The 53,939-nt window shown below is 76.6% G+C and carries 47 protein-coding genes, 1 tRNA gene, 1 pseudogene and 2 riboswitches; of the genes and pseudogenes, 41 read left to right on the top strand and 8 right to left on the bottom strand.

The genetic code is table 11. The annotated features are described in order from the left end of the window. Window positions 1-88: 88 nt before the first annotated feature. Window positions 89-1,342, bottom strand: a complete 1,254-nt coding sequence (locus V9U69_RS18205) for a DUF1015 family protein (protein ID WP_337063274.1) — start codon at window positions 1,340-1,342, stop codon at window positions 89-91. A gap of 38 nt (window positions 1,343-1,380) precedes the next feature. On the opposite strand from V9U69_RS18205, the gene V9U69_RS18200 reads away from it, so the two are divergent. From V9U69_RS18200 to V9U69_RS18060, 29 genes are all read left to right on the top strand, one after another. Next, window positions 1,381-1,830 carry a tetratricopeptide repeat protein gene (locus V9U69_RS18200; protein WP_337063273.1) on the top strand — a complete coding sequence of 150 codons (450 nt, stop codon included), beginning with the start codon at window positions 1,381-1,383 and terminating at the stop codon, window positions 1,828-1,830. Next, window positions 1,827-2,978, top strand: coding sequence for an HAD-IIA family hydrolase (locus V9U69_RS18195; RefSeq protein WP_337063272.1), 1,152 nt, complete (start codon window positions 1,827-1,829; stop codon window positions 2,976-2,978). Before V9U69_RS18200 ends, V9U69_RS18195 begins: the two co-directional genes overlap by 4 nt. A gap of 10 nt (window positions 2,979-2,988) precedes the next feature. Then, complete coding sequence (locus tag V9U69_RS18190; protein WP_337063271.1) at window positions 2,989-3,204, top strand: hypothetical protein; 216 nt, start codon at window positions 2,989-2,991, stop codon at window positions 3,202-3,204. 1 nt (window position 3,205) lies between these two features. After that, window positions 3,206-4,015 carry a TlyA family RNA methyltransferase gene (locus V9U69_RS18185; RefSeq protein WP_337063270.1) on the top strand — a complete coding sequence of 270 codons (810 nt, stop codon included), beginning with the start codon at window positions 3,206-3,208 and terminating at the stop codon, window positions 4,013-4,015. Next, complete coding sequence (locus V9U69_RS18180; protein ID WP_337063269.1) at window positions 4,012-4,953, top strand: NAD kinase; 942 nt, start codon at window positions 4,012-4,014, stop codon at window positions 4,951-4,953. Before V9U69_RS18185 ends, V9U69_RS18180 begins: the two co-directional genes overlap by 4 nt. 17 nt (window positions 4,954-4,970) lie before the next feature. After that, a complete protein-coding gene (recN, locus tag V9U69_RS18175) occupies window positions 4,971-6,779 on the top strand; it encodes a DNA repair protein RecN (protein WP_442907825.1) in 1,809 nt (602 codons plus the stop codon). Window positions 6,780-6,853: 74 nt separating this feature from the next. Beyond that, window positions 6,854-8,077: a putative cytokinetic ring protein SteA gene (steA, locus tag V9U69_RS18170; RefSeq protein WP_337063267.1), complete on the top strand. Its 1,224-nt coding sequence runs from the start codon at window positions 6,854-6,856 to the stop codon at window positions 8,075-8,077. 52 nt (window positions 8,078-8,129) lie between these two features. Then, window positions 8,130-9,122, top strand: a complete 993-nt coding sequence (locus V9U69_RS18165) for a copper transporter (protein ID WP_337063266.1) — start codon at window positions 8,130-8,132, stop codon at window positions 9,120-9,122. After that, on the top strand, window positions 9,119-9,985 hold the full coding sequence (locus tag V9U69_RS18160; protein WP_337063265.1) for a hypothetical protein: 867 nt from the start codon (window positions 9,119-9,121) through the stop codon (window positions 9,983-9,985). The genes V9U69_RS18165 and V9U69_RS18160 overlap by 4 nt, the downstream gene beginning before the upstream one ends. After that, window positions 9,982-11,631 (top strand): lipid II flippase MurJ, encoded by a 1,650-nt coding sequence (locus V9U69_RS18155; RefSeq protein WP_337063264.1) that lies wholly within the window; start codon window positions 9,982-9,984, stop codon window positions 11,629-11,631. The genes V9U69_RS18160 and V9U69_RS18155 overlap by 4 nt, the downstream gene beginning before the upstream one ends. Window positions 11,632-11,657: 26 nt before the next feature. Then, window positions 11,658-12,827 carry a glycosyltransferase family 4 protein gene (locus tag V9U69_RS18150; protein WP_337063263.1) on the top strand — a complete coding sequence of 390 codons (1,170 nt, stop codon included), beginning with the start codon at window positions 11,658-11,660 and terminating at the stop codon, window positions 12,825-12,827. 11 nt (window positions 12,828-12,838) lie between these two features. Beyond that, a complete protein-coding gene (locus V9U69_RS18145) occupies window positions 12,839-14,587 on the top strand; it encodes a CTP synthase (protein WP_337063262.1) in 1,749 nt (582 codons plus the stop codon). After that, complete coding sequence (locus tag V9U69_RS18140; protein ID WP_337063261.1) at window positions 14,584-15,267, top strand: NUDIX hydrolase; 684 nt, start codon at window positions 14,584-14,586, stop codon at window positions 15,265-15,267. The genes V9U69_RS18145 and V9U69_RS18140 overlap by 4 nt, the downstream gene beginning before the upstream one ends. A 106-nt stretch (window positions 15,268-15,373) precedes the next feature. Then, window positions 15,374-16,375 (top strand): site-specific tyrosine recombinase XerD, encoded by a 1,002-nt coding sequence (gene xerD, locus V9U69_RS18135; protein ID WP_337063260.1) that lies wholly within the window; start codon window positions 15,374-15,376, stop codon window positions 16,373-16,375. Window positions 16,376-16,616: 241 nt separating this feature from the next. Beyond that, complete coding sequence (locus V9U69_RS18130; RefSeq protein ID WP_442907824.1) at window positions 16,617-17,483, top strand: ParA family protein; 867 nt, start codon at window positions 16,617-16,619, stop codon at window positions 17,481-17,483. 185 nt (window positions 17,484-17,668) lie between these two features. Continuing rightward, the gene (locus V9U69_RS18125; RefSeq protein WP_337063258.1) at window positions 17,669-20,239 is read left to right on the top strand and encodes an AMP-binding protein; all 2,571 of its coding nucleotides are present in this window, start codon (window positions 17,669-17,671) and stop codon (window positions 20,237-20,239) included. Window positions 20,240-20,388: 149 nt separating this feature from the next. Next, window positions 20,389-21,102, top strand: coding sequence for an SAF domain-containing protein (locus V9U69_RS18120; RefSeq protein ID WP_337063257.1), 714 nt, complete (start codon window positions 20,389-20,391; stop codon window positions 21,100-21,102). 3 nt (window positions 21,103-21,105) lie between these two features. Next, window positions 21,106-21,903, top strand: coding sequence for a hypothetical protein (locus V9U69_RS18115; RefSeq protein ID WP_337063256.1), 798 nt, complete (start codon window positions 21,106-21,108; stop codon window positions 21,901-21,903). 47 nt (window positions 21,904-21,950) lie between these two features. Continuing rightward, on the top strand, window positions 21,951-23,276 hold the full coding sequence (locus tag V9U69_RS18110) for a CpaF family protein (protein WP_442907823.1): 1,326 nt from the start codon (window positions 21,951-21,953) through the stop codon (window positions 23,274-23,276). Further along, window positions 23,273-24,199: a type II secretion system F family protein gene (locus V9U69_RS18105; RefSeq protein WP_337063254.1), complete on the top strand. Its 927-nt coding sequence runs from the start codon at window positions 23,273-23,275 to the stop codon at window positions 24,197-24,199. The genes V9U69_RS18110 and V9U69_RS18105 overlap by 4 nt, the downstream gene beginning before the upstream one ends. Next, window positions 24,196-25,149, top strand: a complete 954-nt coding sequence (locus V9U69_RS18100; protein WP_337063253.1) for a type II secretion system F family protein — start codon at window positions 24,196-24,198, stop codon at window positions 25,147-25,149. The genes V9U69_RS18105 and V9U69_RS18100 overlap by 4 nt, the downstream gene beginning before the upstream one ends. Before the next feature lie 75 nt (window positions 25,150-25,224). Further along, entirely contained in the window at window positions 25,225-25,464 is a 240-nt protein-coding gene (locus V9U69_RS18095) for a hypothetical protein (protein WP_337063252.1), read from the top strand. Continuing rightward, window positions 25,446-25,877, top strand: a complete 432-nt coding sequence (locus V9U69_RS18090) for a TadE family protein (RefSeq protein ID WP_337063251.1) — start codon at window positions 25,446-25,448, stop codon at window positions 25,875-25,877. Before V9U69_RS18095 ends, V9U69_RS18090 begins: the two co-directional genes overlap by 19 nt. Beyond that, complete coding sequence (locus V9U69_RS18085; protein WP_337063250.1) at window positions 25,874-26,287, top strand: TadE/TadG family type IV pilus assembly protein; 414 nt, start codon at window positions 25,874-25,876, stop codon at window positions 26,285-26,287. The genes V9U69_RS18090 and V9U69_RS18085 overlap by 4 nt, the downstream gene beginning before the upstream one ends. Continuing rightward, window positions 26,284-26,760 (top strand): pilus assembly protein TadG-related protein, encoded by a 477-nt coding sequence (locus V9U69_RS18080; protein ID WP_337063249.1) that lies wholly within the window; start codon window positions 26,284-26,286, stop codon window positions 26,758-26,760. Before V9U69_RS18085 ends, V9U69_RS18080 begins: the two co-directional genes overlap by 4 nt. After that, entirely contained in the window at window positions 26,757-27,353 is a 597-nt protein-coding gene (locus V9U69_RS18075; protein WP_337063248.1) for a hypothetical protein, read from the top strand. Before V9U69_RS18080 ends, V9U69_RS18075 begins: the two co-directional genes overlap by 4 nt. Window positions 27,354-28,039: 686 nt before the next feature. Next, on the top strand, window positions 28,040-28,612 hold the full coding sequence (locus V9U69_RS18070) for a hypothetical protein (protein WP_337063247.1): 573 nt from the start codon (window positions 28,040-28,042) through the stop codon (window positions 28,610-28,612). Window positions 28,613-28,668: 56 nt separating this feature from the next. Continuing rightward, window positions 28,669-30,618, top strand: coding sequence for a hypothetical protein (locus V9U69_RS18065; RefSeq protein WP_337063246.1), 1,950 nt, complete (start codon window positions 28,669-28,671; stop codon window positions 30,616-30,618). Window positions 30,619-30,764: 146 nt separating this feature from the next. After that, window positions 30,765-31,040 carry a WXG100 family type VII secretion target gene (locus V9U69_RS18060; protein ID WP_337063245.1) on the top strand — a complete coding sequence of 92 codons (276 nt, stop codon included), beginning with the start codon at window positions 30,765-30,767 and terminating at the stop codon, window positions 31,038-31,040. An 87-nt stretch (window positions 31,041-31,127) separates the two neighbouring features. Here V9U69_RS18060 and V9U69_RS18055 read toward each other — a convergent pair whose 3' ends face one another. Further along, complete coding sequence (locus tag V9U69_RS18055; protein ID WP_337063244.1) at window positions 31,128-35,624, bottom strand: FtsK/SpoIIIE domain-containing protein; 4,497 nt, start codon at window positions 35,622-35,624, stop codon at window positions 31,128-31,130. A gap of 120 nt (window positions 35,625-35,744) precedes the next feature. Here V9U69_RS18055 and V9U69_RS18050 point away from each other — a divergent pair, with 120 nt between their 5' ends. The 11 genes from V9U69_RS18050 (at window position 35,745) to V9U69_RS18000 (ending at window position 45,345) form a co-directional block, all read left to right on the top strand. Then, entirely contained in the window at window positions 35,745-36,650 is a 906-nt protein-coding gene (locus tag V9U69_RS18050) for a segregation and condensation protein A (RefSeq protein WP_337063243.1), read from the top strand. Beyond that, a complete protein-coding gene (gene scpB, locus V9U69_RS18045) occupies window positions 36,647-37,516 on the top strand; it encodes an SMC-Scp complex subunit ScpB (protein ID WP_337063242.1) in 870 nt (289 codons plus the stop codon). Before V9U69_RS18050 ends, scpB begins: the two co-directional genes overlap by 4 nt. Continuing rightward, on the top strand, window positions 37,513-38,514 hold the full coding sequence (locus tag V9U69_RS18040) for a pseudouridine synthase (protein ID WP_337063241.1): 1,002 nt from the start codon (window positions 37,513-37,515) through the stop codon (window positions 38,512-38,514). The genes scpB and V9U69_RS18040 overlap by 4 nt, the downstream gene beginning before the upstream one ends. A 50-nt stretch (window positions 38,515-38,564) precedes the next feature. Then, the gene (aroH, locus tag V9U69_RS18035; protein ID WP_337063240.1) at window positions 38,565-38,927 is read left to right on the top strand and encodes a chorismate mutase; all 363 of its coding nucleotides are present in this window, start codon (window positions 38,565-38,567) and stop codon (window positions 38,925-38,927) included. Window positions 38,928-38,933: 6 nt separating this feature from the next. Further along, on the top strand, window positions 38,934-40,049 hold the full coding sequence (locus tag V9U69_RS18030; protein WP_337063239.1) for a prephenate dehydrogenase: 1,116 nt from the start codon (window positions 38,934-38,936) through the stop codon (window positions 40,047-40,049). 67 nt (window positions 40,050-40,116) lie between these two features. Then, window positions 40,117-40,908, top strand: coding sequence for a (d)CMP kinase (gene cmk / locus V9U69_RS18025; RefSeq protein ID WP_337063238.1), 792 nt, complete (start codon window positions 40,117-40,119; stop codon window positions 40,906-40,908). Further along, a complete protein-coding gene (locus V9U69_RS18020; protein ID WP_337063237.1) occupies window positions 40,905-41,648 on the top strand; it encodes a lysophospholipid acyltransferase family protein in 744 nt (247 codons plus the stop codon). Before cmk ends, V9U69_RS18020 begins: the two co-directional genes overlap by 4 nt. After that, entirely contained in the window at window positions 41,645-43,132 is a 1,488-nt protein-coding gene (gene der / locus V9U69_RS18015) for a ribosome biogenesis GTPase Der (protein WP_337063236.1), read from the top strand. The genes V9U69_RS18020 and der overlap by 4 nt, the downstream gene beginning before the upstream one ends. A 48-nt stretch (window positions 43,133-43,180) precedes the next feature. Next, window positions 43,181-43,254, top strand: a tRNA-Pro gene (locus tag V9U69_RS18010). A 127-nt stretch (window positions 43,255-43,381) separates the two neighbouring features. Next, complete coding sequence (locus V9U69_RS18005) at window positions 43,382-44,032, top strand: FxLYD domain-containing protein (protein WP_337063235.1); 651 nt, start codon at window positions 43,382-43,384, stop codon at window positions 44,030-44,032. A gap of 69 nt (window positions 44,033-44,101) precedes the next feature. Next, window positions 44,102-44,195, top strand: a riboswitch (SAM riboswitch). A gap of 241 nt (window positions 44,196-44,436) precedes the next feature. Then, window positions 44,437-45,345 (top strand): sulfurtransferase, encoded by a 909-nt coding sequence (locus V9U69_RS18000; protein ID WP_337063234.1) that lies wholly within the window; start codon window positions 44,437-44,439, stop codon window positions 45,343-45,345. A gap of 80 nt (window positions 45,346-45,425) precedes the next feature. Here the strand turns inward: V9U69_RS18000 and V9U69_RS17995 are convergent, their stop codons facing one another. From V9U69_RS17995 to V9U69_RS17970, 6 genes and pseudogenes are all read right to left on the bottom strand, one after another. Then, window positions 45,426-46,232, bottom strand: coding sequence for an SDR family NAD(P)-dependent oxidoreductase (locus V9U69_RS17995; RefSeq protein WP_337063233.1), 807 nt, complete (start codon window positions 46,230-46,232; stop codon window positions 45,426-45,428). A 28-nt stretch (window positions 46,233-46,260) separates the two neighbouring features. Further along, window positions 46,261-47,463 carry a uroporphyrinogen-III C-methyltransferase gene (cobA, locus tag V9U69_RS17990; protein WP_337063232.1) on the bottom strand — a complete coding sequence of 401 codons (1,203 nt, stop codon included), beginning with the start codon at window positions 47,461-47,463 and terminating at the stop codon, window positions 46,261-46,263. Between the two features lie 125 nt (window positions 47,464-47,588). Then, window positions 47,589-49,151, bottom strand: a pseudogene (locus V9U69_RS17985) (GTP-binding protein); the annotation flags it as partial. Further along, complete coding sequence (gene cysD / locus V9U69_RS17980) at window positions 49,151-50,086, bottom strand: sulfate adenylyltransferase subunit CysD (RefSeq protein ID WP_442907822.1); 936 nt, start codon at window positions 50,084-50,086, stop codon at window positions 49,151-49,153. The gene cysD and the pseudogene V9U69_RS17985, both read right to left, overlap by 1 nt. A 20-nt stretch (window positions 50,087-50,106) precedes the next feature. Further along, window positions 50,107-50,835, bottom strand: a complete 729-nt coding sequence (locus tag V9U69_RS17975) for a phosphoadenylyl-sulfate reductase (RefSeq protein ID WP_337063229.1) — start codon at window positions 50,833-50,835, stop codon at window positions 50,107-50,109. Then, on the bottom strand, window positions 50,832-52,565 hold the full coding sequence (locus V9U69_RS17970) for a nitrite/sulfite reductase (protein ID WP_337063228.1): 1,734 nt from the start codon (window positions 52,563-52,565) through the stop codon (window positions 50,832-50,834). The genes V9U69_RS17975 and V9U69_RS17970 overlap by 4 nt, the downstream gene beginning before the upstream one ends. A gap of 275 nt (window positions 52,566-52,840) precedes the next feature. Then, window positions 52,841-52,956: riboswitch (SAM riboswitch) on the top strand. A gap of 31 nt (window positions 52,957-52,987) precedes the next feature. On the opposite strand from V9U69_RS17970, the gene V9U69_RS17965 reads away from it, so the two are divergent. Continuing rightward, window positions 52,988-53,896, top strand: coding sequence for a sulfite exporter TauE/SafE family protein (locus tag V9U69_RS17965; RefSeq protein ID WP_337063227.1), 909 nt, complete (start codon window positions 52,988-52,990; stop codon window positions 53,894-53,896). Window positions 53,897-53,939: the final 43 nt, after the last annotated feature.

Genomic DNA, 53,939 nt, shown 5'->3' with positions numbered 1-53,939 from the left:
GTGCCCCCTGGTGAGGGGGGTGCAGGGCCTTTCCTGCGTTCGGGGCCCGGGAGCATCCGGTGCCCCTGGGGCAGCCGTCCCTCTTCGCTCAACGCAGGCGGAGCACGGCTCCGCCCAGGGGCTTCGGGTGGAAGGACGTCGACTTGCGTCCCATCGAACCACCGCCGGCGGCCGTCGTGATAATGTCGCGCAGTCGCGGAGGGGGAAGCAGGATCACGGTGGCACCTCGGTGTCCTCGCTCGATGGCGGATCGGGCACCTGCCACGTACGACACCAGGTGGGTGGGGACGTCCGAGGTCGCCAGTGCCTCGTCCACCCAGGCAGCAACGCCCCACGCAGCGGATGAACGTCCTGGCGTGTGCAGCACCGAGGCGGTGCCCGCCTCGAGCAGGATGCAAGTGGGCTCTCGCAGCGAGGCGAGTCGCTGCACCAGTGTCTCCGCTTCCGCAGAGGGCAGGGCGTCCACGTGCTCGCCCCCGAGGAGTGCTCTGCCTGCACCCGCCGGCACCACGCGGTGCAGGGCCGTCAGGTCCAGGGGGTGCTCGCCGGGAACGGCTAGCGCAGCCAGGACGGCCGTGGAGGTACCCGGAGCGGTGGCGGCCGCCGCTCGCCGAGCAGTGGCCCACCGGTGGTGCCCGTCGCCGATCAGCCACTGCTGCGAACCGACCGCCCAGCGGAGTTCATCCACCACCGTGCCCGGATCCAGGCGCCACAGGTCCACCTGACCGATGCTGTCGCTGCTCGTGGCGGCGACGTGGTGCCCGCCGAGAACGGCCCTGCGCACCAGCGCGCCGATGTCCGCGGCAGGTCCCGCGGCGCGGTCCGGACCTGCACCGGCGTCCACGAGGAGCAGAGGCTCCGAATCCACACGCACCGCCAGCAACCGCTCTGCCCTGGTGCGTACCGCGTGCTCCATCGTGGCCTCGTGCGGAAGCACCGGACCGCCGTCCTCGACGTCCACCTCACCCAGCAGGAAGCAGTGCGTCCGTCCTGCGCGGCGCTGCTGGAGGACGTACAGCGAGGGGGGGTCCTGGACCAAGGCCCCGCGCCTCAGCCAGTCCACGACCGCTGGTTCCTCACCCGCACCTGCGCCGGAGTACTCGGGGCGCTCCAGGTGGGTGACCAGGTAGGGGTGGGACTCCAGTGCTGCTTCACGCCTGGGTCTCGCGATCTCCGTGTGCGGGGGCGCCAGCACTCCGTGCAGGGGCCCGACCACGTCCTCCCGGTACCGCAACCCGGGGAACGGGCGCAGGAGATCGGTGCGCGCAGGAGGTGCGACGGCCGACCCGGGAGCCGAGGTGTCGGCGCGCGCCCTCGTGCGTTCCCGCTCCACCCGGCGCATCCTACGGTCGAACCGTGGAAGTCGAAGGAGGTCCCGCCGTGCCCGATCGACCGGATGCCGCACCCCCTCGGGGAGGCGGCCCGCGGGAGCCGGGGCGTCCCCGCGGCGGCACCTACGAGTGGCTGCAGCGGGGCCTGGCGCTGCTGGCCGACGGGGAGGCCGCCGCCGCAGCGACCCTGCTGGCCCGCGCGCACGCCCAGGAGCCGTCCTCCACCGGGATCCTCGAAGCGCTGGCGCGCGCGCAGTACGACGCGGGCGACATCGCGGCCGCGGCCGAGTCCTTCCGACGTCTCGCGCACGCCCGGCCGGCCGACGACTACGCTCACTTCGGCCTGGGGCTGAGCCTGAGTCGTCTCGGGCGCTTCGGGTTGGCCGCGGAGCACCTGGCCATGGCCCACGCCATGCGCCCGGACCGGCCCGAGTACGCCGACCGTCTGCGACAGGTCCGCGCCACCTTGGCGGCGCGGCAGAACCCGGGGAGTCCTTGAGCACCACCGAGCACGCCACCGGCCGTGATGCGGCCGCCGCGCCCGCCGCTGTCCTCCGCGGCAGCAGTCGCCCGCTGCTGGGCGAGCACGACGCGCTCCTGCTCGACCTCGACGGTGTCGTCTACGTCGGTCCGCACGCGGTGCCGCACGCCGCGGAGACCCTGCGCCGAGCCGACAGCGCGGGCGTGCGGCTGGCGTACATCACCAACAACGCGTCCCGGCCGCCGGCCACGGTCTCGGAGCACCTGCGTGCCCTGGGTGCCCCGGCACGGGACGAGGACGTGGTCACGTCGGCGCAGGCCGCTGCACGCCACCTGGCCGAGCGGTTGCCCGCCGGATCCCGGGTGCTGCTCGTGGGCGGGGAGGGGTTGCGCGAGGCGCTGGTGGCGAGCGGGCTCGCACCGGTGGGTGACCTCGCGGACGGCCCTGTCGCCGTCGTGCAGGGCTTCTCCCCCGACACCTCGTGGGCGCGGCTGGCCGAGGCCACCCACGCCGTGCGGGCCGGCCTGTGGTGGGTCGCCACCAACCTCGACGCCACCGTTCCCACCCCGGGCGGCCCCGCCCCCGGCAACGGGCTGCTGGTGCAACTGGTGGCGCGGGCCGCCGGCCGGGAACCCGACGTCGTGTGCGGCAAGCCCGAGCGGGCGCTGTTCGACGAGGCCGTCGCGCGCCTGGGGGCGCGGAACGCCCTCGTCGTCGGCGACCGTCTCGACACCGACCTGCAGGGGGCCCGGGCCGCGGGTCTGCTGGGCCTGCTGGTGCTGACCGGCGTCACCGGTGCGCGTGAGCTGCTGACCGCGGCCCCGCACGAGCGCCCGCACCTGATCGGCCGCGACCTGCGCTCCCTCGGCGACGAGCACCCCGAGCCGGTCCTCGAGCACGGTGAGGAGGCGGTCGTCGTCCGGTGCCGTGGCGCCGAGGTCCGCGTCGGTCCCGAAGGGGTGTTCGTCCGCTCCGCCGCCGCCGGGCCGGACGGGCTCGACGTGCTGCGGGCCGTCGCCGAAGCGGCCTGGGCGGTGCGGGACGCGGGTCTGGGCGAGCGCTGGGACGTGGGCGACGAGCTGGCCCGGATCGCCACCCACAGCCTGGACACCGACACCAACGCCCCTGGGGACGACGTGCCCGGTGCCGTCGGGAGCGGCTTGTAACCTCACCCGGGTGACGGACCACCCCGCCCCGACGCCGCGGCCGGCGCCGCCCGCCCGCGCCGCGGCCGGCGCGCCCGGACCCGAGGACACCGCCGCCGACCGCTCGCTGGACGCCGCGCTGGCCCGCCTGGACGACCTCGACGGCCTGGGCGTGCACGAGCACGTCGACGTGTACGAGCACGTCGACCGCGCCCTGCGCGAGCGCCTGGCCGGCGCGGAGGGCTGACGTGGCCCGCCGACTGCGCCTGGACGCCGAGCTCGTGCGTCGAGGGCTCGCCCGCTCCCGCGAGCACGCCAGCGAGCTCGTGGTCACCGGCCGGGTGAGGGTGGCGGGGTCCAGGGCGGCCAAGCCCGCCACCCAGGTGGACACCTCCGCCGCGATCGTCGTCGAGCCCGGCGAGGAGGGGGACGCGTACGTCAGCCGCGGGGCGCACAAGCTCGTGGGGGCGCTGGACGCCTTCCACGTCGACGTCACCGGCCGCCGCTGCCTCGACGCCGGGGCCAGCACCGGTGGGTTCACCGACGTGCTGCTCCGTCGCGGTGCGGGCCACGTCGTCGCCGTGGACGTCGGGTACGGGCAGCTGGCCTGGCCGTTGCGGCAGGACCCGCGGGTGACGGTGCTGGAGCGGACCAACGTCCGCGCCCTGGAACCGGAGCAGGTGGCGCCCGCTCCCTCGCTCGTCGTGGCCGACCTGTCGTTCATCTCCCTGGCACTCGTCCTGCCCGCGCTGGTGCGGTGCGTCACCCCGGAGGCTGAACTCGTGCTCATGGTCAAACCGCAGTTCGAGGTGGGCCGCGAGGCCCTGGGCTCCGGTGGGGTCGTGCGCAGCGCCGAGCTGCGCGCCGACGCGGTCCGCTCGGTCGCGCGCGCTGCCGCCGGGTGCGGTCTCGGCGTGCGCGGTGTGGCGGCCAGCCCGTTGCCGGGGCCCAGCGGCAACGTCGAGTACTTCCTGCACCTCGCCGCAGGCGCTCCCGGGCTCCAGGAGGAGGCGCTCCAGCGCGCCGTCGCCGAGGGACCCCAGGCGGGGTTGTCGTGAGCGCCCGCACCGGGAACCCCGCGGCGGGGGTGCGCACCGTCCTCGTCCTCGCCCACACCGGGCGCGCCGAGGCGGTGGCCGCGCTCACGGACGTCGTCCGCACCCTGCACGCCGCCGGTGTGCGAACCCTCATGACCCCCGACGAGGCCGAGGCCCTCAGCGTCGCCGACCGGCGCCTGGTCGAGGAGCGCCAGCTGGACGGCGCCGTCCAGGGGGCCGAGGTGGTCGTCGTCCTCGGCGGTGACGGCACGATCCTGCGCGCCGCCGAGCTGGTCCGCGGCAGCGAGACCGTGCTGCTCGGCGTCAACCTCGGGCACGTGGGCTTCCTCGCGGAGGCCGAGCGCGAGGAGGTCGTCGAGTCGGTCTCCCGGGTCGTGGCCGGCGACTACCGCGTCGAGGAGCGGATGACGCTGGACGTGGAGGTGGTGATCGAGGGCCGGGTGGTGACGCGCTCGTGGGCGGTCAACGAGGTCTCGGTGGAGAAGGGCAACCGGGAGCGGATGGTCGAGATGGTCGTCGACGTCGACGGTCGTCCCCTGAGCACCTTCGGCGGGGACGGCCTCATCGCAGCCACCCCCACCGGCTCCACCGCCTACGCCTTCTCGGCGGGCGGCCCCGTGGTGTGGCCGGAGGTGGAGGCCCTGCTCGTGGTCCCGATCAGCGCGCACGCGCTCTTCGCGCGCCCCCTGGTCATCGCCCCCACCTCGTGCGTCGGCGTGGAGGTCCTGCCGAGCCTCGACGACGGCGGCGTCGTCTGGTGCGACGGGCGGCGCACCTTCGCCGCGCCCGTGGGGGCGCGCGTCGAGGTGCGGCGCTCGGAGCAGCGGGTGCGGCTGGCCCGGTTGAGCACCGGCGTCTTCACCGACCGGCTCGTCGCGAAGTTCGGGTTGCCCGTCCACGGCTGGCGAGGGCCGCGAGCGGCCGCGGACGGGGGGTGAGCAGCGTGATCGAGGAGATGCGGATCAGGGAGCTCGGGGTCATCCGGGACGCCCGCCTGCCGCTGGGGCCGGGCCTGACGGTCATCACCGGCGAGACCGGTGCCGGCAAGACGATGGTCGTCACCGGCCTGGGGCTGCTCATGGGGGAGCGCGCCGACGCGGCCGCCGTGCGCACCGGGGCGGAGTCCGCCTCCGTGGAGGGGCGGCTGTCCGTGGACCCCGACGGTCCCGCGGCCGCGCGCGCGCTGGACGCGGGCGGCGAGGTGGAGGGCGGCGAGCTGCTCATCGCCCGCACCCTGTCCGCGTCCGGGCGCAGCCGCGCCCACGTCGGCGGACGCAGCGCTCCCGTGGGGGTGCTCGCCGAGCTCGCCGAGCACCTGCTGGCCGTGCACGGGCAGACGGACCAGCTGCGGCTGCGCTCGGCGGCCCAGCAGCTGCGCGTCCTGGACGCCTTCGCCGGGGCGGAGCTCGGCGCGGACCTGAACGCCTACGCCGAGCGGTGGGTGCGCTGGCGCCGCCTGGCGGCCGAGCACGACGACCTCGCCGCGCACGCCGCCGACCGCGCCCGCGAGGCGGAGCTGCTGCGGCTCGGGCTGGAGGACGTCGAGCGGGCCGACCCCCGCCCCGGCGAGGACGTCGCACTGAAGGAGGAGGCCGGCAGGCTCGCTCACGTGGAGGTGCTGCGCACGGCCGCGGCCACGGCCCACCAGGCGCTGACCGGTGAGAGCGCGGGCGCCGAGGAGGGGCCCGCCACCGACGCCGGTGCGGACAGCCTCCTGCAGACCGCCCGGCGCGCCCTGGCGCAGGCCGGGGAGCACGACCCCGCGCTCGCCCAGCTCGCCGCGCGCGCGGGGGAGCTCTCCTACCTCCTGGCCGACCTGTCCACCGAGGTCGCCGAGTACGCGGCCGGGCTGGAGGTCGACCCCGCCCGGCTGGCGGCGGTGGAGGAGCGGCGCGCCCAGCTGACCGCCCTGGTGCGGCGCTACGCGCCCGCCCCCGGCGACGACGGCCTCGAGGGCGTCGACGCGGTCCTGGCGTGGGCGCAGCGCTCCGCGGCCCGGTTGCTGGAGCTGGACGACGACGGCCGGCTGGAGCAGCTGGCCGTCGAGCGCGACGCCGTGGAGCGGGAGCTGCACGAGATCGCCGGGCGCCTCACCGCCGCCCGCACCCGCGCCGCCCGCGAGCTCGAGGAGCGGGTCGCCGCGGAGCTGAACGCCCTGGCCATGCCCAGCGCCCGAGTGCGCGTCGACGTCCGTTCCGCCGGGGGGCTCGGGCCGCACGGGTGCGACGCCGTGGAGCTGCAGCTCGCCGCGCACTCCGGTGCCGGCTTCCGCCCGCTGGCCAAGGGGGCCTCGGGCGGTGAGCTCTCCCGCGTCATGCTCGCCCTGGAGGTGGTGCTGGCGGGCGCCGACCCCGTGCCCACGATGGTCTTCGACGAGGTCGACGCGGGGGTCGGTGGCCGGGCCGCCGTCGAGATCGGCCGGCGGCTGTCCGTGCTCGCGCGCAGCACCCAGGTCGTCGTCGTGACGCACCTCGCGCAGGTGGCCGCGTTCGCCGACGCGCACCTGACCGTGGTCAAGACCGACGACGGCAGCGTCACCGAGTCCGGCGTCGTGCGCCTGGACGACGCCGGCCGGGTGGAGGAGCTGGCCCGCATGCTGTCCGGCCGCGGTTCCGGCACCGCCCGGGCCCACGCCGAGGAGCTGCTGCGCTCCTCCCGCGCCGAGGCGGAGGTCGCTGCCGCCCCGCCACGGGCTCCGTCGGGGCGAGCGCGCCGGCCGCGCGTGCGACGATCGACGGCGACCGCGGAGCGTCCCGGCGGCTGACGCGGGGCGGTGGGCGGTGCAGGGAGCGGATCGGGGACGGGGACGAGGTGGACCGTCGGGTGAGGGGTGAGCGCGTGAGCAGGCGCCGGTGGGGACGCGGACCCGCCCGGGCGGAGGCGTCCGGCGGTGCGTCGCAGGCGCCGGCCAGCACCGTGCAGGGCACCGCCCGCGTCGACCGGCGGACCAAGACCCTGACCAAGCGGCTGCGCTCCGGTGAGATCGCCGTCATCGACCACCTCGACCTCGACCGCGTCTCCGCCGAGGCGCTCGTGGCCTGCGGGCCCGCGGCGGTGGTGAACGCCTCCGCGAGCACGTCCGGGCGCTACCCGAACCTGGGCCCGGAGATCCTCGTCGAGGCGGGTGTCCCCGTGCTCGACGCGGTGGGGACCGAGGTGATGACGGCCGTCGCCGAGGGCTCGCGCCTGCAGCTGGTCGGTGACGAGCTGCGCAGCGGCGAGGAGGTCGTGGCCCGCGGCCGGCGTCTGACGCCGGAGCTCGTGGCCGCCGACATGGAGGCGGCGCGCGCCGGGTTGTCCCTGCAGCTGGAGGCGTTCGCCGCCAACACCATGGAGTACCTGCGGCGCGAGCGCGAACTGCTGCTCGACGGCGTCGGGGTCCCCGACGTGCGCACGCGGCTGGAGGGGCGGCACGCCCTCATCGTGGTGCGCGGCTACCACTACAAGGAGGACCTCGTCACGCTGCGCTCCTACGTGCGCGAGTACAAGCCGGTCCTCATCGGCGTCGACGGTGGCGCCGACGCCATCCTCGAGGCCGGCTGGAGACCCGACATGATCGTCGGTGACATGGACTCCGTCTCCGACGCGGCCCTGCGCAGCGGGGCCGAGGTGGTGGTGCACGCCTACCGGGACGGGCGCGCCCCCGGCCTGGAGCGCGTGCGGGGGCTCGGCATCGACGCGGTCGTGTTCCCCGCCACCGGCACCAGCGAGGACGTCGCGATGCTGCTGGCCGACGACAAGGGAGCCACGCTCATCGCGGCGGTGGGCACCCACGTCACCCTGGTGGAGTTCCTCGACAAGGGGCGCTCGGGGATGGCGAGCACGTTCCTGACGCGGCTTCGCGTGGGCGGCAAGCTCGTCGACGCCAAGGGCGTGTCCCGGCTGTACCAGTCGAGGGTCTCCGACCGGCAGGTCCTGCTGCTCGTGCTGGCGGGCGTGCTGGCCCTCGTGGCGGCGCTCGCGGTGACCCCCACGGGGCAGGCGATCCTGGCGGTGACCGGCGCCCGCCTCGGGGACGTCTGGGTCTTCGCCACCGGTCTCCTCCCCGGGGACGGGCCGTGAGGCGCCGCACCCCGCCCGGCGCACGGCCCCACCCACGACGACAGGACGAGCAGTGATCGACTTCCGGTACCACGTGATCTCCCTGGTGTCGGTGTTCCTGGCGCTGGCCGTCGGCATCGTCCTCGGTGCCGGCCCGCTCAACGAGGGCATCTCCACCGGGATCACGGACCAGGTGCGCCAGCTGACGGAGGAGAGGGAGCAGCTGCGCGCCGAGCGCGACGAGGCCCTGGCCGTCGGCGAGGCGCAGGACGCCTGGGCGGAGGCCGTCGCCCCGGCCGTGGTGGAGCGCCAGCTGGGTGGGCGCACCGTGGCCGTCGTGCAGCTGCCGGGCGCCGACGCCAGCACCACGGACGCGGCGGTGGAGGTGCTGCGCGAAGCCGGTGCCACCGTGCCCGCGCTCGTGACCGTGCAGGACGACTGGACCGACGAGGCGCAGGAGGGCGCGCGGGAGGAGCTCGCCGCTGACCTCGCGGAGCGGCTCGCCGCCGACGGCGGGACCGCGGTCACCGGCGAGGCGCCCGAGGTGCTCGCCGCGGCGCTGTCGCGCGCCCTCGTCACCGGGGACCTCGCGCAGACCGTCGTCGACGATCCCGCCCGCACCGAGCTGCTGACGGCCCTCGCGGACGCCGGGCTGGTGGAGGTCGACGGGGAGGTGACCCAGCGCTCGACCCTGGTGCTGCTCGTCGCCGGCCCGCCCGACGCCGACGCGAGCGACGCGCGCGCCGAGGCGGACACCGCCGCCTGGGCCGCCCTGGCCGAGCAGCTGGACGAGCGGTCCGCCGGTGCGGTCGTGGCCGGCCCCACGGAGTCGTCGGAGGCCGGGGGCGCTGTGGCCGCCGTGCGTGCGGTCGACGAGATCGCCGAGCAGGTCAGCACCGTCGGCGACCTCGACACGGCCATCGGCCGCGTCAACGTGGTGCTGGCGCTGCGCGAGCAGCTGGCCGACCGCTCCGGTCACTACGGCACGGGGCCCGGCGCCACGTCGGTGAGCCCGCCGTTGCCGGCGGCCCTGGCGAACCCCTCGCCCGCACCGGCGGCGCAGTGAGTCCGGCGACGGCGGTGCGCACCGCCGCGGCCGCCGCGGTCGCCGTCCGTGCCGGGCGCGCGCTGGTCCGGCGGCTGCCGGACCACGTGCCGGGCGGGACGGGGCGCTGGGACCGCCGCAACCACCGCGGGGACGTCGTCACCCTCCTGGAGGGACCCGCGGCCGCGCTCGCGGCCGGTGCGGGGGCGGCCGTCGCAGCGGCCCCCTGGAACCGGGCGGGAACGGTCGCCGCGCTGGCCGCGGCGGTGTTCGGGGCGGTGGACGACCTCGGCGAGCGCCGCGGCGACCGGGAGTCCGGCGCCCGCGGGCTGCGCGGTCACCTCGCCGCCCTGCGTCGCGGGCGGCTGACCACCGGGGCGCTGAAGGTCCTGGGGCTGGGGGCCACGGGGGTCGCCTGCTCGGTGGTGGTGGCACCGCGACCACCCCGACGGGCCGGTGAGCTCGCCGACGCGGCGGTGGCGGCCGCCCTGGTCGCCGGCAGCGCCAACCTGCTGAACCTGCTGGACCTGCGCCCGGGCCGGGCGGCCAAGGTCGCCGTCGTCGTGGCCGCCTCCCTGGCCACCGGGACCCCGGGCGGCACCGGGGCGCTGCGGGCCCGCCCGCTGGCCGCGGCCGGCGCGGGTGCTGCGGTCGCCGTCCTGCCCGGGGACCTCGCGGGGCGCAGCATGCTGGGCGACACCGGGGCCAACGCCCTGGGGGCGCTGCTGGGCGTGGCCTGCCTGGCGCGGTGGGACCGCGCCGGGCGCGTCGCCGCGCTGACGGTCGTCACCGGGCTGACCCTCGCCTCGGAACGGGTCAGCTTCAGCCGCGTCATCGAGGCGTCCCCGCTGCTGCGGGAGCTGGACCGGCTCGGGCGTCCGTGAGGGCGGCGCGGTCGGTCGCCGCCGCCGCCGCCTCGGTCGCCGCGCTGACGATCGCCGCGCGCCTGGCGGGGTTCGGGCGCCTGCTGGCGTTCTCGCAGACGGTGGGTGACAGTTGCCTCGGCACGGTGTACGCGACCGCCAACCAGGTGCCCAACGTCCTGTTCGAGGTCGTGGCCGGTGGAGCGCTGGCGGGGGTCCTGGTCCCCCTGCTGTCGGCGCGGTTGGCGTCGGCGGACCCGGCGGACCGGGCGGCGGCGTCGCGCACCGCGTCGGCCGCCCTGACCTGGAGCGTGCTGGTCCTCACCGCGCTCGCGGTGCTCGCCGCCGTGCTGGCCCGGCCGCTGATGGACCTGCTGCTGCAGGGCACGTCCGCGCAGGAGTGCGGTGGGGACCCGGTCGGCACCGGTGCGCTGATGCTCCTGGTGTTCCTGCCGCAGGTCCCGCTGTACGCGGTGGCGGTCGTCCTGGCCGGCGCGCTGCAGGCCCAGCAGTGGTTCACCGCGCCCGCCGCCGCGCCGCTCGTCTCCAGCCTGGTCGTCGGGTCGACCTACCTGCTGGTGGGTGTGCTGGTGCCCGCCCCCGTGGTGCGCGCCGGCCTGGCGGAGGTGCCCTTCGCAGCGGTCGCGGTCCTCGCCGGCGGGACGACCCTGGGGGTCGTGGCGCTGGTGGCCGCCCACGCCCCCGCGCTGCGCTCGGCGGTGCGGTGGCGCCCGGCGCTGCGCCCCGCTCCGGGGGACTGGCCGCGCCTGCGCTCCCTGGCCCTGTCGGGCCTGGTGGTGCTGCTGGCGCAGCAGGTCGTCGCCGTGGCCGTGATCGTGATCAGCAACGACGCCCTGCCGGGTGCCGTCAACCGCTGGAGCTACGCCTGGGCGCTGTTCCTGCTGCCGTACGCGGTGCTCGCCGTGCCGGTGGCCACCGCGGTCTTCCCCCGACTGGCCACCGCCGCCGAGGAGGGGGCGCACGAGGCGTTCGCCGGCCTGCTGGCGCGGGCGGTGCGCACGGTCCTGCTCGTCAGCTCGCTGGGTGCGGCCCTGCTGGCGGCCACCGCTGGTCCCGTCGCCACGGTGTTCGTGGTCGGCCGGGTCGGTTCGGGGCGCACCGACGAGCTGTCCGCCGCGCTGGTGGTCTTCGCTCCCGGCCTGCTCGGCTACGGGCTGACGGCGCTGCTGACGCGAGCCCTGTACGCGCGGGGGGCCGGGCGCGCCGCGGCGGGCGCAGCCGTGGCCGGGTGGGCGCTCGTCCTGGTGGGCATGGTCGCCGGTGCGGCGCTGGCGCCGCCGGAGCGGGTCGTGACCGCTCTCGCCGCGGCGCACGCCGTGGGGTTGAGCGTCGCCGGCGCGCTGCTGGCGCACGCGGTGCGCCGGGTGAGCGGTGCCGGGGCGCTGGCCGGTGCGGGCCGGGCCCTGGTGGCGGCCGTGGTGGCGGCCCTGGTGGCGGCCGCGGCGGGGGCGGCGACGGGCGCCGTCCTGCCGGCCCTGCTGGGGGACCGGGGGCTGCCGGCGGTGCTGGCCGCCGGGCTGCTGGCGGCGGTGGTCGCGGTGGCGGTGTGGGCCGGCACCGCGAGGTTGCTGGCGCCGGCCGACGCGCGGGTGCTGACCGGGTTCGCCCGACGGGCGCTGAGCCGTCGACGGGCGCTGAGCCGTTGACGGGCCGTGGAGGAGAGGACGTGGCGGTGAGCGAGGACGGGGCGGTGAGCGAGGACGGGGCGGTGAGCGAGGACGGGGCGGTGAGCGCGGCCGGTGAGCCGGTGGTGCTGGTGCTGGGCACCAGCGCCGGCGGTGTGGGCCGGCACGTCGCGCAGCTGTGCGAGGGCCTGCGGGGGCGAGGTGCGGCGGTGCACGTGGCCGCCCCCGCGGCGACCCTGGAGCGGTTCGGCTTCGCCGCGGTGACCGCCCCCGTGGACATCGGGGCCTCGCTGGACCCGGTGCGCGACCTGCGCGCCGCGGCGCGGCTGCGGCGGGCGCTGCGGGCGCCCGCGGTGCGCGGTGCGGTGGTGCACGCGCACGGCGTGCGGGCGGCCCTGGTGGCCGTGCTCGCGGTGCGCTCGCTGCGGCCGCGGCCGGGCCTGGTGGTGACGCTGCACAACGCGGTCCTGGGCGCCGGGCCGCGCGCCCGGCTGGGGCGTGCGGTGCAGGACGCCGTGTGCCGTGCGGCCGACGTCGTCCTGGCGGTCTCCGGCGACCTGGTGGAGCAGGCGCGCGCGGCGGGGGCGCGGCGGGTGCGCCGCGCGCTGGTGCCGGCCCCGCCGCTGCCCCCGGGGACGCCGGTGCTGCCGCCGGGGGAGCCGGTGGTGCTCGTGGTGGCCCGGCTGGCGCCGCAGAAGGGGCTGGACGTGCTCCTGGACGCCGCCGGGTTGCTGCGGCACCCGGTGCGGGTGCTGGTGGCCGGCGGCGGCCCGCTGCACGAGGCGCTGGCGGGCCGCGTCGCCGCCGAGCGCCTTCCCGTGCAGCTGCTGGGGGAGCGCGGCGACGTGCCGGACCTGCTGGCCTCGGCGGACGTGGCCGTCAGCGCCAGCGCCTGGGAGGGGCAGCCGGTGTTCGTGCAGGAGGCGCTGCGCGCCGGCGTGCCCGTCGTCGCCACGGACGCCGGCGGCACCGCCGAGGTCACCGGCGACGCCGCGGACCTGGTGCCGGTGGGGGACGCGGCGGCGCTGGCGGCGGCCGTGGACGCCCTGCTGGCGGACCCGGTGCTGCGCGAGGAGCGCTCCGCTCGTGCCAGGCGCCGCGCCGCCGGCCTGCCGGGCGCCGAGGACGCACTGGTGCAGGTGCTGACCGCGCACGCCGAGGCGCGGCGCGCGGCGGGCGGCGCGCGCGAGGACGGCAGCACCTCCGACGTCGGGTAACCTCGAAGTCCGTGGCGAACCGCAGCAACCCCGAGTCCCCCACCCAGCACGTCTTCGTCACCGGGGGGGTGGCCTCCTCCCTGGGGAAGGGCCTGACGGCCTCCAGCCTCGGTCGCCTGCTCCGTGCGCGCGGCCTGCGCGTGGCGATGCAGAAGCTCGATCCGTACCTCAACGTGGACCCGGGCACCATGAACCCGTTCCAGCACGGTGAGGTCTTCGTCACCGACGACGGCGCCGAGACGGACCTGGACATCGGCCACTACGAGCGCTTCCTCGACGTGCGCTTCGACGCGTCGGCGAACGTGACCACCGGTCAGGTCTACTCCTCGGTGATCGCCAAGGAGCGGCGCGGTGAGTACCTGGGTGACACCGTCCAGGTGATCCCGCACATCACCAACGAGATCGTCGACCGGATGCGCGCGCAGGCGCGCGACGACATCGACGTCATCATCACCGAGGTCGGCGGCACGGTCGGCGACATCGAGTCCCTGCCGTTCCTCGAGGCCGCCCGGCAGGTCCGCCAGCGGCTGGGCCGCGACAACGTGTTCTTCGTGCACGTCTCCCTGGTGCCGTACATCGGCCCCAGCGGCGAGCTGAAGACCAAGCCGACGCAGCACTCGGTGGCGGCGCTGCGCAGCATCGGCATCCAGCCCGACGCGGTCGTGTGCCGCTCGGACCGGGAGATCCCCGAGGGCGTCAAGCGGAAGATCGCGTCCATGTGCGACGTGGACGACGAGGCCGTGGTGGCCTGCGTGGACGCCCCGTCGATCTACGACATCCCCAAGGTCCTGCACCGCGAGGGCCTGGACGCGTACCTGGTGCGCAAGCTGAACCTGTCGTTCCGCGACGTGGACTGGACGACGTGGGACGAGCTGCTGCGGCGGGTGCACTCCCCGCGCCGGCGCGTCGAGGTGGCGCTGGTCGGCAAGTACATCGACCTGCCCGACGCGTACCTGTCGGTCACCGAGGCGCTGCGCGCCGGTGGGTTCGCCGAGGACGCCAAGGTCGACATCCGCTGGGTCGCCGCTGACGACTGCGAGACGCCCGAGGGGGCCCGCCGGCAGTTGCGCGACGTCGACGCGGTCTGCGTGCCGGGCGGCTTCGGCGTGCGCGGCATCGAGGGCAAGCTGGGTGCCCTGCGCTGGGCGCGCGAGAACGGCGTGCCGACGCTGGGCCTGTGCCTGGGCCTGCAGTGCATGGTGATCGAGTACGCCCGCAACGTCGCCGGGCTGGCCGGGGCGAGCTCCACCGAGTTCGAGCCGGAGGCCGAGCACCCGGTCATCGCGACCATGGCCGAGCAGAAGCACATCGTCGCCGGTGCCGGTGACATGGGCGGCACGATGCGGCTGGGCTCGTACGAAGCCGTGCTGCAGAACGGGTCCGTGGTGGCCGCCGCCTACGGCAGCGAGCGCATCTCCGAGCGGCACCGGCACCGCTACGAGGTGAACAACGCCTACCGGGAGCAGCTCACGGAGGCGGGCCTGGTGTTCTCGGGCCTGTCCCCGGACCGCGAGCTCGTGGAGTTCGTGGAGCTGCCCGAGGACGTGCACCCGTACTACGTGGCCACCCAGGCGCACCCGGAGTTCAAGTCCCGCCCGACCCGTTCGCACCCGCTGTTCTCCGGCCTCGTCGCGGCCGCCCTGCGCCGCCAGCGCGAGGAGCAGCTGATCGACGTGGACCCGGAGCCGGCCGAGGAGCACGCCGCGCCGCTGCAGGAGCCCGTGCAGGAGCCGGTGGAGCTGTCGGAGGTGACCGCGTGAGCGCCTTCCCGGAGGAGCTGCGCGTGCCCCTGGTCAGCGGTGCGGAGGTCGCCGACGCCCCCGCCCGGCGGCCGCTGCGCTCCAGCGAGGTCGTCTTCACCGGTCACGTCTGGGACGTGGTGCGCGAGGAGGTGGAGCTGCCGGGTGACGACGGTGCGGGCGGCACCGTGGTCCGGGACGTGCAGCGCCACCCCGGTGCGGTCACCGTGCTGGCCCTGGACGGCGGCGACAACGTGCTGCTGATCAAGCAGTACCGCCACCCGGTGCGCCGGGAGCTGTGGGAGCTGCCGGCGGGTCTGCTGGACGTCGCCGGCGAGCCGCCGCTGCGGGCGGCGCAGCGCGAGCTCGCGGAGGAGGCGGACCTGGTGGCGGCTGACTGGGCCGTCGTCGTGGACTGGTTCAACTCCCCGGGCGGTTCCAGCGAGGCCAACCGCATCTACCTCGCGCGCGGGTTGTCCGCGGTGCCGCAGGAGCAGCGGCACACCCGTGAGGACGAGGAGCGCGACCTGGTCCCGGTGCGGGTGCCGCTGGCCGAGGCGGTGCGCGCGGTCCTGGAGGGCCGGCTGCGCAACCCGGGCACGGTGATCGGGGTGCTGGCGGTGCACGCCGCGCAGGCGGCCGGTTTCGCGACGCTGCACCCGGCGGACGAGCCGTGGCCGGAGGGCCTGCTGCGCCGCTAGGTGCACCGACCGCTGAGGTCGCTGACGCGGCCGGGTGCCCCGCGCCCGGCCGCGTCGCTGCCCGCCGCGCGCCGGGGGCTGCCCTAGTGTCACCAGGGTGCTGCCCGTGACCTCCGCGACGCCCGCCGGTGCGCGCGAGCACGCGCGGGAGCCGGGTGAGCGGCTCGTCGGCGCCCTGCGCGACTACCTGGGCCACCTGAGGGTGGAGCGCGGCCTGTCGGAGAACACCCTGGGCGCCTACCGCCGCGACCTGCAGCGCTACCTGCGCTTCCTGGCCTCCCGCGGCGTGGACGACCCCGCCGCCGTCGACGAGGCCGCGGTCAGCGCGTTCGTCGTGGCCCTGCGCAGCGGTGCCGACGGCGGTGCCCCCCTCACGGCGAGCTCGGCGGCCCGCACGGCCTCGGCCGTGCGCGGCTGGCACCGCTTCCTGCACGCGGAGGGCCGCAGCGGCACCGACCCGGCGTCGCTGGTGCGGCCGCCGACCCCGCCGCGTCGCCTGCCCACCGCGTTGACGGTGGAGGAGGTCGCGCGGCTGCTGGACGTGGCCGGATCCGGTGGTGACCCCCTCGCGCTGCGCGACCGGGCCCTGCTGGAGCTGCTGTACGGCAGCGGCGCGCGCATCAGCGAGGCGGTCGGCCTGGACGTCGACGACGCCTCCCCGGAGGTGCTCGGGGAGAGCGGTGTGGTGCGCCTGCGGGGCAAGGGCGCCAAGGAGCGCGTCGTGCCGCTGGGTTCGTACGCCCTGCGGGCCCTGGAGCAGTACCTGGTGCGGGCGCGCCCCCACCTGGCGGCGCAGGGCCGCGGCACGGCCGCGCTGTTCCTGAACACCCGTGGTGCGCGCCTGTCGCGGCAGAGCGCGTGGGCGGTCCTGCAGTCGGCGGCGGGGCGGGCGGGCATCGTGCGCGCGGTCTCGCCGCACACCCTGCGCCACTCCTTCGCCACGCACCTGCTGCGCGGCGGTGCCGACGTGCGGGTGGTGCAGGAGCTGCTGGGTCACGCCTCGGTGGCCACCACGCAGGTGTACACGCTGGTCACGGCGGACTCGCTGCGGGAGGTGCACGCGGAGACGCACCCCCGCGCGCACCGATCACCGTCGGTCGCGGACTAAGGTCGTCGCGCCAGCGCGCCTGCGCGACCGCTCCGCGGGACGCGGGCACCGCCCGAGACGAGGAAGTGCCACGCCAGTGACCAGCGAGTTCCCGACGCCCGCCCCCTCGATCCCGCCGGTGCCCGGTGCGGCGGGCGCGCCGTCGGGGACGCCTGGGCCCGTCGTGCGGCCGGGCGCCGCCGAGCCGGTGAGCGCCGCGCCCGGTGACGGCCGGGTCGTGCCGCCGGGTGACGTCCGCGACGTGCAGGGCGGGATCGAGCCGGGTCCGCAGGCGGGCCCGACGGGCCGGCCGCTCCCGGCCTTCCCCGTGCCGCGCCCGCTGCAGCAGCACGGCCCGGCCCGGGTGATCTCGATGTGCAACCAGAAGGGCGGGGTGGGCAAGACCACCACGACCATCAACCTGGGTGCGGCGCTGGCCGAGTACGGGCGCCGGGTGCTGCTGGTGGACTTCGACCCGCAGGGCGCCCTGTCCGCCGGTCTGGGGGTGAACTCCCACGCGCTGGACCGCACCGTCTACCAGCTGCTCATGGAACCGGGCACGGACGTGCGGGAGGTGGTCCGGGAGACGGCCGTGGAGGGGCTCGACCTGCTGCCGGCGAACATCGACCTGTCGGCGGCCGAGGTGCAGCTGGTGGGGGAGGTGGCGCGCGAGAGCGTGCTGGCCCGGGCGCTGCGCCCGGTGCTGGGCGACTACGACGTGGTGCTCATCGACTGCCAGCCCTCCCTGGGCCTGTTGACGGTCAACGCCCTGACGGCCTCCCACGGGGTGCTCATCCCGCTGGAGTGCGAGTTCTTCGCGCTGCGCGGGGTGGCGCTGCTGGTGGAGACGATCGAGAAGGTGCAGGAGCGGCTGAACCCGGTCCTGGAGGTCGACGGGATCCTCGCCACGATGTTCGACGGGCGCACGCTGCACAGCCGTGAGGTCGTCTCCCGCGTGGTCGAGGCGTTCGGTGACGACGTGTTCCACACGGTGATCGGCCGCACGGTGAAGTTCCCGGACGCGACGGTGGCCGCGGAGCCGATCACGGTGTACGCGAGCGGCCACCCGGGTGCGGAGGCCTACCGTCAGCTGGCGCGCGAACTGGTCGCCCGAGGTAGCGCCGCGTGAGCAGCGCTCCACCCCTGCCGTCGCGCTGAGCCACTGCACCGCACGGGCAGTGCTGCCTCGGCGCCCGGGTGGGGGAGCGGTGCGCCGGGCCGCCCGGACGGTGCCCCCGCGGCCGCGGTGAGCCGTTAGGGTGCGCCTCTCGGACGCTGGGGGAGCGCCCGCGGGGACACACGGGGAGTGCTCACATGGTCGCGCCGCTCTCGGAGCACCACGCCACGGGGACCCTCGTCCCCCGCATCGTCGAGGTGGCCCTCGACGCCGCGCACCGGGTGCTCGCCGCCGACGGCGGGGACGGCCTGACCGGTGCGGACCTGCTGGTGCGAGCCGCCCGGGTCCGGGCCGCCGTGCTGGCCGCCGGCGCCGCCGGGCAGCCCGTCGCGGTGCTGCGCGGCCACGACGTGGGCGCCGTCGCCGCCGTCGTGGGGGTGATCGCCAGCGGCAGCCCCCTGGTCGTGCTGGACCCCACCACCCCCGCCGCCAGGCTCCGCCACTACGTGCGTTCCGCCGGGGCGTCGATCTGCGTCAGCGACGCCGCCCGCGCCGCCACGGCGGCCGAGCTGGCCACCACGGTGCTCGACCCCGACGACGCGGCGTGCGCCGGGGCGGACCACCTGGCGGCGGCCGCGGAGCTGCTGGCCGCACCCGCCGCGCCGCAGGACACCGCGGTGCTCGTGTACACCTCCGGCTCCACCGGTGCGCCGAAGGGCGTGGCCTGCGACCACCGCTCGATCCTGCACGACGCGTGGGTGAACTCGGTGGGCACCGGTTGCTACGGGGCGGACGCCGTCGTGGCCCACCTGCTGCCCCTGGGGTTCAGCGCCGGCATCGGCGTGACCCTCGCGTGCCTGCTCGTCGGCGCCCGGCAGGAGCTCTTCGACCCCCGCAGCCGCTCGGTGGCGGAGCTGCCCGGCTGGATGCGCAGCCACGGGGTCGACGTGCTGCACGCCTCCCCGGCGATCCTGCGCGGGGTGGTGGCGTCGCTGGCCCCCGGGGAGCGTCTCGACGGCCTGGTCAGCGTCACGATGGCCGGGGAGACCGTCCACGGCGCGGAGCTGAGCCGCGTGCGGGAGGCCGTGGGCCCGCGGTGCGTGCTGCGCAACCGCTACGGCTCCACCGAGACGTGGTTGATGGCCGAGTTCCGCATCGACCCCGGTGACGACTCCCCGCGGGGAGCGACTCCGGTCGGGTGGGCCGTGCCGGGGGCGCGCCTCGAGGTGCAGGACGAGGACGGGGTGCGCCGCTCGCACGGCACCGGCCGGGTGGTGGTCACGTCCGCGTGGCTGACGCGCGGGTACTGGGGCGCGCCCGAGCGCACCGCCGAGGTGTTCGGCCCGAACCCCGACGGCACCCGCTCCTTCCTCACCAGCGACGTCGGCGTCCTCGGCGAGGACGGTCGCCTGCGGCTGCTGGGACGTGCCGACCACAGCGTGAAGGTCGGTGGCCTGCTGGTGGAACCCGGGGAGGTCGAGGCGCTGCTGTTCGCCCAGGAGGGCGTGCGCGAGGCCGTGGTGGCCGGACGGCCGGACCCGCGCACCGGCCACGCCGTGCTGGTGGCGTACGTGGTCCCCGAGGGGCCGAGGCCGCAGGCGTCGGCCGTGCGGGCGGCGGTGCGGGAGGAACTGCCCTCGCACATGGTCCCGCGGTACGTGGTCTTCCTGGACGCGCTGCCGCGCACGGAGCGCGGCAAGCTGGACCGCTCCGCGCTGCCGGAACCGGAACCCTCCACCGCTGCGTACGAGGCGCCGCGCACCAGCTGGGAGCAGGTCGTCCGGGAGCAGTTCGCCGCGGTCCTGGAGCTGGAGGACCTCGGCGTCCACGACGACTTCTTCGAGCTCGGCGGCGACTCGCTGGCCGCGGAGGCGCTCGTGGCGCGGATGGCCGAGGTCGTCCAGGACCCGCCCCGGCCGCTGACCACCGCGCTGCTGGCGGCCGAGCCCACCGTGGCCCGCTTCGCGGCCGCGGCTCGCCGCACCGCCCGCGAGGAGAACCCCACGCTGGTGCCGCTGCGCGCCGCGGGCGAGGGGCCGCCGCTGTTCCTCGTCGCCGGCGCCGGCAGCGCGGCCGTCGCCCTGCGCACCCTGGCCCAGCGGGTGGAGCACCCCGGACCCGTGCTCGGCCTGCAGGCCAACGGCCTGGAGAACCGGGCGCTGCCCGACTGGTCGATCGAGCGGATGGCGCGCCGGCACGTCGCCACGGTGCGCGGGGTGCAGCCGCACGGCCCCTACCGCGTCGCCGGTCACTCCATGGGCGGTCTCGTCGCCCACGAGGTGGCGCGCCTGCTGCGCGCTGCCGGCGAGGAGGTCGAGCTGCTGGCGGTCCTGGACTCCTTCCCGCCGAACCCCTCCCTGATGCCGCGCTCGACGTACCCGACGCTGCGCGAGAAGGTCAAGGAGGCGCTGTCCCTGGCGCTGACGGGTGTGGTGCCCCACCCGGGCCTGGGGCACTACGTGCGCTTCTTCCGCCAGGGCATGGTCGTCCAGCGCCGGTACCGGCCCGCGGGGACGTACGGCGGCCGCACCCTCGTCCTGGTCGCCGCGGACGACCCGGAGGCCGCCGAGCGGCGGCAGTGGGCGCCGCACCTGTCGGGGGAGTGGACGCTGGTGGAGGTGCCCGGGGAGCACATGTCGATCCTGCGGGAGCCCCACGTGGCGCCCGTGGCCGAGCACCTGTCCGCGGCCCTGTCCGCGGCCGCGCACGCAGCCGCCGCCGCGCCGCGTCCCCGCAGCGGTGACGAGGAGGTCCGCGCGGTCGGGTGAGCCGGATCCCGCCCGGTGCGGGCGCTCACCCGATCCGCTCACCGCCCGTGGCGGCGCCGTGGTCAGGACGGGTGACGCCCCTGGTCCGCCCGGGGTAATCGGTCGCTCGCCGTGACCGTCGCCCGGTCGCGGCGTGCGAGCTTCGGTGCATGCCCCCCACCGCTGCCCCGCCCCGCGCCGGCGTGCCCGGCCGGGCCCCGGACCCCGGTTCCCGCCGCGTGCCCGCCCCGACCCGTGAACGCCGCCCGGCCCTGCTGGCCCTCGGGCTGGTGCTCGTCGTGGGCGGGGCGCTGGGCAGCGCGCTCGTCGTGCACCGCAGCGGCGACCGGGTCGACGTGCTGGTCGCGCGCCACGACATCGCCCCCGGTGAGCGTGTCGACGCCGACGACCTGGGCGTGGCGCGGGTCGCGGCGGACGGTGCCGCCGTGGTGCCGTCCGCCGCTCTGGGCAACTTCGTGGGGACGTATGCCACCGGTCGCATCCCCGCCGACACGCTGCTGAACCGCACGATGTTCCTGGCCGGGGACGCGGTTCCGGCCGACGCGGCCGTCGTCGGTCTGGTGCTCGCCCCCGAGCAGCGGCCCACCGAGCCCCTGCGCTCCGGCGACGTCGTGCGCGCCTTCCTGGTCTCGGCCGACGGTTCCGGCACGGTGACCGGGGAGCCCGCCGGGACGGTCCTGCTGTCCGCGGCGCGCGTGGTCGCCGCCGGCGCGGACTCGGCGAGCTCCGGTGGTGACACCGTCTCGCTGCTGGTGCCCACGGCGCAGGCCGCGGGTGTGGTGGCCGCCGCGTCCGCCGGGCAGGTGGCGGTGGCCCGGGTCGCCGACGGCACCGCTCCGCCCGTCGACCTCGAGGGGCGGTGAGCCGTGGCCGTCGTGTCCTTCGTGTCCGCCAAGGGGTCTCCCGGTGCGACGACGACCGCGATGCTCAGCGCGGCGCTGTGGCCGGCGCCCGTGCTGCTGCTGGACGCCGACCCGGCCGGTGGTGACGTGGCCGCCCGCTGGCCCGCCGCCGGTGGCGGTGTCCTGGACGCCGAGCGGGGCCTGCTGCCGCTGCTGACGTCGGCGCGGCGCGGCCTGAGCGCCGAGCAGGTGCTCGCGCAGGTGCAGCCGGCCTCGGGCGGGACCCCGGTGGTGTGCGGTCTGGGCTCGCCCGAGCAGGCGCAGGCCGCGGAGCGGTCGTGGCCGTCCCTGGCCGCCGCCGTCCTGGACGTGGCGCGGGGAGCGAGCGGCGCCGGCGCCACCGACGTGCTCGTGGACGGCGGGCGCCTGGGGGCGCACCCGGTCCACCTGCCGCTGCTGCGCGAGTCCGCCGCCGTCGTCCTGGTGGTGCGCGACGACGTGGCCGGTGTCCTGCACGCCCGGGAGCGGCTGCGGGTGCTCGCCGGTGCCCTGCGGCGCGGCGACGGGTTGCTGCCGCGCGTGGGGGTCGTCGTGGTGGGCGACCTGCAGCGCGGGGACGCCGACGGCAGCGCCCGGGTGCTGCTCGAGGTGGGGGAGTGGGTCGAGGACTTCGGCCGGTTGCCGCTGGACGCCGCGGGTGCCCGGGTCTTCGACGGTGCGCGCACCGCGCGGCCGGAGCGGACCGCGCTGGTGCGGGCCGGGCGGACGGTCGTGCAGGTGGTGGCCGCGGCGGCCGCCGGCCGGGCGAGGAGCGCCGCGTGAGCGCGTTCCCCCCGGCACCCGCGGCGCTCACGGGCCCCGTCCCGGGCGTGCGCGGCGCGGGAGCCGTCGACCACGACCTGGTGCGCCGCCTGCGCGTTCAGGTGGCGGACCGGCTCGCGGGCCAGCGCCGGCGCGACGACGTCGCGGGCCGCGCCCCCATGTCCAGCGCCGACGAGCGCCAGTTCGCCCGCTCCCTCGTGGTGCAGGTCCTGGAGGACCACGCCCGCGCCGAGGTGGAGGCGGGCCGCGCACCGCTGGACGCGTCCGACGAGGAGGCGGTGGCGTCGGCGATCGGGGCAGCGCTGTTCGGCGTGGGCCGGTTGCAGCCCCTGCTGGACGACCCCGACGTGGAGAACATCGACATCAACGGGTTCGACCGCGTCTTCGTCGGGTACGCCGACGGCCGCGAGGAGCTGCACGCCCCGGTCGCCGAGTCCGACGAGGACCTCGTCGAGCTCGTCCAGGTCCTCGCCGCCAACGTCGGCCTCACGAGCCGGCCGTTCGACGCGGCGAACCCGCAGCTGGACCTGCGGCTGCCCGACGGCTCGCGGTTGTCGGCGGTGATGGGCGTGTGCCAGCGCCCCGCCCTGAGCATCCGGCGAGCCCGCCTGGGCACCGCGAGCCTGGCTGACCTGGTGGCCGCCGGCTCGATGACCGACGACCTCGCGCGGTTCCTGCGCGCGGCCGTGCGAGCCCGCAAGAACATCATGATCGCCGGGTCCACCAACTCGGGGAAGACGACCCTGCTGCGGGCGCTGGCCGCCGAGATCGGCCCGCACGAGAGGATCATCACGGTCGAGCGGGCGCTGGAGCTGGGGCTGGACGCCCACGTCGAGGCCCACCCGAACGCCGTCGCGTTCGAGGAGAGGCTGCAGAACTCCGAGGGGGTCGGCGGCGTGAGCATGGCCGACCTGGTGCGCCGTTCGCTGCGCATGAACCCCAGCCGCGTCATCGTCGGCGAGGTCCTCGGCGACGAGATCGTCACGATGCTCAACGCGATGAGCCAGGGCAACGACGGCTCCCTGTCGACGATCCACGCGAACTCCTCCGCCGAGGTGTTCAACCGGATCGCGACCTACGCCCTGCAGGCCGAGGAACGCCTGCCGGTCGAGGCGAGCCACATGCTGATCGCCGGAGCCGTGAACTTCGTGGTGTTCCTCGACAAGCAGAACACCTACCACTCCGGTGGGGCCTTGCGCCGCGTCGTCGCCAGCGTGCGCGAGGTCACCGGGGTGGACGGGCGGGTGCTGTCCTCGGAGGTGTTCCTCGCCGGTGCCGACGGGATCGCGCGCGCGCACGCACCGCTGCAGTGCGCCGCCGACCTGGAGCGGCACGGCTACACGGCTCCGGTGCTGCGGCGGTGGGACGCGTGAGCGCGGCGGGGAGCGTGCTGGACCCGGTGACCGGTCTCGTCGCGCCGGAGGTGCTCGTCGCCCTCACCGGTGGTGCCGCCGGCCTGGGCGTGCTGGTCGTGGTGCTCGGGCTGCGTGCCCGTGCAGCGGGCAGCGGTTCCAGGCCGCCGTCGTGGCGGGCCCGGGTGGGGGCGCGCGCGGGCAGCCGCCGGGTGCTGGTGGGGCTGGGTGCCGGCGTGGTGACGGTGGTGCTGACCCGCTGGCTGGTGGCCGGCGTCGGCATCGGCCTGCTCGCGGCCTGCTGGGACCGCCTGCTGGGCGGCGGTGCCGAGGAGGGGCGCGGGATCGCCCGCACCGAGGCGCTGGCCACGTGGACGGAGTCGTTGCGCGACACCATCGCCGGCGCGATCGGCCTGGAGCAGGCGATCCCCGCCACCGCTGCCACCTCGGCGCCGGTGCTGCGGCCGTCGCTGAACCTGCTGGTGGACCGGTTGCGCATCCGCGAGCCCCTCCCGGAGGCGCTGCTGCGCTTCGCGGAGGACGTCGACGACCCCAGCGCCGACGTGGTGTGCGCGGCGCTCGTGCTGAACGCGCGGCTGCGCGGACCGGGCCTGCGCGACGTCCTCACCGCCCTGGCGGCCTCCACGCGCGAGGAGCTCGACGTGCGCCGCCGCATCGAGGCCAGTCGCCGCAGCATCCGGCGCAGCGTCCAGATCGTCCTGCTCATCGTGCTGGGCGTCATGGGCCTGCTGGCCGTGTTCAACCGCGCGTACGTCGAGCCGTACTCCACGGTGGCCGGGCAGCTGGCGCTGGTCGTGGTGGCGGCGCTGTTCCTGGCGGGGCTGGTGTGGCTGCGCCGCCTGGCCCGCGTGGAGGTCCACGAACGGTTCCTGGCTGCGACCGGCGTCACGGCGAACGGCGCGGGTGCGGCGGTGGCGCGGTGAACCTCGCCCTGCTGTTCGGCGCGTCCTGCGGTGCCGGTGCGCTGCTCCTCCTCACCGCGTCGGTGCGCTCGCACTCCTCGGTGGCCGTGCAGGTCGCCCGTCACGACGCGCTGCGGCGCACGTCGCGGCGAACCCTGCTGAGCGCGGCGGAGGCGGCGGCCTCCGCCGCCCCCCGGCGCACCCTGGTGGGCCCCGGCTCCGCGACCGGCCGCCTGGTGGCGGTGCTGGCCGACCGGCTGGAGGTCCTCAGCGCCGAGCGCGGCTGGCGCCTGCCCCGTACCCGCGCCGACCTGGCGGTGCTGGGGCGCGGCACGGGGGAGTTCCTGGCTGCGAAGGTCGTCGCCGGGCTGGTGCTGCTGCTGCTGGCACCGGTGTGCTGGGCGGTCCTGCGGGTGTTCGGTGTCCCGGTGCCCGGTGGGGCCCCGCTGCCGCTGGCGCTCGTGCTGGGTGCCGCGGGTTTCCTGGTCCCCGACCTGGCTCTGCGGTCCGACGCGGAACGCCGCCGCCGGGACTTCCGGCGCGTCGTCGGCGTGTTCTGCGACCTCGTCGCGATGAACCTCGCCGGCGGGCGGGGTCTGCCCGAGGCGCTGCTGAGTTCCGCGTCCGTGAGCGACTACTGGGCGCTGGTGCGCATCCGGCAGGCGCTCGCCAACGCCCGGTTGCTGGGGACCACCCCGTGGGAGGCGCTGGGTGAGCTGGGCACCGAGCTGGCGGTCCCCGAACTCGTGGACCTGTCCGGGGCGCTGGGTCTCGCCTCGGACGACGGAGCGAAGATCCGCGCCTCGCTGTCGGCGCGCGCGGCCACCATGCGCCGGCGCGACATGGCCGACACCGAGGGGCAGGCGGGGGAGAAGTCGCAGTCCATGCTCGTCGCGCAGCTGCTGCTGTGCACCGCGTTCATGGTGTTCCTCGCCTTCCCCGCGGTCTCCAACCTCGTGGGGCAGTCGTGACGGGAACCCCCGCACGCACCCAGGAACCGCGTGCGGCCGCCTCGTGCCGCGCGAACCCGACCGAAGGGAAAACCGATGTCCTCCTGCTCGATCTCGCGGCTGGTGCGGCTGCTGTCCGAACGGGCCCGGCGCGCCGCGGCGCAGGGCCGCGACGCCGGCGCCTCCGCCCTGGAGTGGGCGATCATCGCGGCCGTCGTCGTGGTGGCCGCTTCCGTGATCGGCGGCGTGGTCTACAACATCGTCCAGACCAAGAGCGAGGCGCTCCAGGAGTGCTCCACGGTGGCGGTCGGTGCGACGTGCGCGGGTGTGGACTGAAGCGCGGCCGGTGCGGGGGGCGCGACGGCGGCAGCGCGGCGCTGGAGACGGCGTTCCTGGCCCCGGTGTTCCTGCTGCTGGTGTTCTTCGGCATCCAGGCGGGCCTGTGGGCCTACGGGCGCTCGGTCGCGCTGCAGTCGGCTCGCGAAGGCGTGTCGCAGCTGCGGTTGCTGGCCGACGAGCAGGCCGTGGCCGCGGGGCAGGCAGGTGTCGAGGAGCACGTGCGGCAGTTCGCCACCACCGTGGGACGCGAGGCGCTGCTGGCCCCTCAGGTGCGCACCACCTGGTCGGCCGACGGCCGCCGCGTGCGGGTGAGCGTCAGCGGCCGCGTCATCAGCCTGGTTCCGGGGCTGGACCTGAGCACCACCCAGAGCGCCGCCGGGCCGCGCGAGCTGTTCGGGAGCGAGGGGTGAACGGGTCGGAGGAGCGGGAGGCCGGCAGCCTCGCGCTGGAGTTCACCCTCGTCGCCCCCGCCCTGCTGCTGCTCGTCGCGCTCCTGCTCGCGTACGGGCGCGCCGGGCTGGTCTCGGCGGCCCTGGACTCCGGGGTGCGCGACGCCGCGCGCAGCGCCACCCAGGCGCGTTCGGCGGACGACGCCCGCTCGCGCGCCGAGGAGGTCGTCCGTGCCGCCGTCGGCGAGGGGGAGTGCGCCGACACCCTCGCGGTGGAGCCGCTGGCCCGGTTCGAGCCGGGGAGCCCGGTGACCGTCACCGCCCGGTGCCGGTACGCCCTGGCGGACCTGGGTCTGCCGGGTGCCCCCGGTCACGTCACGGTGGGCAGTTCCTTCTCCAGCCCCCTCGACCCCAACCGGGGGGTGCGGTGAGGCGCCCGCGCCCCGCGGCGGGTCGCGAGGAGGGTTCCATCGCCCCGGCCGTGCCGGTGCTGGCGCTGGTGCTGCTGCTGCTGGCCGGGCTGGTGCTGGACGCCTCCCGGCAGCTGGCGTCCCGCGCCCGTGCCGTCGCCTACGCCGAGGAGGCCGCCCGTGCCGGCGCCGCGGCCGTCGACGTGGACGCGCAGGACCTCGTCCTGCTGTCCGACGCGCAGGTGCGCGAGCGCGTGGTCGCGTACTGCCGCGACGCGGTGGCGGCCGGGGCGCCGATCACCGAGCCGGGCGGGTGCTTCACGGGGATCACCGCGCAGGGCGACCCGTACGGTCGCCGGATCGTCGTGACGGCCCACGTCGAGGTGGTGCTGCCGACGACGCTGCTCGGCATCGTCGGGGTCCGCGAGCTGCGCGCCGCGGGTGACGCCCGGGCCCGCCCGTTCGAGGGGACCGACCAGGAGGACGCCACGTGAGAAGGACCACCGCCGCGCTCGTCGCGGCCGCAGCGCTGCTGCTCACCACCGGGTGCTCCACCGAGACCTCCGACGTGGCGCCCCCGGCACCCCCGGCGGCGGAGGCCGCGCCGGCCGCCACCGCAGCGGGCCCCGTGCCCGGTGCCGCGCCCTCGGCGGCCGCGGCGGGACCGTGGGACGGCGACCCGGCCTCCGTCGCCGTGCGCGCGTACCTGCGCGAGCAGGCGCTGGCGGTCAACGCGCGCGTCGCCGACCCCTCCCGGCTGCCCGCGTTCAGGGCCACCCTGACCACGGCGGCGCTGGAGTGGGCGGTGCCGCTGCTCGCGCAGAACCTCGGTGACGAGATGCCCGGCCCGTACCCGGTGGGTGTGCTCGGCAGCACACGCGAGGGGCAGGACCGCGTGGTGCTGCAGCTGTGCCTGCAGGACCGCGGCTGGCAGGTGGACCGCGCCGGCGGGAACCCCGTCAACACCGCCCGCTACTCCACGGCCACCGCCGTGGTGCTGCGCGTGGACGGGCGCTGGCTGGTCGACGACGTCGCCTCCGCCGGCGGGGCCTGCTCCGCCGCTGACGTCGTCGTGGAGCGGTTCTGATGCGGGCCGGCGGGTTCGCTCGCGGGCGCCGCGCCGTGCTGGTGCGGGCGGCCCTGCTGCCAGTGCTGGCTCCGCTGGTCCTCACGCCCACGGCCGCCGTGGCGGCCGAGGCCGGGGCGGCTCGGCCGATGGCGACGTCGACGCCGGTGGGCGTGAGCGCGCACGGCAACTGCCTGACGTACGCCCGCGCGGGCGGCGGTGTCAACAGCGGCGCCAGTTACGGGCTCAAGTGCGCCGGGTCGCGCCGCTCCGCCAGCTTCGGCGACCTGCTGCGGGGGGCGGAACCCCCGACCTGCTGGTTGAGGTCTCCCGGCGACGGGGGTCCCACGACCGCCTCCGCCGCGGCCCCGGGCACCGCGGTCACGCCCGCGTCCCTGCTCCTCGCGGTGCGCGCGAGCGCGCTGGAGACGCCGCGGCCGGGTGCCGGCCCGGTCCCCACCCCGTCGCCGGCGGACCCGGGACCCACCGCGGACCCCGCCCCGGAGCCGGTGCCCGCCCCCACGGGCGGACCCGGAACCACGGGGGAACCCACCCCCACCGAAGCGCCCACCGCGACCCCCGAACCCGCCCCGGTGCCGACCACGCCCCCGCCGCCCCCGCCACCTCCACCGGTGGAACTGGTGCAGCACTGCATCGAGCCCCCTCCGGACCCCCGTACCGGGATCCCCTCCTGGGGGATGCGGATCGTGCCGACGACCGTCCTGGTGCACCTGGACTCCCCGGACCGGTACCCGCTGTGGACGGAGCTCACCCCCGGGCAGCAGGCGTACGCGGACCTGGTGCACGAGCGCAGCGGGCGCATCAAGACGTCCGGGGTCCGCACCTCGCCGTCCACCAGGCCGCGGGTCGGGCAGACCGTCGCGTTCTCGCGCGGATCGACCGAGACCCCGGCCGTCGTGGGCACCGGTGACACCCGCATGCGTGCCGTCGTGGTGCGCCTGCGGGTGTGGCCGCTGCCGGGTGCGGAACCGGTGACCTGCGAGGGCGGGGGAGCGGGACTGGCGCCGGGTGCCACCCGGCGCACCGGTGCCGAGGTGTGCTCGTACACCTACCGCTGGACCTCCAGCGGCCAGGAGTTCCGCGGTGCTGAGGACACCTTCCGCGTGACGGCGCTGGAGACCTGGCGCATCGAGATCAGCGAGGACGCCGGAGCGACCTGGCAGACCTACCGGGAGATCGACCTGCCCACCGAGACCGGGATCCAGGTGACCGAGGTGCAGACCCTCGTCGTGCCGCTGCCCCCGGCCGGGGGCGCGTGACGAACCCCGTGACGAACCCCGTGACGAACCCCGACCGCACCACCGTGAGGTGACCGATGCCCGCTCCCGTCCTCGACCGCCCGGACCGCACCGGGCAGCGGGTGCCCACCCGCCTGCCCCGCCGCGGCCCCACCCCGGCGGCCCGGCGCCTGGAGGTCCTGCACGGAGCCGCCGCAGCGCTCGTCCTGCTCGCCGTGGTCGTGGGCGTCCCGTGGGCGCTGGTCGTCCTCGTGGGCGACCCGCTGCCCTCCACCCCGCCCCGGCGCAGCTGGCTGGACGCCGAGCTCAGCGGCACGGTCGTGCTCGACGTCCTCGCGGTGGTGCTGTGGCTGACCTGGGCGCACTTCACCGCCTGCGTCCTCGCGGAGGTCCGCGCCCGGGTGCGCGGCGGGGTCAGCGCACGCGCTCCCTTCGGCGGTACCCAGCAGGTCCTCGCGCAGCGCCTCGTGGGCGCCGTGCTGCTCCTCGCGGCCGGCGCGGTGTGGGTGCCCGGCACCGCTCCGCTGCCGTCGACCGGCGCGGTCAGCGCGGTGTCGGTCACCGGCGCGCAGGAGGCGCTGCGCACCGCACCGGCACCGGGCACGGGGGAGGCCGGCGCCGCGCGAGCCACCGCTCCTGCCGCTGCCCCCACCCCCACCCCCGACGCGGCCTGGGCGGGACGGTCCGCGGCCGCCGCCGGCGATCCGGTCACCTACGTGGTGCAGCCGCCGGCGGGTCGCCACCACGACTGCCTGTGGGACATCGCCGAGCGCACGCTCGGCGACCCCCTGCGCTACCGCGAGATCTTCGAGCTCAACGTGGACAGGGTGCAGCCCGACGGTTCCCGGCTGGTGGACGCCGACCTCATCCGCCCCGGGTGGGTGCTGCTGCTGCCCGGTGACGCCGCGCAGCACGTCCCCGTGCAACCGACCCTGACCGCACCCGCCGCGGACCTCGCCGAGAACTCCGCCGAGAACCCCGCCGAGAACCCCGCCGGGGAGCGGCCCGCCGCCCCCGCCCAGGAGCCCGGGGCGCCGTCCGCCGCGGCCGGCGACGACCTCCTGCGGCGCGGCGCCCTGAGCGCGGGGCTGGTCGCGGTCGGCCTGCTGACCGCCACGCGCCGCGCCCGGCCCGCTGGGCCCCTCGCACCGGCCGAACGCGGTCTGGACGACCCCGGGCGGGCGGTGTTCCTCGACCGCGCGTTGCGCCGGATCGCCGCTGCGGCCGACGAGCAGGGGACGCCGCTGCCGGAGGTGCTCGCCGTCGGGCTCGGCGCGGACCGCCTCGTCCTGCACCTGGCGGACGTCCCCGGGGGCATGCGGGTTCCCGAGCCCTTCACGGGCGCGGGAACGCGGTGGGAGGTCCGCCGCGAGGACCTGGATCGCGCAGCCGCCCTGCCCGCCCCGCACGGGACCGGTCGCGCTCCGTACCCGGCGCTGGCGGACGTGGCGCGGGTGGGTGAGGAGGACCTCCTCGTGGACCTGGAGTCGGCTCCCGGCCTCGTGGCCCTCGGCGGGGACGAGCAGGTCGCGCGCGGGCTGGCCCTGTCGATGGCCGCCGAACTCGTCCTGAACCCCTGGTCCGACGGGGTTCAGCTGCACCTGGTGGGTTTCGCGTCCCGGCACGCCGGCCTGCGACCGGAACTCGTCGAGGACGTGGAGTCGCTGGCGGGCCTCCTGGACCGGCTGGACGCCGAGGCGGCCGACGCCCAGCGCGCTGCCCGCACCCTGGGTATCGACGGTGTCCTGGCCGGCCGCCGCGGCCGCCGGGGAGACCGCCCGCGGCCGCGCGTCGTCGTCCTGTCCGGGGCACCCACCGCCGGTGAGGCGGCTCGCCTGGAGCGTCTGGTGAGTTCCGGGGAGACCGCGCTGGCCGTCCTCGTCGTCGGGGACGTTCCTGCGGCGTCCTGGCGGTTCCGTTGCGCAGCAGACGGTTCGGTCGACCTCGGTGTGCTCGGAGTCCGTGGCCGGGCGTTCTCGCTCACCGTCGGGGAACTGCAGCGGATCGCCCGCCAGGACCTTCCGTGATCAGTGCTGGTCCCGACGGGTGGTCCAGGACGGGTTCCCCGCCGACGGGCGGTGGGGTCACCTAACCTGGTGGTGAGGCACCTGCTGGTGCGAGCAGTACCGGTTCCGGCGGACGTCCCGCCGGCCGAGATCGAGAGGGGAATCCCGTGGCGGGAACCGTCGGCGCAGAACTGTCCACCCTGCGAGACCTCCACCGGGTCTTCCAGCAGAAGGCGCAGGAGGCCATCGACATCAAGAACGCCGTCGAGGGCGGCGTGAACTCGGCGGTCTGGACCGGCCGGTTCTCGGACGACTTCCGCAACGCGTGGGCCGAGTACAAGCGGAACCTCGACAACCTCAACACGGCCCTGAACAATGCTGCGGACGACGTGAGGACGAACCACAACAACATCGCCACGGCCACCGGCGAGGCCACCTTCTGACCCTCGCCACCGACGCGAACGGCGCGGCACCCCTCGGGGATGCCGCGCCGTTCGCGGTTGCCGGGCCCGGTGCCTCGCGCCCCGGGGTCAGCGCGCGGGTGCGGACAGGACCTGCACGCTCTCACCCGTCCCCGCACGCACCAGCAACCCGCGCCCCGCGGGGCCCCCGAGGGCGCTGCGCGACAGGCGCACCCCGAACAGGTCGCCGTCGCCGGCGGCGCGCGGCGACAGCAGGACCCCGGTGCGCTGGCGCTTGAGGGCGACGACCGGTCCGCGGTACATCGAGGTCAGCTCCTCCAGGGTTCCGGCCGCCACCACCGCGCAGCCGCTGTCGCGCAACCGCTCCAGGTGGGCGGTGACACCGTCGGCCAGCACGCCGTCCTGGCCCAGCAGTTCCAGGTCGTCGACGAGCAGCAGCGAGGGCGGCGCGTCCGCGCCCGGCGCGAGGGCCTCGAACGCCTCCTGCGCCTCGGCCCGCTCGGCATCGGCCGTCAGCGCCGCGACCAGGCCCGGGTGCGCCGGGAGCTCCCGCAGCGGGCTCCGCCGGGCGGTCACCGTCCCGACCCGCATCCCCGCGCTGAGGGCCTGGTCGGCCAGCACCGACAGCAGCGTGCTGCGCCCGCTGCGCCGCGGCCCGGCGACGAGGAGACCGGGGCCCTCCTCGGCGAGGTCGAACCACCTCGCGCCCAGGGTGTCGCCGCCGACGCCCACCACCAGCCGGACCCGTGAGGGATCCGTTCGCGCGAACCCCGCCGGGAAGTCCCGCCGCGCCCGGTCCAGGTCCAGCGCGGTGGGCAGGACGTCGACGCGGAACGGTCGCGCCGACTCCTCGAGGTCCCCGTGGCGCGCGGCGGCCTCCTTCCCGAGACGTTGCAGCGCAGCGACCTGGGCGGTCCCGCGCGGGTCGGCGGCCAGCAGCGCGACCTGCGTCTCCACGGGGTGCTCGAACTGCGGGCCCGACCGGAAACCCCGCCCGCCGGGCATCGCGGCGGGCACGTCCCGGACGGGGATGCCGATGCTGGAGAGGTCCGAGGGGTCGGTCGTGCGCAGCACGAGCTTGTCGTCCAGCAGCGCGGAGACCCGGCCCACGAGCCCGCTGCGGTCCACGGCGAGCACCACCGTGACACCGACGGCGCCGCCCTCGGCCATCACGCGCTGGAAGGCGTCCACCAGCCGGCCGCCGTCCAGCTGCTCGAACGCGGCGACGAAACCCTCCCAGCGGTCCAGCAGCACCACCAGGTGCGGGAGCCGCCCGGCCTGCGGTGCGTGGGCGCGCTGCTCGGCGAGCGAGGCGAAACCTCCCTCCGCCAGCGCCCGCTGCCGCCGCTGGACCTCCTCGCCGAGGCGGTCGACCAGCCGCGCGAGGCGGTCGACCTGGTCGCGCGTCACCACGGCTCCCGTGTGCGGCAGGCTCGTCAGCGGCAGCAGGGCGCCGCCACCGCAGTCGATGCCGTACAGGTGCACGTCGGCCGGGTGGCAGGTGGCGGCCACGGCGCCGGCGACGGCGCGCAGCGCACCGGAGCGGCCGGACCTGGCCGCCCCGACCACACCCAGGTGGGTCCCGGCCGACAGGTCCAGCAGGGACGGTGCGCGCCGCTGCTCGCGGGGCAGGTCCACGGTGCCCAGCACCAGCGGCTCGACCCGCCCGCGCACCGGTGCCCCGGCCGCGGGCAGCACCACGACCGCCGGCAGCGCCGGCAGCCAGGGGCGGCGCGGTGCGGGCACCCCGGCGCGCTCGGCCGCCGCGCGCAGCCCCGCCACCAGCAGCGCGAGGTCGGTGGGCGTGTCCTCGACCGCCCGCCCGGGCGCACCGGGCTCCGCCCGCCCGGCCGGGGCGGGGCGCAGCGACAGGGGCGCCACCTCGCTGCGCGCGCCCTCCCCGGCGCGGCCGCCCACGCGCGCTGCCTGGAACGCGACCAGCGGCGCGGTCCCCGAGCGCCCGTAGGCGCGCCCGGGCAGCGAGCGGGGGACGGTGGCGGCGTCCGGCGCGTCCAGCACGTCCCGGCTGTCGGCGGTGTCCGTGACCCGCAGCGCGATCCGCAGCGCCGTGTTCGAGCGGATCTCGGCGCTGACGACACCGGCGGGGCGCTGGGTGGCCAGCAGCAGGTGCACGCCCAGCGAACGGCCGCGGCGGGCGATGTCCACCAGGCCCGTCACGAAGTCGGGCAGGTCCGCGACGAGCGCCGCGAACTCGTCGATGACGATCAGCAGGCGCGGCAGGGGCGGCAGGTCGCCGCCCGCCGCGTCGCGCGCGGCGGTGTAGTCCTCCACGTCCTTGGCGCCCGCGCTCGCCAGCAGGTGCTCGCGGTGCTTCAGCTCGGCACCCAGGCTGGCCAGGGCCCGCGCCGTCAGGTGCCCGTCCAGGTCCGTCACCACGCCGACCGTGTGCGGCAGGTGCGCGCAGTCGGCGAACGCGGCGCCGCCCTTGTAGTCGACGAGCACGAAGGTGAACTCGTCGGGGCGGTTCACCACCGCCAGCGAGGCGATGACCGTCTGCAGCAGTTCCGACTTGCCGGAACCGGTCGTGCCCGCGACGAGCCCGTGCGGGCCGTCGGCGCGCACGTCCACGACGTGGGGACCGTCCGCGGCCTCGCCGATCGTGGCCAGCGTGCTGCGCCCGCCCGCGTCCCACCGCTGCAGGAGGTGCTGCGGCAGCAGGTCCGCCTCCACCGGGAGGGCGAGGACGTCGACGAGCCGGGACGCGGCGGGCAGGTTCTGCGTCAGGTCCTCGCTGGAGGAGTCGCGCAGCGGTGCGAGGGCGCGGGCCAGCCGTTCGCACCAGGCCGGGGCCACCTCGTCGAAGCGCACGCCCTCGACGGTCCCCACCCCGCTGACCCCCACGGTCCCCGGAGCGGTCGAGGCGTCGACCACGGCGCGGCACTCCTCGGGCAGCGAGCGCACGTCCTCGTCCAGGCACACCAGGCGGACGCCCAGCGCCGGGCCCTCCTGCAGCAGCGACACGGTGCCGGGCAGGGCGCGCAGCGCGCGGGCGCCGTCGAGGACCACGAGCACCTCCCGCCACGCCGGTGCCGCGGACGGGGCACCGGCGCGCTCGGTGAGCACCGCCCGGCGAGCGGCCAGCAGGTCGGTCAGCTCGGCCAGCCGGGCGGTGGCGGCGGCGGGGTCGGTGCCGGCGGCGACGGCCGCGCCGACGGGAGCGTGCTCGCGGCGGGCGTGCGGCAGCCAGCGCACCCAGTCCCACGCCTCCTCCACCTCCAGGCCGAGCACGACGACCTCCAGGTCGGTGGGGCTGGCCAGCACCGCGGCCTGCGCGACGCACCCGGCGGCGAGCGCCCGCCGCCGGGCGGCCGGGCCGGCGACCCCCAGCACGCCCACCTGCGCCAGGTCCACCGTGACCGGCACGTCCGCCGCGCTCCAGCGCAGCGGGCCCTCGTGCTCCTCGCGCGAGGGGTCCTTCAGCGTGACCTCGCTGGGCAGGTCGGCGGTGCCCAGGCGGGTGCGCAGCCAGTCGGGGTCCGGCCGGCGGCGCTCCCACAGCCGGGCGCGCGGCCCCGTGGCCAGCAGCAGCAGGGTCGCCGGGTCCGGTGCGTCGCGGGTCCTGCGCTCGCGCTCGGCGAGCAGCGCGGCGTAGGCGTCGCGGCGGACGGCGGCGGTGCGCGCCCGGTGCTCGGCGACGGCGCGGCGGTGCCGCGAAGCGCCGTGGCGCCGGCCCCCGAGGGCCGTGCCGAGGGCCGTCACGGGCCCGAGCACCGCGAGCACCAGCGTGTACGGGGAGCGGGTGAACCAGTACAGGGCGCCCGAGGCGATCAGCGGGGCGAGAGCCAGCAGCCACGGCAGGGGCTGCTTCTCCGGCCGCTGAGGTGGCGCCGGCAGGACGAAGGCGCTGCTGCGCTGCGCCGGCAGCAGCCGCGGCGGCCGGTTGAAGCCCCGCCGGGCGCCGCGCGGGTCCGGGGTCAGGACGGCGTCCGGCGGTTCGGGCCGCTGCACCCGCAGCAGGACGTCGCCGGCCACCAGGGGGACCTGCGCCGGCCACGGGGTCGGCGTGCGCGGTGCGCGCCGGTCGAGGTGCACGAGCGGCACGCCGGCGTCCGCGGCGTGCACCTGCACGGGGTCCTGAGCGGCGGCGCTCCGCCGCCGGCGACGGCGGCCGGTGGTGGCGGGTGCGTCGTCGTGCACGACGAACGGGCCGGGCAGGGGCCGGGTGCGGGGTGCGGCGGGGCGGGTCGAGCCCGCCTGCGCGGCGTCGACCCGCACCGCGACCGACCCGTCGCCGCGCACCTCCACCGCGACCTGCGGTGCCTGCGGCAGCCGGTGCTCGCCCGGCAGCAGCCGGTGGACCGCGCCCGCGCCCGGGCCCGAGGCGACCAGCACGTCGACGACCCCGCCAGGTTCGGCGGGCACGCCGGGCACGGCGGCGCCGACGCCGAGGACCGCTCCGGAGCGCACCGCGCTCTCGCGCAGGGGTTGCGCCCCCTCCAGCGGTGTCGCACCCAGCCACAGCCCCGCCGACGCGCCCAGCGCACGCGCGAGGTCGGCGACCGCCGCGTCGTCGGCCACGGACACGTCGACGTCGCGGACCGCCCCGGCCGGTCCGGGCTGCACGAGGGTCAGGACGAGGCGCACCCGGTCCATGCTGGGACCGCCGCCGCTGCCGGGTGCGCGCCGCGCCACCGGACCACCCGCTCGCCGCACGCGCGCCTGCGCCGATCCGGTGACGCGGGCCGGCTGGGTACGGTGGGGCGCGTGGCCGCCCCTCCCCGCGAGCCCGTGCCCGCGGGCACGGGCAGCACCGACCCCGCCGGCGGTCGCACCGGTTTCGAGGTGCGGCTGGAGAACTTCGCCGGCCCCTTCGACCTCCTGCTCGGCCTGATCACCAAGCACCAGCTCGACGTCACCGAGGTGGCGCTGGCCCGGGTGACCGACGACTTCATCGCGCACCTGCGCGCCGCCTCGGCCGGAGAGGGCGACTGGGACCTGGACGAGGCCAGCGAGTTCCTCGTCGTGGCCGCCACGCTGCTGGACCTGAAGGCCGCCCGCCTGCTGCCGGCCGCCGAGGTGGAGGACCCCGAGGACCTGGCGCTGCTGGAGGCCCGCGACCTGCTGTTCGCCCGGCTGCTGCAGTACCGCGCCTACAAGCAGGTCGCCGCAGTGCTGGCGGAGCGGTTCGCGCAGGCCTCGCGGCGGGTGCCGCGCGCGGTGGCCGTCGAGCCGCGCTTCGAGCGGCTGCTGCCGGACCTGGTCCTCACCGTCAGCCCGGAGCAGTTCGCCGCGATCGCCGCGCGCGCCCTGACGCCGAAGCCGGTCCCCGCGGTCGGGCTGGACCACCTGCACGCCAGCGCGGTCAGCGTGCGCGAGCAGGCCGCGCTCGTGGTCGAGCGGTTGCGCCGCAGCGGCAGCCTGACCTTCGCCGAGATCGCCGCCGACGCCGGCGAGGGGGAGCTGGGCACCCTCGTCGTCGTCGCCCGGTTCCTGGCGGTGCTGGAGCTGTTCCGCGAGCGGCGGGTGCGCCTGGAGCAGCCGGAGGCCCTGGGGGCGCTGACCGTGCGCTGGGACGGCGCGGCCGGCGACGGCGCGGCCGGTGCCGCCGCCGTGCTGGCGGGTGTCGACGAGTTCGAGGGCGCGGACGCCGCGCCGGGGGGAGAGCGGTGAGCGAGCACGTGCGGGACGCGGTCGAGGACCTCGTGGAGGACGTCCCGGAGCCCCCGGTGGCCGGACCCGCGCACGGGGCCGCGGACGACCCCGGGCGGCGGGTGCGCGCCGCGATCGAGGCGGTGCTCATGGTCGCCGACGAGCCGGTGGGAGCCGAGGCGCTGGCGCGCGCCACCGGCGAGTCGCCCGACGAGGTCGACCTGCTGCTGCGCGAGCTGGCCGGGGAGTACACCGAGGACGGGCGCGGGTTCGAGCTGCGCGAGTCCGGCGGCGGCTGGCGGGTGTACTCGCGCGCCGAGCACGCCGACGTGGTGGAGGCGTTCCTGCTGGACGGGCAGACCGCCAAGCTCACCCAGGCCGCCCTGGAGACCCTCGCGATCGTCGCCTACCGCCAGCCCGTCAGCCGGGCGCGCGTGTCCGCCGTGCGCGGGGTGTCCGTCGACGGCGTCATGCGCACGCTGCTCACCCGCGGCCTGGTCGCCGAGGCCGGGGTGGAGGCCACCAGCGGGGCGACCCTCTACCGCACCACCGAGGAGTTCCTGCAGCGCATGGGGCTCGAGCGCCTCGAGGACCTGCCGCCGCTGGCGCCTTTCCTGCCCGAGGACGTCGACCCCGACGACCTGGAGCCGCGCGAGGTGCTGGCCGCCGAGCCGGGCGCGGCGCTCGCGGGGGCGGTGGCGGACGCGGTGGCCGCGCCCGCCGGTGAGCCCGCCGGTGAGCCCGCGGCCGGTGCGGTCGGCGAGCCGCCCGCGGTGGGGGATGATGGACCCGAGCGCGCGAGCGCCGCGGACGACGCGGCGCCGGCGGCCCCGGCCGAGCCGGAGGCCCCCGCGGCGCCCGACGACCAGCAGGAGGAACCACGATGAGCCCCACCGCGCCCCGAGGGGGCGGCAGCCGCCGCCAGGGCGGCACCGGCGGCCGGCCCGCCCAGGGCCGCGGCAGGCCGGCCGCGGCCGGGAAGGGCGGCGCCGGCGGCAAGGGCGGCGGCAAGCCGTTCGGCAAGCGCGCCGGGGACCAGCCCGGCAAGCGCTCCGCCGGCCGCGGCTCCGCGCGCCGCATGACCGACGACATCACGCCCGCTCCCGCACCGCCGCGCCGCGGCCCCGCGCCGCCGCGCCGCGGCGGCGACGTGCACGACCCCGAGGGCGTGCGCCTGCAGAAGTTCCTCGCCCAGGCCGGCGCCGGTTCGCGCCGCGCCTGCGAGGAGATGATCACCGCCGGCCGCGTCACGGTCGACGACCAGGTCGTCACCGAGCTCGGGGTGCGCATCGACCCGGCCCGCCAGGTCGTCCACGTCGACGGCCTGCGCTTCTCGGTCGACGACGACATGGTCTACATCGTGGTGAACAAGCCCAAGGGCGTGGTCTCCACGATGTTCGACGAGCAGGACCGCCTGAACCTCGCCGACATGGTCGGCCCGCGCGAGGAGCGCCTCTTCCACGTCGGCCGCCTCGACCTGGACACCGAGGGCCTGATCCTGCTGACCAACGACGGCGCCCTCGCGCACCGCCTGCAGCACCCCTCCTTCGGCGTGCAGAAGACGTACCTGGCGGAGGTCCGCGGGCCCGTCAAGCGCGACCTGGGCAGGAACCTGCGCGCCGGCGTGGAGCTGGACGACGGCCCCGTCACCGTCGACTCCTTCCGCCTGGTGGACTCCAAGCCCGGGTACGCGCTCGTCGAGGTCGTCCTGCACGAGGGCCGCAAGCACGTCGTGCGGCGCCTGCTGGACGCGGAGGGCTACCCCGTCCTGAAGCTCGTGCGCACCCAGATGGGCCCGCTCGTGCTCGGCGACCTCAAGCCCGGCAAGAACCGCCGCCTCACGCGCGGCGAGGTGCAGCAGCTCATGGCGGCCGTGGGCCTGTGAGCGGCGGGGCGACGACCGCGACCGCCGCGGCCGTCGCTACGGTGGGGCCCGTGGCTGTTCGGGCGGTGCGCGGTGCGGTGCAGGTCGACGTGGACGAGCGCGACGTCGTGCTCGGCGCGACGCGCGAGCTCGTCTCGGAGGTGGTCCGGCTCAACGAGCTCGACCTCGACGACTTCATCAGCGTCCTGTTCACCTGCACCGCGGACCTGACGAGCGAGTTCCCGGCCGTGGCCGCGCGCGAGCTCGGCATGGGCGACGTGCCCCTCATGTGCGCGCGCGAGCTGGAGATCACCGGGTCCATGCCGCGGGTGATCCGCCTCATGGCGCACGTCGAGACGTCCCGGCCCCGCTCCGAGGTCCGCCACGTCTACCTGCGCGGCGCGCAGGCCCTGCGCCGCGACATCGCCCAGTAGGCCGCGGTGACCCTCGACGCGACCGCACCGGCGCGCACCGGCGGCACGGTGCGCGTGGTGGGCACCGGGCTGCTCGGCGCCTCCGCCGGTCTGGCGCTGTCCCTGCGCGGTGTCGACGTCGTCCTCAGCGACGTCTCGCCCACCGCGGTGGCCCTCGCCCGCGACCTGGGCGCCGGCCGGCTGCCCGCCGAGGGCGACGACCCGCGGCTGGTGCTCGTGGCCGCCCCGCCGGACGTGGTCGCCGACGTCGTGGCGGCCGAGCTGGCCGCCCATCCGGGCGCCGTCGTCACCGACGTCGCCAGCGTCAAGGGCGGTCCGCTGGCGGCGCTGCGCGCGGCGGGCGCGGACCTGTCCCGCTACGTCGGCGGGCACCCGATGGCCGGGCGCGAGCGCGGTGGCGCCGTCTCGGCGCGCGCGGACCTCTTCGCCGGCCGGCCGTGGGTGATCGCCGCCACCGGGGCGGTGGACCGGCGCGCCGTCGCCCTCGTGCACGACCTCGCCCTGGACTGCGGCGGCGTGCCGGTGACCATGCCCGCCGCCGAGCACGACGAGGCCGTCGCCCTCGTCTCGCACGCCCCGCAGGTCGCCGCCAGCCTGGTGGCCGCGCGCCTGCGCGAGGCGCCCGAGCCGGCGGTCGCCCTGGCCGGTCAGGGCCTGCGCGACGTCACCCGCATCGCCGGCAGCGACCCCGCCCTGTGGGCGCAGATCCTCGCCGCCAACGCCGGACCCGTCGCCGACGTGCTCGAGGCGCTGGCGCAGGACCTCGGGGACGTGGTCGGCGCCCTGCGGGCCCTGCAGCGCGACCCCGGGGCCCCCGGCGCGCGCGGCACCCTCGCCGCTCTCATCGCCGCCGGCGGCGCCGGTCGCGACCGCATCCCCGGCAAGCACGGCGGTGCGCCCGCCCTCTACGCCACCGTGGTCGTGGTCGTGCCGGACCGCCCCGGCGAGCTGGCCCGGCTGCTGGCCGACGTGGGCGCGGCGGGTGTGAACCTGGAGGACCTGCGCCTGGAGCACTCCCCGGGGCAGGCGGTCGCGCTGGCGTCGGTGGACGTGCTGCCGGCCGCCGCGCGCCCGCTGGCGGAGGCGCTGCGGGCGCGGGGCTGGACCGTCCCGGCGTCCTGAGCGGGCGGCGCCCGGCCACCCGGCGCCGGGGTCCGTGGGTGCCCGCCCGGTCGACTAGCCTCGTCCGGTGCCCACCTCCTCCAGCGGTCCCGTCGCGCCCGCCGAAGCCGCCTCCGCCGGGGCCGGCCCGGCCCTGCCCGCGGGGATCGTCGTCGCGGTCGACGGTCCCTCCGGTTCCGGCAAGTCCAGCGTCAGCCGCGCCGCGGCGCGCGCGCTCGGCGTGGCGTTCCTCGACACCGGCGCCATGTACCGCGCCGTGACCTGGTCCGCGCTGCGGGCCGGTGTCGACCTCGCCGACGCCGACGCCGTCGCGGCGCACGTGCGGGCGGTGGCGCTGTCGGTGGGCACCGACCCGCAGGCCCCGGCGATCGCGGTCGTCGGTGCCGACGGCACCGAGCAGGACGTGAGCGAGCAGGTGCGCGGCGCGGACGTGACCGCCGCCGTCAGCGCGGTCGCCGCCGTGCCCGCCGTCCGCTCGGACCTGGTGCTGCGCCAGCGCGCCCTCATCGAGTCCGCCTGCGCCGCACCGGCTCCGGGCGCGCGTCCCGGCGTGGTCGCCGAGGGGCGCGACATCACCACCGTGGTCGCGCCCGAGGCCCACGTGCGGGTGCTGCTGACCGCGGACGAGCGGGTGCGCCTGGCGCGCCGCGCGCAGCAGGACCTGGGGGCCGCCGACGCCGCCGCGGTGGAGGCGGTGCGGCGCTCGGTCTCCGAGCGCGACCGCGTCGACGCGCGCACCACGGCCTTCACCACCGCGGCCGACGGCGTCGTCACCCTGGACTCCACGCACCTGGACTTCGACGGCACCGTCGCCGCCCTGCTCGAGCTCGTGCGCGGCGCCGCGGGGGCCGGGGCGTGAGCGCCGCCGCGCAGGAGGTCGCCGTCCCGCGCGCCGGGCGTCCGCAGGCGTGGACGAGGGCCACGGGCAGGTTCCTGGCGCACGTGGTGTGGCACTCCACCGTGCACGGCGCCGAGAACGTGCCGGCCACCGGGCCGGTGCTGCTGGCCTCCAACCACGCCTCCCTGACCGACGGCCCCCTGCTGTACGGGGTGGCGCCGCGCGACGTGGCCTTCCTGGTGAAGAAGGAGATGTTCGGCGGCCTCCTCGGCTGGGCGCTGCTGCGCGCCGGGCAGATCCCCATCGACCGCAGCCACGGCGACCGCGACGCCCTGCAGACGGTGCTGCGCGTGCTCGCCGAGGGCGGTGCGGCCGGGGTGTTCCCCGAGGGCACCCGCGGCCGCGGGGACGCGGCGTCGGTGCGCTCCGGCATCGCCTGGATCGCGCTGCAGTCCGGGGCCCCGGTGGTTCCGGTGGCGTGCCTGGGCGCGCACCGCCCGGGCGAGCGCAACCGCACCGCCCCGCCGCCGCGCCGGAGGCTGCACTACTGCTTCGGGGAACCCTTCACCGTCGTGAAGGAACCCGGCGTGCCGGGCCGCGCCGCGCTCGCCGCGGCCGTGGAGCAGGTCCGCGACCGCCTCTCCGCGCACGTCCTGGACAGCATGCGCCGCACCGGAACCCCCCTGCCCGACCACCTGGACGCCGACGAGCTGGGGCTCGGCGACATGGCGTCCGACGACGTAACCGGAGGCCAGCGGTGAGCAACCCCGACACCCCGAACGAGCACGACGCCCAGCACGACGCCCAGCACGACGCCGGCGTGGAGAACGCCCTGCGCGTCGGCCTGGAGGAGTACGACCTCTCCCCGGAGGACGTCGCCCTGCTGGAGTCCGAGGGCCCCGGCGGCCCCGAGGACGCACCGGACGGGCCGCTGCCGGTGCTGGCGGTCGTGGGTCGCCCGAACGTGGGCAAGTCGACCCTGGTCAACCGCATCATCGGCCGGCGCGAGGCGGTCGTGGAGGACGTCCCCGGCGTCACGCGCGACCGCGTCTCCTACCCGGCGAACTGGGCCGGGCGCGACTTCACGCTGGTGGACACCGGTGGCTGGGAGCGCAAGGTCCAGGGGCTGGACCTGGCGGTGGCCGAGCAGGCGGAGATCGCGATCGACCTGGCCGACGCGGTGGTGTTCGTCGTGGACGCCACGGTGGGTGCGACCTCCTCCGACGAGCAGGTGGTGCGGATGCTGCGCCGCTCCGGCAAGCCGGTGGTCCTCGTGGCGAACAAGGTGGACGGGCCGCGCCAGGAGGCCGACGCCACCGAGCTGTGGGCGCTGGGCCTGGGCGAGCCGTACCCGGTCTCCGCGCTGCACGGGCGCGGCACGGGCGACGCGCTGGACGCGGCGGTGCGGCTGCTGCCGCCGGTCTCCGCCGTCGGCGGGGCGCTGCCGGTGGGCGGGCCGCGCCGGGTGGCGCTGCTGGGCCGCCCGAACGTCGGCAAGTCCAGCATGCTCAACAAGCTGGCCGGTTCCGAGCGGGTCGTGGTGCACCCCACCGCCGGCACCACCCGCGACCCGGTGGACGAGCTCATCGAGCTGGGCGGGCGCACCTGGCGCTTCGTGGACACCGCGGGCATCCGCCGCCGGGTGCACCTGACCAAGGGGGCCGACTTCTACGCCTCGCTGCGCACGCAGGCGGCGCTGGAGAAGGCGGAGGTGGCCGTGGTGCTCCTGGACGCCAGCGAGCCGCTCACGGAGCAGGACATCCGGATCATCTCGATGGTCGTGGAGTCCGGTCGCGCGCTCGTGGTGGCCTACAACAAGTGGGACCTGACCGACGAGGAGCGCCGGCACTACCTCGAGCGCGAGATCGAGAAGGAGCTGGTCCAGATCCCGTGGGCGCCGCGGGTGAACGTCTCGGCGATGACCGGCCGGCACCTGGAGCGGCTCGTGCCGGCCCTGGACACCGCCCTGGAGTCGTGGGACACCCGCGTGCCCACCGGGCGGCTCAACAGCTTCCTGGGGCAGGTCGTGGCGGCCCACCCGCACCCGGTGCGCGGCGGCAAGCAGCCGCGCATCCTGTTCGGCACGCAGGCCTCCACGCGTCCGCCGCGCTTCGTGGTCTTCGCCAGCGGCTTCCTGGAGGCCGGCTACCGCCGCTTCCTGGAGCGGCGCCTGCGCGAGGAGTTCGGCTTCACGGGCACCCCGATCGAGCTGAGCGTCCGGGTGCGGGAGAAGCGCCGGAAGTGATGTAGGGTTTACCCCGGTTCGCCGCCCGGCAACGGGGGAGCGGGCCATCGGGCTGTGGCGCAGCTTGGTAGCGCACTTGACTGGGGGTCAAGGGGTCGCAGGTTCAAATCCTGTCAGCCCGACAGGGGATCACCGCGCAGCGGTGAGGAGAGGGCCGGTTCCGTTCGGAACCGGCCCTCTCGCCGTGTCCGGGGGGTTCGCCTACCCTGGTGGGGCCAGGAGCACGACGACGAGCCCCCGGGGTCCACCATGACGACGCGCACGCCCACGCCACCGGCACCACCGCGTGGTCGGCGCAGGCCCGGCGGTGTCGCGATCGCCTCCGTCGTCCTCGGGCTCGCCGGTGCGCTGACCGGGCTGGTGCCGAGCCTGCACGTGCTGGCCCTGTGCCTGGCGGTGCTCGGCGCCGCGGCGGGCCTGGTGGCCCTCCTGCGCGGCCGCGGCCCGGTGCGGCGCACCGCCGCGGCCGGGCTGGTGCTGTCGCTGGCCGCGGCCGCCGTGGTCGTCGCCGTCACCGCCGCCGCCCGCGACGACGTGGTCACGGACGTGGTCGAGGACGCCCCCGGGGACGTGGCGGGGGAGCTCCCGGCCGACCCCGCCGGGGGCCTCGCCGGCGGCACGCGGCCGTCCGGGTCGCCCGAGGGCGTGGCGGTGACCGGCTGCGGCGAGCCCGACGCCTCCGGTGCCGCCACCGCCGTGGTGGAGGTGACCAACACCGCGCAGCAGACGCGCAGCCTCGCCGTCGCCGTGGAGTGGATGGACGCCGCCGACGCGCAGCTGGGCGTCGGGCGGGCCGTCGCGCGCGACCTCGCACCCGGGGAGAGCACCACCGTGCGGGTCGAGGGGACCGGTGTGGGCGGGGCCGTGGCGTGCCGCGCGCTGGAGGTCGTCCCCGCCTGAGCGGCGGCGGCGCTCCACGCCCCGGTCGAGGTTGACAGCACTGCCCCGCAACGGGCACGGTGTGGCCCACGACCATCCAGAGCGGCCGAGAGACCTGGCTCGACGACGCCGCAGCAACCCCCCTCCCGCAGGGCGTGGGTGCTTCCGCCAGGACCGATGGAGGGCACGGCATGACGCAGGACCGCACCACCGAACTGCACTCCCGACGGCACATCGACCTGTGCCGCCGCGGTTCCGCCGCCTGTCGCTGACGCGCGGACCCCGACCGCGGGGTGCGCCTCGCGGACCCGAGGCGCACTCCGCCGCCACCTCCGCCCGATCCCGGGCGCACGGAGGACCCACCGCTGAAACACCGCCCTGCCGTCGTGCGACGGCAGGGTCCGTCCCGAACCCGAGAGGAACACATGCCCACGCCCACGTCCGTCGCGGTGCCCACCGACACCACCGAGGCGAAGTTCGCCGCCTACGCCCACCCCGAGAAGCTCGTGAGCACCGCCTGGCTCGCGGAGAACCTGGGCCGTGAGGGTCTGGTCGTGGTGGAGAGCGACGAGGACGTCCTGCTGTACGAGACCGGCCACATCCCCGGCGCGGTCAAGGTCGACTGGCACACCGAGCTGAACGACCCCGTCACCCGCGACTACGTCGACGGCGCGGGGTTCGCGGACCTGCTCTCCCGCAAGGGGATCCGCCGCGAGGACACGGTCGTGCTGTACGGCGACAAGAGCAACTGGTGGGCCGCGTACGCGCTGTGGGTGTTCACCCTGTTCGGCCACGAGGACGTGCGGTTGCTGGACGGTGGCCGCGCCAAGTGGGCCGCCGAGGGTCGCGATCTGACCACCGAGGCGCCGCAGCGCGAGCGCACCGAGTACCCCGTCGTGGAGCGCGACGACAGCCGCGTGCGCGCGTTCGCGCCGGACGTGCGCGAGCACCGCGGCGGCCTGGTGGACGTGCGTTCCGCGCCGGAGTACACCGGTGAGCGCACCCACATGCCTGACTACCCGCAGGAGGGGACCCTGCGCGGCGGGCACATCGCGGGCGCGGCGAGCGTGCCGTGGGCGAAGGCGGCCAACGAGGACGGCACCTTCAAGGACCGCTCGCAGCTCGAGGAGATCTACTTCGACGCCGCGGGACTGACCCCGCAGACGGATACGATCACCTACTGCCGCATCGGTGAGCGCTCCAGCCACACCTGGTTCGTGCTGACGCACCTGCTGGGCCTGGAGAACGTGCGCAACTACGACGGGTCCTGGACGGAGTGGGGCAACGCGGTGCGCGCGCCCATCGCGGTGGGCCCGGAGCCGGGCACGCGCTGAACCCGGGTACTGCTCGGCGGGGGGTCCGCGGTGCACACCGCGGACCCCCTGCGCGCATCCGTGTGCGGCGCCACCCGGGTTCAGACGGTGGAGTGCTCGGTGACGGCCTCCTCGAGCGCGTCCTTGCGCGCGGCGAGCAGCGCGTCGACCGCGGCCGGGTCGTCGCGGTCCAGCTCGACCATGCGCCGACGCGTCTGCCCGCCGCGGACCACGCGCAGCTGGTCCTCGCCGATGCCGACGATCGCGGCGGCCGCGACGTCCTCGGCGCTCTCGTACTCGAAGCCGTGCTCGGCGCCGGCGCGCGAGCTCTCCATCATCGGGGTGCTGGTGGCGCCGGGGTAGACGTTGAGCACCCGTACCCCCTCCCCGGCCAGCTCCCGCCGCAGGGCGTCGCCGAAGTGCGCGACACCGGCCTTGGTGGCGGCGTACGTCGCGTAGAAGGGCAGTGCCACCAGCCCGATGCCGGAGGAGACGTTGACCACCAACCCGTCCCCGGCGGCGCGCAGCAGCGGCAGGGCGGCCCTGGTCAGCAGGATCGGAGCGGTCAGGTTCAGGGCGATCTGAGCCAGCACCTCCCTCTCCTGCAGCGACTCCAGCCGGCCGGCGCGCACGTTGCCGGCGTTGTTGACCAGGACGTCCAGCCCGCCGAAGGCGTCACGGGCGCTGTCGGCCACCTCTCGAGGCGCACCGGGGGCGGTGAGGTCGGCCGCGACGACGTGCGCCCGGCCGCCCCGCTCGCGGACGAGAGCGGCCACCTCCTCCAGGGGGCCGGCGCGCCGTCCCACGAGGGTCAGGCGCGCTGGCTGTCCGGCCAACTGCAGCGCCAGCGCACGGCCGATGCCGCTGCCGGCACCGGTGATCACGATCGAGCGGTTCCGCAGGTCCACGGCGGAGCCGTGCCCGGCCCGCCGTGCGTCAAACCCCCTGCCGGTCCGCCCCGTCCAGCGCACTGACGACCTCACCGACCACCACCACCGCCGGCGGCCGCACGCCGGCCGCCCGGGCCACCTCCGCGATCCGCGCCAGGGGAGCGGTGGTGGTGCGCTGGCGGGCGCTCCACCCGTCCTGCACGACCGCGACCGGGGTGGCGGGGTCCTTGCCCGCCTCCAGCAGCGCGTCGGCCAGGCGCTGCAGGGCCGTGACCCCCATGAGCACCACGAGGGTGCCGTCCAGGCGCGCCAGGGCGGCCAGGTCGCCCTCGTCGAGGTCCTCGTGCCCGGACAGGACCGTGACGCAGCGCGAGGCACCGCGGTGGGTGACGGGGATGCCCGCCGCCGCGGGCACCGCGAACGCGCTCGTGACGCCGGGGACGACCTCCACCTCGACACCGGCCTCCCGGCAGGCGATCACCTCCTCGCCGCCGCGGCCGAGGACGTACGGGTCCCCGCCCTTCAGCCGCACCACGGTGCGGCCGGCCAGGGCCGCGTCGACGAGCACGCGGTTGATCTCCTCCTGCGGCACGGGGTGGTTGCCGGAGGTCTTGCCGACGTCGACGACCTGCACGTCGGGGTCCAGCTCGGCGAGGACGCCCGTGGGCGCCAGGCGGTCCACCACCACCACGTCGGCCTCGGCCAGCCGGCGGCGCCCGCGCAGGGTGAGCAGCTCCGGTTCACCGGGTCCGCCGCCGACGAGGACCACGCGGCCCGCGCGGGGCCGGTGCCGCCGCAGCGGAGCCGCGCCCGAGTCCACGAGGTGCCCCAGTCGCACGGCCAGCGCGCGGGCGCGGGCGGTGTCGGCGCCGGTGTCCACCGAGAGCACGACGTCGTCGCGGCGCACGACGGCCGGTTCCACGGCGGTGCCGGCCGCCGGGGCGTCCGGGCGCACGCACCACAGCCGCCGCTGCTCGGCGAGCGCCGCCACGGCGTCGTCCTCGCGGGCGTCGCCGGTGGCGGCGTGCACGAGCCAGGCGCCGTCCAGGTCGGTGCCGGTGAGCTCGCCCTCGCGCCAGCGCACCGCTGCGGCGTCGCGCTGCTCGGCCAGCTCCTCGCACAGCCGGGCCGAGACCACGAGCACGTCCGCGCCGAGGGCCGCCAGGTCGCGGGCGCAGCGGTCGGCGAGGGGCCCGCCGCCGGCCACGACGACCCGGCGGCCGCGCACGTCCAGGTGCAGCGGCTGCATCAGCCGGGCTCCGCCTCCCCGCCGACGACGGCCAGCGCGCGCTGCACGGCCGCGTCCGGCGCTTCACCGGAGCGCAGCACCAGCACCCGCGCGGCGAGCCCGCCGTCGGTGACCACGGTGGCCGCCGTCCGCGCGCTCTCCTCGTCCGCGGCGGTGCCGAGCACCACCGACCCGGCGTCGGCGAGCAGCCGGGCCGCGTGCGCGGTGCGGCGCAGGGCCTCCGCGCGCTCGGGTGCCGAGTCGCCGAGGTCGGCGGCCAGGCCGGCGCGCACGTTGCGCGCCCGCAGGGCGTAGGCGGGGCGGCCCGCGTCCAGCAGCGCCGCCTCCACCGCCAGGGCGACCTCCTCGCCGTCCGGCGCACCCGGCGCCTCCACCAGCCACAGCGCCGCGCCGGGGTGGGTGCGCGCTGCCGCGGACGGCTGCCAGACCGGGGCTTCGCCGCGCGACGCCGCCGCGCGCCGGTCGACGGCCTCGCGCACGACCCCGGCGGCCACCGTGTCGTGGGTGTGCTCGTCGATGAGGACGAACGCGCCCATGTCGCGGTTGTGCGCGTACGGCTCCACCACGAGGTCGACGGCGGTGCGCAGCGTCACCGCGCCGATGTCGTTGAGCTGCAGGGCGTCCGGTTCGGGCAGTTCCGCCAGGGTGCGCGGGTCCATCCGCTCGTGCAGGGCGCCGACCTCGGCGCGCACGGTGCGCGTGGTGTGCTTCAGCAGCAGCCGGCGGCCCACCAGGAGGGGGTCCGGGTGCATCCAGCACACCTGCGCGCGCAGCTCGCGCGTCACCACCGGTTCGGCCTCCGGGGCGACGAGCACGTCGCCGCGGCCCACGTCGATCTCGTCCGCCAGCTCCACCGCCACCGACAGCGGCGGCACGGCCACCTCCCGCCCGTCGTCGAGGGTGTCCACGGCGCTGACGCGGGTGCGGGCACCGGAGGGCAGCACGACGACCTCGTCACCGGCGCGCAGGGTCCCGGCGGCCATCCGGCCGGTGTAGCTGCGCCGGCGCCCGGCGACCGGCCGCGAGACCCACTGCACGGGCAGCCGCAGGCGCCCCACGCCGAAGTCCGGCGGCAGGACCTCCACGGAGTCCAGGTGCTCCAGGAGCGTCGGGCCGTCGTACCAGGGCGTCTCGGCGGAGCGGCGCGCCACGTTGTCGCCGTGCTTGGCCGCGACGGGCACCACGAGCATGCGCACGCCGAGGCGGTCGGCGACCTCGCGCAGCTCCTCGCGCACCGCCGAGAACCGGGACCGGTCGAAGTCGACGAGGTCCATCTTGTTCACGGCCGCCACCAGGTGCGGCACCCCCAGCAGCGTCGCGATGCGCGCGTGCCGGCGCGTCTGGTCGAGCACCCCGGAGCGCGCGTCGACGAGCAGCATCGCCAGGTGCGCGTTGGAGGTGCCGGTCACCATGTTGCGGGTGTAGCGCTCGTGCCCGGGGGTGTCGGCCAGGACGTAGTTGCGCTTGTCGGTGGAGAAGAACCGGTACGCCACGTCGATGGTGATGCCCTGCTCGCGCTCGGCGCGCAGGCCGTCGGACAGGGCCGCCAGGTCCGGGCCGTCCGGGCCGTCGACCGCCTCGAGGTGGTCGGTGGGCAGGCTGCCGGTGTCGAGCAGCAGCCGGCCGATGAGGGTGGACTTGCCGTCGTCCACCGACCCGGCGGTGGACATCCGCAGCAGTTCGCGCATCAGAAGTACCCCTCGCGCTTGCGGTCCTCCATGGCGGCGGCGGAGGTCCGGTCGTCGGCGCGGGTGGCCCCGCGCTCGGACACGGTCGCGGTGCCGATCTCCGCGATGACGGCGTCGACGTCGGTGGCGTCGGAACGCACCGCGCCGGTGATGGTGAGGTCGCCGACGGTGCGGTACCGCACCCGCAGTCGCTGCACCCGCTCGCCGGGGCGGGCGGGCGTGAGGTCGGAGACGGCCAGCAGCATCCCGTCGCGCTCGACGACGTCGCGCTCGTGCGCGTAGTAGATGCTCGGCAGCTCCAGGCCCTCGGCGGCGATGTAGCGCCACACGTCCAGCTCGGTCCAGTTGCTCAGCGGGAACACCCGGACCTGCTCGCCGCGGTGGATGCGCCCGTTGTACAGCGACCAGGGCTCGGGGCGCTGGTGGCGCGGGTCCCACTGCCCGGCCGCGTCCCGGACGCTGAACACCCGCTCCTTGGCGCGGGCGCGCTCCTCGTCGCGGCGGGCCCCGCCGAACGCGGCGTCGAAACCGCCCTCGGCGAGCGCGTCGAGCAGGGTGCGCGTCTGCAGCCGGTTGCGGGAGGCGCCCGGTGCGTCCTCCCGGACGCGGCCGGCGTCGATGCTCTCCTGCACGGAGGCGACGACGAGGCGGTGCCCGCCCTGCGCCAGGCGCCGGTCGCGGAACTCGATCACCTCGTCGAAGTTGTGACCGGTGTCCACGTGCATCACGGGGAACGGCACGGGGGAGGGCCGGAAGGCCTTCTCCGCCAGGCGGAGCAGGACGATGGAGTCCTTGCCGGCGGAGAAGAGCAGGACGGGCCGCTCGAACTCCGCGGCCACCTCGCGGATGATGTGGACCGCTTCGGCCTCCAGGGCCCGCAGGTCGTCCACGCGCGCGGGGACGGGGTGCGCGGCGCCGGTGCGCGCGGCCGGCACGGTGGCCGTGGTCGCCGCGCTCACAGGTGGATCCCGCACTCGGTCTTGCCGGTGCCGGCCCAGCGCCCGGAGCGCGGGTCCTCGCCGGGTGCGACCGCGCGGGTGCACGGCTTGCAGCCGATGGAGGGGTAGCCGGCCGTCAGCAGCGGGTTCACCGGCACGGAGTTCGCGGTGGCGTAGTCCACCAGTTCGTCGAACGTCCAGGCGGCCAGCGGGTTCAGCTTCACCAGGCCGTGCCGCTCGTCGAACTGCACCAGCGGGGTGCCGGCCCGGGTGGGGGCCTCCTCGCGGCGCACGCCCGTCACCCACGCCTCGTACCCGCCCAGCGCAGCGGCCAGGGGCTCCACCTTGCGCAGCCGGCAGCACGTGCCGGGGTCGCGCTCGTGCAGGCGGGGACCGAACTCGGCGTCCTGCTCGGCCACGCTCTGCCGGGGCAGGACGTCCACGACGCGCACCGGCAGCGCGAACTCCACCTCGTCGCGCGTGCCGCGCGTCTCGGCGAAGTGGTAACCGGTGTCCAGGAACAGGACGTCCACGCCCGGCGCGTACCGCGAGATCAGGTGGGGCAGGACGGCGTCGGCCATGCTGCACGCGACCGCGAGGGTGCCGGGGAAGGTGGCGGCCGCCCAGGCGGCGACCTCCTCGGCGCCGGCGCCGGCCAGCTCGGCGGCGCCGCGCCCGGCCAGCTCCCGCAGCTCCTCGCGCTCGCGCCGGGTGCGGGGCGCGGTGGTCGTGGTGTTCTCGCTCATCGCAGAGCCTCCTCGTCGCTGCGGTGGGCCCAGGCCGCGAACGTCTCGCGCGGCTCACGGGTGTCGAGGTAGCGCCGCACGACCCGCTCGACGTAGTCGGGCAACCCGGTGGCGGTGACCTTCAGCCCGCGCACGGTGCGCCCGACGCCGGGTTCGGCGCGGTCGGCGGACGCCAGGCCGCCGCCCAGGTGAACCTGGAAACCCGCCACCTGCTCGCCGTGCTCGTCCTGCACCAGCTGGCCCTTCAGGCCGATGTCGGCGGTCTGGATGCGGGCGCAGGAGTTCGGGCAGCCGTTGACGTGCAGGGTGATCGGGGTGTCGATCTCCACCCCGGCCAGCCGGTGCTCCAGCTCCTCGATCGCCCGCGTCGCGGTGTCCTTGGTCTCGACGATCGCGAGCTTGCAGAACTCGATGCCGGTGCAGGCGATGGTGGTGCGCCGGAACGGCGAGGGGTTCGCCGTCAGCCCCAGCTCCTCCGCTCGGGCGGTGAAGCCCGCGACGCGCTCCGGCTCGACGTCCAGGACGACGACCTTCTGGTGCGGCGTCAGGCGGACCCGGTGCGAGCCGGCGGCCTCGGCCGCGTCGGCGAGCTCACCCAGCAGCGTGCCGCTGACCCGCCCGACGGTGGGGGACAGGCCCACGTAGGACCGGCCGTCCTTCTGCTCGTGGACGCCGACGTGGTCGCCGCGCCCCTGCGGTGCGGGCGGCGGCGGCCCGTCGGGCAGCGCGCGGTGCAGGTACTCCTCCTCGAGCACGCGGCGGAAGCGCTCCGCGCCCCAGTCGGCCACCAGGTACTTCAGGCGCGCCTTGTTGCGCAGCCGGCGGTAGCCGTAGTCGCGGAAGATGCTCACCACGCCCAGCCACACCTCCGCCGCCTCCTCGGGGGCGACGAACGCCCCCAGGCGCTGCGCGAGGTGCGCGCTGGTGGACAGCCCGCCGCCCACCCACAGGTCGTAGCCCGGGCCGAGCTCGGGGTGGACGACCCCCACGAGGGAGATGTCGTTGATCTCGTGCACGACGTCCTGGCTGGGGTGGCCGGTCACCGCGGTCTTGAACTTGCGCGGGAGGTTCGCCAGCTCCGGGTCGCCGATGAAGCGGTCCACGATCTCGGTGATGACGGGGGTGGGGTCGAGGATCTCGTCGCGGGCGATGCCGGCCACCGGGCTGCCCAGCACGACGCGCGGGGTGTCGCCGCAGGCCTCCGTGGTCTGCAGCCCCACGGCCTCCAGCCGCCGCCAGATCTCCGGGACGTCCTCGACGCGGACCCAGTGCAGCTGCACGTTCTGCCGGTCGGTGATGTCCGCGGTGTCGCGGGCGAACTCGGTGGAGATCCGCCCGACGACGCGCAGCTGCTCGGTCGTCAGGGAACCGCCGTCGATCCGCACCCGCAGCATGAAGAACTCGTCGGACAGCTCCTGGGCGGACAGCTGGGCGGTGCGCCCGCCGTCGATCCCGGGGCGCCGCTGGGTGTACAGCCCCCACCAGCGGAACCGGCCGTTGAGGTCGTCCGGGGCGATCGAGGAGAAACCCCCGTGCGCGTACACGTTCTCGATGCGCTCACGGACGTTCAGGCCCCCGTCGGCCGACTTGAACTCCTCGTTGTGGTTCAGCGGCGTCGTGCCGTCCACGCGCCACTGGCCGTCGCCGCCCGGGCGCGGTGCGCGCGCCGGGCGCCGCGGTGCCGGCGGGGCGGTCTGGTCGAGGGGGGTGGTGCTGGCGTCGGGTGTCATGGAACCTCACGGGGGGCACGGGTCCTCCTCGTGAGGAGGCCCTCAGCTGGTGGGGTGCAGCGAGCGACCGGAGCGGCAGGCGTAGGCGCTCTGCAGCCGCATGAGGTCGACGTACCGGCGCGAGATCAGGCGCACGGCAGAGGGCTGGACCACGTGACCACGGTAGGGCACGAGCACGGGAACTCCAACACGTCCGGCTCGTCCGCGCGCCGGGTCCACCGCCGCCCCGGTGGGACGTGTTGACCCGCGGTCGAGGCTGCTCTACGGTCGGCAGCGGTCACGAGTACCAGCGCCAAGCCCCGGCTCGCTGGTCGGCAACCCTCCTTTCGCGGCGGGGTGCTCCGGGTGAAGACCTGGCCGTTCGCCGCTCGGCGTCCGGCAAGCGCGGACCTGCGGGTCCACGGACGACGGACGGACCTCTCGTGCGCAAGATCGCCCTGCTCGCCCTGGTCGGCCTGCTGGCTCAGCTCGTCGACGGCTCCCTCGGCATGGCCTACGGCGTCACCTCCACCACGCTGCTGCTGGTGGTCGGTGCGAGTCCGGCGGCCGCGTCGGCCACCGTGCACCTGGCCGAGATCGGCACCACGCTGGCCTCCGGTGCCGCCCACTGGCGCTTCGGCAACGTGGACTGGCGCGTCGTGGTGCGCGTGGGTGTGCCCGGCGCGGTCGGCGCCTTCGCGGGCGCCACCGTGCTCTCCTCGCTGCCCACGGACGTCGGCGCCCCCGTCATCAGCGCCGTGCTGCTGCTGCTGGGCGTCTACGTCCTGCTGCGCTCGGCCGTGGCGCGCTTCGACGAGCGTTCCCTGCACCGCCCGCTGCGGCGGCGGTTCCTCGCGCCGCTGGGGTTGTTCGCCGGGTTCGTCGACGCCACCGGCGGTGGCGGCTGGGGGCCGGTGGGCACGCCGGCCCTGCTGGCCTCGGGCCGCCTGGAAGCGCGCAAGGTCATCGGCTCGGTCGACACCAGCGAGTTCCTCGTGGCCGTCGCCGCCAGCGCCGGTTTCCTCGTCGGCCTCGGCTCGCAGGGGATCGCCTGGACGTGGGTGTTCGCGCTGCTGGCCGGGGGCCTGGTCGCCGCACCCATCGCCGCCTGGCTGGTGCGCTACGCCCCGCCGCACGTCCTGGGCTCGGCCGTCGGCGCCGTCATCGTCCTCACCAACTCGCGCACCCTGCTGCGCAGCGACGCCGTCGACGCCCCCGAGGCGGTCCGCTGGGCCGTCTACGCGGTCGTCGTGGTCGTCGGCGCCCTCGCCGTGGCCCACTCGGTGCGCTCGCACCGCCGCCGCACCACCGGAACCCGCACCACCGACAACGAGAGGAGCAGCACGCAGTGACGTACGTCATCGCCCAGCCCTGCGTGGACGTCAAGGACAAGGC

Source organism: Kineococcus sp. G2 (assembly GCF_037154035.1).
Lineage (GTDB): Bacteria > Actinomycetota > Actinomycetes > Actinomycetales > Kineococcaceae > Kineococcus.
The sequence above is the reverse complement of the archived record's forward strand: the minus strand, read 5'-3'. Positions and strand labels throughout refer to the sequence as shown.

Bases quoted from the DNA above. Each gene is read 5' to 3' on its own strand.
- V9U69_RS17975 (WP_337063229.1), bottom strand. From the start codon at position 50,835: ATGAGCGAGAACACCACGACCACCGCGCCCCGCACCCGGCGCGAGCGC.
- V9U69_RS18120 (WP_337063257.1), top strand. From the start codon at position 20,389: ATGCCCCCCACCGCTGCCCCGCCCCGCGCCGGCGTGCCCGGCCGGGCC.
- V9U69_RS17970 (WP_337063228.1), bottom strand. From the start codon at position 52,565: ATGACACCCGACGCCAGCACCACCCCCCTCGACCAGACCGCCCCGCCG.
- V9U69_RS18125 (WP_337063258.1), top strand. From the start codon at position 17,669: ATGGTCGCGCCGCTCTCGGAGCACCACGCCACGGGGACCCTCGTCCCC.
- V9U69_RS18000 (WP_337063234.1), top strand. From the start codon at position 44,437: ATGCCCACGCCCACGTCCGTCGCGGTGCCCACCGACACCACCGAGGCG.
- V9U69_RS18005 (WP_337063235.1), top strand. From the start codon at position 43,382: ATGACGACGCGCACGCCCACGCCACCGGCACCACCGCGTGGTCGGCGC.
- V9U69_RS18095 (WP_337063252.1), top strand. From the start codon at position 25,225: ATGTCCTCCTGCTCGATCTCGCGGCTGGTGCGGCTGCTGTCCGAACGG.
- recN (WP_442907825.1), top strand. From the start codon at position 4,971: ATGCGGATCAGGGAGCTCGGGGTCATCCGGGACGCCCGCCTGCCGCTG.
- V9U69_RS18205 (WP_337063274.1), bottom strand. From the start codon at position 1,342: ATGCGCCGGGTGGAGCGGGAACGCACGAGGGCGCGCGCCGACACCTCG.
- V9U69_RS18040 (WP_337063241.1), top strand. From the start codon at position 37,513: ATGAGCCCCACCGCGCCCCGAGGGGGCGGCAGCCGCCGCCAGGGCGGC.
- cobA (WP_337063232.1), bottom strand. From the start codon at position 47,463: ATGCAGCCGCTGCACCTGGACGTGCGCGGCCGCCGGGTCGTCGTGGCC.
- V9U69_RS18065 (WP_337063246.1), top strand. From the start codon at position 28,669: ATGCCCGCTCCCGTCCTCGACCGCCCGGACCGCACCGGGCAGCGGGTG.